The organism is Amycolatopsis sp. NPDC049691 (assembly GCF_040675005.1).
Classification (GTDB): domain Bacteria; phylum Actinomycetota; class Actinomycetes; order Mycobacteriales; family Pseudonocardiaceae; genus Amycolatopsis.
Map to the genome: position 1 here is coordinate 25403 of NZ_JBFANX010000026.1, position 55201 is coordinate 80603.

The following is a 55201-nucleotide window of genomic DNA, read 5'->3' on the forward strand; positions in this document are numbered from 1 at the left end:
GGCGGCGTTTCTTTATTTTCTCTTTTTTCTGTCCTATTCACCCCCCCCCCCCCCCCGCCGGTCAGCAACGCGAAGTCGCGGTCGTAACCCAGCGCCCGGACCGCCGCGCCGACCGTCGGGTCGACCAGCCCGTCCGTCAACCGGGCCGCCCGCAGCGCCGCTCCGAGCGCCTCCGCCAGCAGCGAACCCACCCGGACCTGGCGGCCCGCCGTCTCGTGCAGCCGCGAGATCTCCGAATCCGCGCGGAACCGGCTGCACGCCAGGTCGATCGCGGCCAGTTCCACCGAAAGGGAGTCCACCGCCGCGCCGAGCAGGCCGGGGTCGGTGACCACCACCTCCGCCGTCGTGCCCAGAGCCGGGAACGCGCGAGCCGCCGTCGTCACGACGCACCCGAGCCCGTGTGCGCGCCGCCCGACCGCGAGCTCAGCCCGCTGTCCGACGACTGCAGCTGGTCTTGGGAGCCCGTCGAAGTGGAGGTGGTGGTCGAGGTGTCGTCCGAAGCGGAGGCCGTCGAGAGGCCGAAGCCGATCGCGCCCGCCGTGGCCGCGCCCAGCACCGCCACCGTGGCCGTGACCAGCGCGGCCTTGCGGCGGCCGTGCTCTCGGCGGGCCGCGCCGCCGGTCGTGTAGGGGTCCATGGGTTCGAGTCTCGGCGCCGTTCCTTTGAACGGCCTGGGAGCGACCTGTCAACTCCCTGACGCTCCACAGTGGACACCTACCAAAGGAGGTTGACACCGGAAAACCGTTAACCCACTCTTCTTCTTGTCCGCCTGAGGTTCCCAGCTGTTCACGAACCGGACCACGACACGGCACGCACCCGCCCTCCGGCGTCGGCATCATGAGGCGCCCGCACCCACCACACGCTGGAGGACCCATGATCCGCAAGCGGATCTTCGCCGTGTTCGCCGCCGCCGCGCTCGTCACGGCCGGCGCGGTCACGACCACGGTCGTCACCCGGACGGAGGAGCCCGCCGTGCAGCCGGCGGCGGCCACCGTGCCGGCGTTCGACCACATCGTCCTCGTGATGTTCGAGAACAAGAAGTACTCCTCGATCAACGGCAGTTCCAGCGCGCCCTACTTCAACACCCTCGCCTCGCAGAGCGCGAAGTTCACCAACTCGTTCGCGATCACCCACCCGAGCCAGCCCAACTACGTCGCCCTCTTCTCCGGCGCGACGCAGGGCGTCACCGACGACACGTGCCCGGCCAACCTGGGCGCGAAGGCCAACCTCGGCCGCCAGCTGATCGACGCGGGCAAGACCTTCAAGGGCTACTCCGAAGCCATGCCCTCCGACGGCTACACCGGCTGCTCCAGCGGCACCTACCGGCGCAAGCACAACAGCTGGGTCGACTTCTCGAACGTCCCGGCCGCGAGCAACGTGCGGTTCTCGAGCTTCCCGTCCGACTTCACCCAGCTGCCGACCGTTTCGTTCGTGACGCCCGACATGTGCAACGACATGCACGACTGCTCGATCGGCACCGGCGACACGTGGCTGAAGAACCACCTCGACGCCTACGCCCAGTGGGCCAAGACCCACAACAGCCTGCTGATCACCACCTTCGACGAGGACAGCGGCACGTCGGTCAACCAGATCTTCACCAGCTTCACCGGCGCGCACGTCGTCCCCGGCAGCTACAGCGAATCGATCAACCACTACACCGTGCTGCGCACGATCGAGGCGTCCTACGGCCTGCCGGGCATCGGCGGCGCCGCGAGCAAGTCGCCGATCCTCGACGTCTGGCAGTAACCGCGTGTACCTCGCCACCATCGGCCGCCGAGAGCACGCCGCGAAGGGCAAGCTCTCGGCGGTCGGCGCGAACGTCTTCGCGCTCGGCGCCGTCAGCCTGGTCACCGACGTCTCCTCCGAGATGGTCACCGCGGTCCTCCCGGTGTACCTCGTGCTCGGCCTGCACCTGGGCCCGGCCGCGTACGGCCTGGTCGACGGCCTCTACACCGGCGCGACGGCGCTCCTGCGGATCGTCGGCGGGTACGTCGCCGACCGCGTCCGCCGTCGCAAGGTCGTCGCGGGCGCCGGCTACGCGCTGTCCGCGGTGATGAAGCTCGGCCTGCTCGCCGCCGGGTCGTCGGCGGCCGCGATCGGCGCCGTGATCACGCTCGACCGCACCGGCAAGGGTCTCCGGACCGCGCCGCGGGACGCGCTGATCACCCTGTCGGCACCGGAACCGCTGCTCGGCCGCGCCTTCGGCGTGCACCGGGCGATGGACAGCATGGGCGCGTTCGCCGGGCCACTGGTCGCGCTCGCCGTGCTGGCCGCGGTCGGCGCGACGAACCCGGAGGCGTTCGACGCGGTGTTCGTCGTCAGCTTCTGCGTCGCCGCGATCGGCGTGCTGCTGCTGGTGCTGTTCGTCCGCGACCGGCGGACGCCGAAAGCCGCGACGCCGGTCTCGCCCCGGGCGGCGGCCGCTCTGCTGCGCGGCAGCGGCGTGCGGCGCCTGCTCGTGGCGGCGTGCGTGCTGGGGCTGGCGACCGTCGGCGACGGGTTCGTCTACCTGCTGCTGCAGCACAAGGAGGACATCGCGACCGGCTGGTTCCCGCTGCTCGCGGTCGGCACCAACCTCAGCTACCTGCTGCTGGCCGCGCCACTGGGCGCACTGGCCGACCGGGTCGGACGGCTCCCGGTGGTGCTCGGCGGCTACGGCGCGCTCGCGCTCGTCTACCTGCTGCTGGCCGGGCCGGTGTCCGGCTGGCCGCTCTTCGTCCTGGCGCTGGCGTTGTACGGCGCGTTCTACGCGGCGACCGACGGCGTCCTGATGGCACTGGCCGGTCCGCTGCTGCCGGAGTCGTTGCGCACCACGGGGATTTCGCTGGTGCAGACGGCGCAAGCGCTTGCGTACTTCGCCTCGTCCGTCCTTTTCGGACTGGCGTGGCAGTTCTGGGGCCCGGGGCTCGCGATCGGCGTCGCCGCCGGTGGAGCGGTGGTCGCGATCGCCGTCACGTCCGTGGTTCTCTCGCCCCGGAAGGCGGCCGCGTGAAAACCCGGATCCTCATCGCGATCGCCGGTGTGGTCGTGCTGGCCGGAGCCGCGATCGCGTACGTCGGGTTGGCGAGCGCGCGCAGCCACGACGTCACCGCGACCGGCGCGGTGAGCCTCTCCCCCGGTCCGCGGCTGCTGTTCCGCAGCACCGCCGACGCCGACCGCGGCCACGTCGCCACGGTGTCCGCCACCGACCCGGGTGGCGCGCGAACGGTGTCGCCGCTGTCCTGCAGCCGGGTCTACGCCGCCGGCGGCACCGGGCTCTGCCTGCGCCCGGACGGCGACCTGACCACCTACCAGCTGGTGGTGCTCGACGCCGGGCTGACGTCGAAGCGCGAGATCCCGCTGGTCGGGCTGCCGAACCGGGCGCGGGTGTCGGCGAGCGGCCGGATGCTCGCGTGGACGGTGTTCGTCACCGGCGACTCCTACAACGGCGGCATGTTCTCCACGCGCGCCGGCATCCTCGACACGGCGACCGGCGATCTGGCCGGGACGCTGGAGGACTACGCCGTGACCCTCGACGGCAAGCCGTACCAAGCGGCGGACCTCAACTTCTGGGGCGTCACGTTCACCCGCGACGACCGCCACTTCTACGCGACGATGTCGACGGCCGGCCGCCGCTACCTCGTCGCCGGCGACTTCGCCGCGCACACGGTCCGGACGCTGCGCGAGAACGTCGAGTGCCCTTCCCTTTCCCCGGACCAGACACGGATCGCGTTCAAGTCCGCTGTGGACGGTGACCCGGCTCGCGGGTGGCGGCTGTCGGTGCTCGACCTGGCGGCGGCGAAGGTGACGCCGCTGGCCGAGACCCGCAGCGTCGACGACCAGCCGGCGTGGCTCGACGACCGCACGATCGGCTACGGCGTGCCGCGCGGCCCGGGCCATGCGGACATCTGGTCGGTCCCGGCCGACGGCTCGGGCGCGCCGCGGCTGCTGATCCCCGAAGCCGAGTCCCCGGCCGCGCTCAGCGACGCAGGTAGTGGGCGATGATCACGCCTTTCGTGGTCGTGACGCTGCGGGTGAGCGTGAACTCGGTGAGCGGCGCCGGCCCGTCGAACAGCCGGCGGCCCTCGCCGAGGGTCAGCGGGCAGATCAGCAGCGTGTAGCGGTCGACGAGGCCGGCGGCGTGCAGGCCGCGCACGAGCGACGCGCTGCCGACGACGGAGAGGTCCCGGCCGGGCCGGTCCTTCAGCTCGGCGACGGTCTTCTCGGCGTCACCCCGCAGCAGGATCGAGTTCTGCCAGGCGCCGACGTCGTCGAGGGTGGTCGAGGCGACGTACTTGGTGACGGCGTTCAGGTGGGTGGTGAAGGGGTTGCCGTCTTCGCGGTGCGCCCAGGCGCCGATGAAGTCTTCCCAGGTCCGGCGGCCGAAGAGCATGTCACCGGGGCGGTTCATGCCCGCGGCCATCTCCTGGGCCAGGACGTCGTCCTGGTAGCGGGTGCCCCAGCCGCCGTGGGCGAAGCCGCCGCGGGTGTCTTCGTCGGGCCGGCCGAGGCCCTGCACGACGCCGTCGAGGGTGACGTTCATGGTGACGTGGATCGAGCGCATCCCGGTGTCCTTCCGTTCAGGGGGCGGTCACCTCCCATACGAACGGCGAACGCCGGGATCGACACCGGGTGGTTTCAGCGCAGCGCGGCGACGCCGTCGATCTCGACGCGCACGCCTTCGCGCACCAGCTGCGCGACGACCGTCGTCCGCGCGGGCAGGTGCGGGTTGTCGGCGAAGAACTCCTGGTACACGCGGTTGAACGTCGGGAAGTCACCCCGGTCGGCGAGGTAGCACGTGCACTTGACGATCCGGTCCTTGCCGCTGCCCGCCGCGGTGAAGACCGCGACCAGGTTGGTCAGCACCTGCCGCACCTGGGCGGCGAAGTCGTCCGGGATCGCGTGCGTGACCGGGTCGAGCGGTCCCTGTCCGGACGTGAAGACCAGGTCGCCGGCCCGGATCGCCTGGCTCAGCGGTGGCTCGGTGCCGTCGGGGAAGCGGACGAACGGGGCGTCGCCGGTGCGGATGACTTCGATCATGCGGGCATTCTGCTGGACCGGGGCCGCCCGCTAGTCCATTTTGCGCAAACCGTCGAGGATGCGCTGCATCAGCTCGGTGTCCGGGGCCGCGAACGCCAGCCGGGGCACGAGGACACGGCCCGACGGCGGCCGTGGCGGTGGGAGCGTGCGCGGCACCCGCCACGGCAGCCGGTCCGGGGACGAGTCGCGGCCGGTCTGCTCCGGGATCGGCAGGGTCGGCAGCGCGATCGTGCCGGCTTCGGCCGCCTGCTCGAAGCGGAGGCGCGCCTGGATGCCGGCCACCGTCCAGTCCGGCTCGGTGTCCGGGACGGTGCGACGGGGACGGCGTTCGAGCGCGACGGCCCACGCCGCCGCGGCGAGCGCGGGCAGCAGCAGGCCGGCGACGATGGCGAAACCGGGCAGGTCCGCGGCCATCAGGAGGCCCCGGCGACGGGTAGCAGCATGGCGTTCACTTCCGGACTTGCGGTACTTCCGAAGCATGGCCGACACCTGGATATTCGACGGGAAAGAATGTTTTCGCGGACCCCGGAGCCCCATCATGAACGAGGGGCACCGCTCCCGCAAGCGGCCGAACGGGGTGCCCCGTCCGGGCGGTGAAACAGCAGGTCAACGCCGGTTTTCGGGTAGCCGGAACGAGCCCCTCACCTGGTAGTACGGGCCCCGGCGGGATCCGGTTCACTTTCTTTTTCGTACGTTCCCGGTACACCGCCGCGGCAAACTCGCCGAATGCGCACGACGACCCTTCAGCCTCGAGCCGGCCGGCCACCTCGGCAAGGGTGACCGACCGGCGGCATGGTGGGATGACCCCATGGTCGCCGGTGTCGATGCTGCTCCCCCGCGTCCGTTCTCGTGGTGGTGGGTCGGCATCGCGCTGCCGTCGAGCGTCGCGGTGGGTGTCGCGGTCGCCGCGATGCTGTGGGGACAGACCCGGGCCGACCACCGCGACGCTTTCGACACCGGCTGGAAAAGCTCCGCGGCGGTCCTGGCCGTCCTCGCGGCCGTCGTGACGGTGGAACGGCTTCGCCTCGGCCAGCGCGAGCACTACCGCCTGCTCGCCGCCGACCAGGTCAAGGAGATCAACGAACTGTCCGCCAAGGCCAGTGAACAGCTCGGCAGCGACAAGGCCGCCGTCCGCATCGGCGGCTTGACCGACCTCGAGCGGCTGGCCCAGGCCCACCCCGGCTTGCGGCAGACCGTGGTCGACCGGATCTGCGCGTACCTGCGCGGACCGTACGAACCGCCGTGGGGCCGGCTCGACGACGCCAGGCCGGTTGCCGCCCCGGCCGAACCGGATCCGGGCACGATCGCCGAACGGCGGCTGGAACTCGACGTTCGGCGGACCGCACAGCAGATCCTCCGGCGCCACCTGGCACCGCGCGACGAAGCCGCCTTCTGGCCCGGCACCACCCTCGACCTGAGGGACGCGAACCTGGTCGAGTTCACCCTCGCGGACTGCCGAGTGGGCGACGTGAACTTCGAAGGAGCCACCTTCCACCGGGTGGCGAGCTTCGAGAACACCGAGTTCCGCGGATCGACCGACTTCGGCTACACGACGTTCCGCGACCGGACCGAGTTCGAGAACGCCACGTTCCGGAGGTCCGCGTACTTCGCGCACGTCAGGTTCGAAGACCAGGTGAGCTTCCCGCGGGCCACGTTCGAAAGTGGCGCGTACTTCGAGTCCGGCGACTTCGGCGGACCGACGTCGTTCATCCGGACGGTCTTCAAGGGAGACGCGGGTTTCAGCGAGGCCGTCTTCGACGGCGAGTCCCACTTCGGCCTCGCGGACTTCGTGCGGGGCGGAGACTTCGAAGAGTCCGAGTTTCGCGGCGGGGCCGACTTCGCGGGCGCGCACACCACCACGGAGAGCGGCTGGCCGGAGGGGTGGATCGTGGTGGAAGGCGTGCTGACCCGTGAGGAGTCGTCGAAGCGCTCCTGATGCGGTGTTCCGAGCCGCATCAGGAGCGCTCGACGATCAACCCAGCGAGCAGGACTCGGCCAGGTCCGCCGGGGTCGCGTCGGCCGGACGGGCGATCGTCGACGACGCCGGCGGACGGGTCCCGTGCAGCCAGCCGCCCAGTGCGTCGAACGCCGTCCGGAAGCACGGGCCCAGCGGGCGCAGCCGGTCGGGGTACGCGTCGACCAGGCCGTCGACGTGGTTGCCGCCCTCCACCCGGTAGTACCGGTGCAGCGATCCGCGCCCCGCCGCGGTGATCATCCGGTCGTAGACGTCGGAATCCTGCGTGATCGGCAGCAGCGTGTCGAGCGTGCCGTGCAGGGTGAGCAGCGGCTTGCCGATCCGGCCGGTCAGCGAGATCCGCTCCACCGCCCGCGCCACCGACGCGGGCCGGGACGCATACGCGTAGTCGGCGTCACACGACGGCGTTCCCGAGGCGCAGAACGGAGTTCCGGCCGGCAGCGAGCCGTCGAACGACGGGTCCACCTCTTCCCGGTAGATCCGCTGGGTCAGGTCCCAGTAGACGCGGTAGTGGTAGTCCCACAGGAACTCCGACCCCGGCGCGAACCCGGCGTCCAAAATGGACTGGTGCGCCGTCGGCGATCCCGCCGCGTAAGCCGGATACGCGCGCAGGGCAGGCGGCAGGAACGTCAGCAAGTTCGGTCCATCGGCACGCCACAGCGTCCCCTCCCAGTCGACGCCCCCGTCGTAGAGCCACGGCCGGTTCTCCAGCTGCCACCGCACGAGGTAGCCGCCGTTGGACAGCCCCGCCGCCAGCGTCCGGGTCACCGGACGGTGGTAGTGCGAAACCGCGGCCGCCCGCGCGGCCAGCGTCAGCTGCGTGACGCGCGAGTTCCACTCGGCCAGCGCGTCGCCCGGCCGGACGCCGTCTTCGTAGAAGGCCGCGCCGGTGTTGCCCTTGTCGGTCGCGGCGAACGCGTAGCCCTCGGCCAGCGCCTGATCGCCGATCGCGCGGTCGTTCGCGTACTGGCGCCGCACGCCCGGCGAGCCGGAGACGACCAGGCCACCGTTCCAGTGCGCCGGCAGCCGCAGCACGAACTGCGCGTCGTGGTTCCAGCCGTTGTTCGTGTTCGCCGTCGACGTGTCCGGGAAGTACCCGTCGACCTGGACGCCGGGGACGCTTCCGTACGTGGGCAGCCCGGCCGAGGTCAGCCCCGTCCAGTCGGCCTGGACCGTGTGCCCGGACGCCACCGTCCCGGTCGTCGTCAGGTCGTCCAGGCAGACGGAAACGGACTTCTCGGCACCGGGCACGTCCACCCGGCAACCCCCGGCCGAAGCCGATGCCGAGGCGGGCAGCGCCGCCGCGAGCGCCCCCGCCAGAACCACAACCAGCCATCTGCGCACGGTTCACCTCCGGTCTCGATGAAAGAGAACCCAAGCGCGTGCCCCCGTCGAGAGCCACCCCGGCGGACACCATGAATCACCGCCGGGATGTGGTGGACGGCCACATGGTCCACGCCACGAGACCGCCCTAGCGTCGCTGGAAACCCTCTCAACGACGAGAAGGACTCCCCCATGCGCAAGCTCGCCCTCGCCGGACTCGCCGCGATCACCGCCGCCGTGCTCACCACCGTCGGGGTGGCGAGCGCCGATCCGCCACCGTCGTCGCTGGTCCAGGTCTCGAACTTCGGCGCCAACCCGGGCGCCCTCGCGATGTACACCTACACGCCGTCCGGGCTCGAAACCGGCCGCCCGGTCGTCGTCGCCCTGCACGGGTGCACGCAGAGCGCGTCGGACTACTACGCCCACTCCGGCTGGCCCGAGCTGGCCGACAAGTGGCGGTTCGAGGTCGTGTTCCCGCAGCAGTCGACGGCGAACAACTCGCTCAAGTGCTTCAACTGGTTCTCCACCGCCGACGACACCCGGGGCAACGGCGAGGCCGCGTCCGTCAAGTCCATGGTGGACAAGGCGATCGCCGACCACTCCTCGGACCGCTCGCGAGTGTACGTCACCGGCCTGTCGGCGGGCGGTGGCATGACGGCGGACCTGCTCGCCGCCTACCCGGACGTCTTCGCCGGCGGCGGCATCAACGCCGGACTGCCCGCGCAGTGCGCCACGAGCGTCACCGAAGCGACGAACTGCCAGCAGAACAACCAGAACCTGACGCCGGCGCAGTGGGCTTCGAAGGTCAAGGCCCAGTACCCCGGCTACGGCGGCCCGTGGCCGCGCGTCGCGATCTGGCAGGGCACCGGCGACTACACGGTCTACCCGGTCAACGGCACCGAGCTGCGCGACCAGTGGACCGCGGCGCACGGCGTCTCCCAGACCCCGACCAGCACCCAGTCCCTGCCGGGCAGCACGACGTTGACGAACTACGCCGACCAGGTCCAGCTGTACTCGATCGCCGGGATGGGCCACGGCACGGCCGTCGACCCGGGCACCGGCGCGACGCAGTGCGGCAGCACCGGCGCGTACTTCCTCGCGGGCATCTGCTCCAGCTACTACACGGGCGTGTTCTGGGGCCTGGACAAGGCTTCCGGCGGCACCACGACGACCCCGCCGACGACGACCACGACGACCACGACGACGCCGACGTCCACCCAGCCGCCGGGCACCTGCGTGAACGCCAGCAACTACGCCCACACGCAGGCGGGCCGTGCGCACCAGAGCGGCGGCCAGACCTACGCGAACGGCTCCAACCAGGCCATGGGCCTGTGGAACACGTTCACCACGCACGCCCTGCGCGAGACGTCCCCGGGGTACTGGGTCCTCGCCGACGGGCAGTGCTAGAGGAAGATCGGGAAGGGGTTGAGGTCGTCGTAGCCGTGCGGCTCGGTCAGCCGGCCGAGCCGCACCGGCACGTCGTAGAGCCGGCCCGGCGCGAACCGCGCCCAGAGCCCGCGCATCCCCGGGACGAGCACCTTCACCACCGGCAGGCCGATGTCCGGGCGCGTCTGGTCGAGCACGAACACCTCCAGCCCGGCACAGTCGAGTTTCGCCCGCACCGAAAGGACATCCACCGGCAGGCGGGCCGCGGACGGCGCCGGGAGCAGGTAGGCCTGGTCGGCTACCGACGCCTCCTTCAGCCAGCGCGCGGCGTCCGGGTCGTCGCCGAGCCGGCCGTCGAGGACCGCGGGCATCAGCTGGTTCAGCTCGGTCAACGCGCGCCGCAGCGCGACGGCCGGGTCGGGGTCCGCGCCGAAGCCCAGCATGATCTCTTCGGGTGGCGTAGTGCGCCGCGAAAGGGCGGCCACCACGGGCACGCCGAGGTCGGACGTCACGTCCAGCGCCCACACCTCGCGGCCCAGCCCGGCGTACACCTCGCGCAGTTCGGTCGTCCACGGGTCGGCGGGCAGCTCGACACCCGGCTGCCGGGTGCGGTTGTACCACCAGAGCGCGACGGCGTCGCGTTCCACGACCTCCAGCATCCCTTGCAGCACCGTGTTTTCCCGGGAGCTGCCCGCCGCGGTGCCGTTCGAGTCGGCGAGGACGGAGGCCGGCCCGGGCGCGCCGAAGTACAGCAGGGCGGTCGGGAACAGCCGGTGCTCGCCTCGGCTCAGCGACCACACCGGCGTCCAATCCAGCTCGGCGTCCTCGTCGAACGGGTCGCAGACGAACTGGAACGGGCCGTGCCGCGCGTTGCTGCGGGCCCGGTCGGCGTACTGGCGCGGGTGGAACAGCTGGCAGGTGTCGGGGTGCACGGCCTGGTCGCCCAGTGAGCGGAAGCTGGCGCGCACGCGTTCCTCGTCGCCGTCGTACCGGGCGCTGTGCCGTTCGAGCGCTTCGCACAAGGCACTGACCTCGGCCTGCAGCGGCGTGACGCCCTTGCCGCCGTTCTCCGCGCGCAACGCCGCGCCGAGCCGGTCCGCACCCCGCAGCCCCGGCACGACGTTCGGCCCGGACCGGACGGAGTTGAAGAAGGCCGGGCCGTCCCGCCGCAGCTCCTTGACCACGCCGGTGAGGGGGCTGACCAGGTGGCGGTAGGTCTCGAGCACCTGTTCCGGCGGCACCGCGCGCTGCCCGTCGGGCACGAAGGGCCGGCGGGTCCGCTCGCGCACCAGCTCCGGGTTCCCGCAGGACGTGCACTGCGGCCGGACGCGCACCTCGTGCCGTTCCCCGGTCAGGTCCCGGCTGTCGAACGTCCACAGTGCCCGCTGACCCGGATATCGCATCCCGGCCAGCCACTTGACCGCTTCCAGTGCGACCAGGTTGACCGCGACGGCGGACAGCGCCGGGTGCGTGACCTCGGGACGCGGGACCGGGCCCGGCAAGCCCAGCGCGTCCCGCACGTGGGCTTCGGCCGCCCGGTTGCCCCACAACCGCGTCGCGAGGCAGTGCCGGCACGGGCCGTCGCCGGGAGTGAAGAACGGGCCGATCCACACCCGGGCACCGACGGTCTTGGCGAGCAGCCACGGACGTCCCAGTGCGCGCTGCTCAGTGTCCACTTTGGACACTATCGGGTCGAGATAGTCGTCGCACAGCACGACAGTCAGGTCGGCGTCACGGTCGACGACCGTCAGCCCGGCCGCACGGAACGCCGCCGGATCCGCGCCCACGAGCGCGACCGTGCCGGACTCCGGCTCGACACCGACCGCGTCCCAGTAGGCCGTGCCGGGCTTCCGCAGGCCGATCAGCCGTTCCTCGGCGAGCCGGTTCAGCACCCCGGCGGCCGCTTCGGCGGGGACGCCCTCGGGCAGGTCACGGCGGAGCGCGGCGAAGTCCCGCGTGCCGTCGAGCAACGGGACCAGCGCTTCGACGTGCGGCCCGCCGATCGCGGTGGCGCCGTCTTCGGACAGCACGTAGACCGCGTCGCCGGGCACCACCGCGGTGGTGAGGTGCCGTTTGAACCCGACCGGGCCGGTCACCCGGTGGTCGTGCCCCGTTCCGGACCGTCGGTCAGGCACGGGCTGACCGAGCCCCACACCGACAGCAGCTGGGTCCCGGCGGTCGCCCGGCCGTCGAGCGGGACGACCGACAGCCCCGGCACCTCGGCCGGCCCGGTCCCGAACGCCGCCGCGAGCGCGCTTTCGAACTCGTTCACGAGTCCTCCTTGGTCGGTTCGTCCGGCCATCCTCATCCGGGCGGCCGGATCCCACCAGGGCCGGACGGGCGAATCAGTTCAGCAGCCCGGTCAGCAGCACCGCGGTCAGCCGCCGCGCCGACGCGCCCGTCCGCGCCGACGTCAGTGCGGTCAGCGCGAGCCGGACGTCGCCGACCGTCACCCGGGGCCGCAGGACGCCGTCGGCGCGGGCCCGCTCGACCAGCCGCTCGAACGCCTCGGCGTGGGCACGGCGCCGTCCGGCGAACTCCGGTCCGGAAAGGACAGCGGTCAGCCCGGGCTCTTCGGCCCGCCACTCGCCGAACCGGTGGAACGTGCGGGTCAGCGCCCGGCGGCTGTCGGGGTCGGCGAGCGCGCCCCGCAGCTGCCGCTCGCACCGGTCGACCTGGCCGTCGAGCACGGCCGCGAGGAGGTCGGCGCGGGACGGGAAGTGCCGGTGCACGGTCGCCGGGGCCAGGCCCGCGCGCCGCGCGATCTCCCGCACCGGCAGGTCCGGGCCGTGGCGCGCGAAGGCCGTGTGCGCGACCGCGACGAGGTGGCGGCGGTTGTGTTCGGCGTCCGCCCGGCGTTTCCGAGTCAGTTCGTCGGCCACGGTTCTCACTTCCCGTCCGGCGCCGGTGAGCAGTCCTAGCGTAGGCGCGGTCAGCGTGTCCGAGGTGGAGGAGTGAGCGTGTTCGCGACCCGGTTCGAGCGGTTCGGCCCGCCGGAAGTCCTGTCGGTGGGCGAGCTGCCGGAGCCGCACGCCGGCCCGGGCGAGGTGCGGATCCGCGTGCGGGCGGCCGGGGTGTCGCCGGTGGACCTGGCGATCCGCGCCGGGAAGTCGCGGTCGCCGATCGCCCTGCCACACATCCCCGGCGTCGACGCGGCGGGTGTCGTCGACGAGGCAGGACCTGGCGCCGAGGTCGGCGACGAGGTGTTCGGCGCGGTCGACGTCGCCCGGCTCGGCGGGGCGACCGCCGAGTTCGCCGTCCTCGCGTTCTGGACACCCAAGCCGCCGTCGATGCCGTGGGAGCAGGCCGGGGCGGCGGCCTCCGGGATCGAGACGGCGACCCGCGCGCTCGACCTCCTCGACGTCCGGGACGGCACGACGCTCCTGGTCGACGGCGCGTCCGGCGGCGTCGGCAGCCTCGTCGTGGGCTTGGCGCTCGCGCGGGGCGCGCGGGTGCTCGGGACGGGCGGCGACCTCGAGTTCGTCGAAAGCCTGGGCGCGATCCCGGTTCCGTACGGTCCCGGCCTGCCGACGCGAGTCGACGGCCGGGTCGACGCGGCCCTCGACGTCGCCGGCCAGGGATCGCTTCCGGAGCTGGTCGAGCTGACCGGGGAGCCGTCCTCGGTGGTCACGCTCGCCGATTTCAGCGGCCCGTCCCACGGCGTCCGCGTGTCGACCGGGGCCCTGGGTGGCGAGCCGGACGGGCGCCACGGCCTCGCGGCCGCCGCCCGGCTCTTCGAGGAGGGCCGGTTCCGGGTGCCCGTCGAGGCCGTCTTCACCGACGCGGCCGCCGCGCACGCCGCCGCCGAACGCGGGCCGCGGCGGGGAAAGCTCGTGGTGCGGGTCAGCGAGTAGACGCCCGGACCGTGGTCGTCCACCCGGCCGGCCGATCGGGCACCCGCGAGCCGAGCGCGATCAGCGCGCAGTCCCGGCCCTGGTCGAAGAGCGACTGCGCGACGGTCGTGAGGCCGGCGCGCCCGGCGTCCGGGTCGTCGTCCCACCCGGCGACCGCGAGGTCCGCCGGCACCCGCAGGCCGCGGCGGCGCGCGGCGTCGAGGAGGGCGAACGCCAGCTGGTCGCTCATGGCGATCACCGCGTCGGGCTCGGTGTCGAGGAGCGCGTCGGCCTGTTTCGCGGCTTCGTCACGGTCGTTGCGGGCGACGACGGCCACCGGCAGGCCGGCCACGTCGCCGAGGTGGTCGTAGATGCCGAGGAGCCGCTCCCGCGTCACGGGGAAGGCGATGGTTTCCGGCGCGGGCGCGGTTTCCAGCCGGGGACGGCGGTCGCGGTCGAAGGGGAAGCTGAGCACGGCGGGCCGGCGCGCCCCGGCGAAGGTGCGGGCGGCGAGTTCCCGGGCGGAAGCCCGGTTGTCGATGCCGACCACCCGCGCACCGGCGAACGCGGGGCCGCCGTGGATCGCGACCGGCTTGCCGAGCCCGCTCACGACGTCCAGCACGGGATCGCCGTCGACGGTCGTCCACACGATGTAGCCGTCGACCGATGCCGACCGGACGCGCTCGACGTCGTCCTCCGCACCGGTCGTCGGGATCAGGTTGAGGCCGCTGCCGCGCTCGCGGCAGACCTCGGCGACGCCGGAGAGGAACCGGCGGGCCTGCGGGTCGTCGAAGGCGTAGGCGAGGTGCTCGCCGAGCACGACGCCGATGGCGCCGTTGTGCCGGCGGCGCAGCGACCGCGCGGTCGGGTCCGGCCCGCGGTAGCCCAGCTCGGCGGCGACCTCGCGGACGCGGCGCAGCGTCTCGGGCGCGACGCGGTCGGGCTGGTTGTAGCAGTACGACACGGTCATCGCCGAGACGCCGCACCGGCGCGCGACGTCGGCCATCGTCGGTCTGGACATCGCCCCACCTTAGCTGTGTATCGTTAAACAATGCTCGTCGAACCCCGGACGAAACTGGCGTTGGGAGCGCTCGGCGCCGCCTGCTTCGTGTCCGTGACCTCGGAGAACCTGCCCGTGGCGCTGCTGCCGCAGCTCGCGTCCGGGTTACGGGTGGGCGACTCCGCGATCGGACTGCTGATGACCGGGTACGCGCTGGTCGTGGCGGTCTCGGTGGTGCCGCTGGTCGCGCTGACGTCCCGCTGGGACCGCCGGACGACGGCGCTGGTCACCCTCGGGATGGTCGTGGTGTCCAACGTGGTGCTGGCGGTCGCGCCGAACTACGGCGTCGCGATCGCGGCCCGGCTGGTGGCGGCCGCGGGCCACGGCGTGTTCTGGTCGGTCGTGGCGTCGATGGCGACCCGGCTGCTCGGCCCCGGCCGGGGCGGCCGCGCGACGGCGGTGGTGTTCGCGGGCAACTCGCTGGCGTTCCTGTTCGGGCTGTCGGTCAGCTCGTGGCTCGGCACGACCCTCGGCTGGCGGCTCGCGGTCCTGGCGGTGGCGGCCGTCGCGGCGGCGACGGCGCTGGTCATCCGCGTGACGGTCCGCCCGATGCCCGCTGCGGCGCCTGCTCGCGGACCCCGGATCGTCGCCGACCGCGCCCTGCTCCCGGTCAACGTGACGACGCTCTTGGTGGTGACCGGGCACTTCGCGGCGTTCACCTACATCACGGCGATCATCGCGCGCTGGGTCCACCTGACGGGGCCGCCGACTTCGGCCCTGCTCTTCGCCCACGGAGTGGCGGGCTTGCTCGGCCTGGTGCTGATCGGCAGGCACATCGACGGCCACCCGCGGGCGACGGCGCTGGTCACGACGGCGGGTCTGGCGGTGTGCATGGCGGGACTGCTGCTGTCCCCGGGGCCGCTGGTCGCGGGAACGGCGATCGTGGCGTGGGCGGCCCCGGCGGCGGGGATCGGCGTGGTGCTGCAGGCGGCGGTCCTGCGGGTGGCGAAGGACCGGCCGGACCTGGCGTCGGCGGTGTACATCGTGGCGTTCCAGATCGGCATCGCCGCGGGCGCGGCACTGGGCGGTCTCGGGCTGGACCACGGGATGCTGCCGGCGGCGGTGCTCATCGCGGCAGCGGGCGGCCTGACATCGGCGCTCGTGGTGTGGCGGTCGAAGGCGTTCGCCTCAGCTTCCTAGGCGGTGCACCCGCAGGGCCAGCTGGATTTCCAGGGCCCGGTCCGGCGACTGCCAGTCCTCCCCCAGCAGCGACGCCACCCGCTCCAGCCGTTGCACCACCGTGTTCACGTGGACGTGCAGCACGTCCTTCGTCCGCGCCAGCTGCGACCCGCAGCCGAAGTACGCCCGCAGCGTCGCCACCAGCTCGGTCCCCCGGCGCGCGTCGTAGTCGAGCACCGGCCCCAGCGTCTGCCGCACGAACCCGTCCAGGTCCGCGTGGTCGCCCAGCAACTGGCCGAGGAACCCCAGCCCCGCCATCGCCGCGCCCTCGCCGGTCCGGCCCAGCGCCAGCAGCGCCCGGACGCACCGCGCCGCCTCTCCGTGCGCCGCGGCGATCGCCGACGGGCCGCTCGCCGGGCCGGCCGCCCCCACCGTCACCGGCCGGCCGGTCGCCGCGCCGAGGTCGGCGGCCACGCGGCGGGCCAGCTCGTCCGGGTCGCCCGCGCCCAGCAGGACGACCTCCTCCGCGTGCACGCCCACCAGCGTCGCGTGCCGGGCGGCCGCGCTCGCCAGCCGCCGTCGCGAGCCGCCGTCGGCGTGCGCGACCAGGACCGCGTGCGGGGCGGACAGGTCGATCCCCAGCCGACGACCCCGCGCAAGCAGCGCCCGCGGGTTGCGGTCGGGCGCGGTGAGCAGGTCGGTCAGCAGCTCGCCGCGGACCTCGTCCTCGGCCCGGACCACCGACCGCCGCAGCATCAGCAGCAACGCCGTCACGACGCCGGCGCGTTCGAACAGCCGCCGGTCCGGGTCGGACAAGCCGTCGCGGCCGGCCAGCACCAGGCTGCCGAGCAGCTCGGGCCCGGCCTGCACGCCGCACACCCAGGTGTCCTTTGTGGACACCGCCCGGCCGGCGGTGCGGGCCGCGACCAGCGCGTCCGGGTCGAGCGGGGCCGGGGAGGCCGAACTGGCCAGCAGCGTGCCGTCGGCGTCGTACACCGTGAGGTCGCCGTGCAGCACCCCGGCGACGGCCGCCGCGACGTCCGGCAGGTCGCCGCCGCGCAGCACCAGGTCGGTGAGCCGGTCGTGGGCGTCCTGGGCGCGTTCCATCGCCTCGGTGTGCGCGCGGATGGTCGCGTTGGCCTCGTTGAGCTCGGCGACCGCGCGGCGCGTCTGGTCGAGCAGGTTCGCGCTGTCCAGGGCGATCGCCGCGTGGTCGGCCAGCGACGACAGCAGCGCCACCTCGTCGGGACTGAACTCCCGCGTCGCGCGGTCGGACGCGAAGAGCACGCCCAGCACCTTCGGCCCGATGGCGAGCGGGACGCCGAGGATCGCGGTCAGGCCCTCGTCCTTGACGCCGGAGTCGATGTGCCGCGTGTGCTTGAACCGGTCATCGTTGAAGTAGTCGGCCGTCGCGTACGGCCGCGCGGTCTGCGCGACCAGCCCGCCGAGCCCCTCCCCCATGCCGAGCACGATCTGCTGGAACTCCGCCGACACGGACCCGTCGCTGACCCGCACGTACGTCTTGTTCTCGGACTCGCGGTTCAGCGACAGGTACGACACGTCGACGTTCAGCAGCGCCCGCGCCCGCCGCACGATCGACCGCAGCACGGTGTCCGGATCGGACAGCGCGGCCAGCTCGCTCGCGGTGTCGAACAGCGCGCCGAGCTGGGCCTCGCGCCGCCGGTGCTCGGCGAGGGTCTCGCGGATCCGCAGCGCCAGCTCCCCCGCGCTGGCGAGGGCGGCCAGGTCGGCCGCGCCGAGGGTGCCTTCGGCCCGGGCGGCCACGACGACGTGCGCCAGCTGCTCGCTGCTCGCCCCGGAGGCGAGCAGGTCGAGCAGCCGGCGCAGCGCGTCGGAGGGTGCGGTCACGGCCGTCATGCTAGGGCGAAACGGCCGCCGTCTCCGCCTGGACGTCGTCGTCGTGCAGCGATTCGCCGCGCGTCTCGCGGGCCGAGAGCAGCGCGATCACCGTGAGCACGCACATCGCGGCGACGTACAGCGACACCGGCACGGTGCTGCCCCACGCGGAGAACAGCGCGACGGCGATCAGCGGCGCGACGGCACCGGCGGCGATCGACGACAGCTGCCCGCCGACCGAGAGGCCGGTGTAGCGCACCCGCGTCGGGAACTGCTCGGCGAAGAACGCGGCCTGCGGCCCGTACATCGCGCCGTGCAGCACCAGCCCGACGGTGGCGGCGAGCACGATCACCGGCGACGACTTCGTGTCCAGCAGCGCGAAGAACGCGAAGCCCCACAACGCCATGCCGATCGCGCCGAACAGGTACACCGGGCGACGGCCGACGCGGTCGGACAGCGCGCCCCACAGCGGGATCGTCACGAAGTGCACGGCCGAGCCGATCAGCACCGCGGTCAGGCCGACGCCCTTCGGCAGGTGCAGCCCGGTCGTGACGTAGACGAGGATGAACGCGGTCAGCACGTAGTAGGAGACGTTCTCGGCCATCCGCGCGCCGATCGTGATCAGCACCTGGCGCCAGCTGTCGCGGAAGACCTCGACGACGGGCACGTGCTTCTCGGCGCGGCTCTCGGCCTGCTTCTGCGCGGCCAGGAACACCGGCGACTCCGCGACGGCCAGCCGGATCCACAGCCCGATCAGCAGCAGCACGCCCGAGAGCAGGAACGGGACGCGCCAGCCCCACGACATGAACGTCGCGTCGGACTGCGTCGCCGAAAGGATCGCCAGGACGGCGGTGGCCAGGAGGTTCCCGCCGGGCGCGCCGCACTGCGGCCAGCTCGCCCAGAAGCCGCGGCGGCGGTCGTCGCCGTGCTCGGAGACGATCAGGACGGCCCCGCCCCACTCGCCACCCAGCGCGAAGCCCTGGACGAGGCGAAGCAGCGTGAGGAGCAGAGGAGCGGCGACGCCGGCGCTCGCGTACGTCGGCAGGACGCCCATCAGGCACGTCGACCCGCCCATCAGCACCAGGCTGACGATCAGGAGCTTCTTGCGGCCGAGCCGGTCGCCGTAGTGGCCGAACACGAGGCCGCCGATCGGGCGGGCCAGGAACCCGACGGCGTAGGTCAGGAACGCCAGCAGCGTGCCGGTCAACGGGTTCGCCGTCGGGAAGAACAGCTTGTTGAACACGAGGGCGGCGGCCGAGGTGTAGAGGAAGAAGTCGTACCACTCGATGGTGGTGCCGATCAGGCTCGCGCCGACGATCTTGGCGATCGCCGACCGGTGGGGTTGGCTCACTGCGGGCTCCACTTCCTTGTGGTTTGGCGGGTTCCTAGGCGGCGGTCCAGCCGCCGTCGAGCGGGATGGACGCCCCGGTGACGTGGCCGGCGTGCGGCGAGCACAGCCACGTCACCAGGGAAGCGACGTCGTCGGCTTCGATGAGCTTCTTGATGGCGGCGCGCTTGAGGAGGACCTCCGAGACGACGTCCTCGCGCGGGATGTCGTGCTCGGCGGCCTGCGCGTCGATCTGGTTGTCGACCAGCGGGGTGCGGACGTACCCGGGGTTCACGCAGTTGCTGGTGACACCGTGTCCGGCGCCTTCGAGCGCGGCGACCTTGGAGAGGCCTTCCAAGCCGTGCTTGGCGGCGACGTACGCGGCTTTGTAGGACGAGGCCCGCAGCCCGTGGACGCTCGACATGTTGACGATCCGGCCCCAGCCCCGCGCGTACATCGACGGCAGGACGTGCCGGATCAGCAGGAAGGGAGCGGTGACCATGAGGGACTGGATGCGCGTGAAGACGTCCGGCGGGAAGTCTTCGAGCGGAGCGACGTGCTGGATCCCGGCGTTGTTGACCAGGATGTCGACCTCGGCGGGCAGGGCGTCGATCGTGGTGGGATCGGCGAGGTCGGCAGCGTGCGCCCAGCCCCCGACCTCGGTGGCGGCGGCTTCGGCTTTGGCGGCGTCGACATCGACGACATGCACCTTCGCCCCGGCCGCGGCGAGCGCGCGGACGCAGGCCAGGCCGATGCCCGAGGCCCCGCCGGTGACGAGGGCGGTGCGCCCGTCCAGATCGCTGGTCATGGACGGGAACGGTAAGCGTGCCCCGGGTCGCGGGCTATGTGTGCGGGAGCTACACCTTGCGAAGATCCGGTGGCATCGGGCCACACAAGGTGATCAGGAAGGCATCCCACGATCGGGTGGAGATTTCGAGGGTGCCGCCGGTGCGGTCCTTGGTGTCGCGGATTTTTGCCGCAGGTCCGAGCGCCACTTCGACGCAGTTGTCCTCACCTGAATAGCGGGAAGTCCGCCACTCACCCATCCGAACCTCCGAGTTCGGCGATCACCTCCCCGATGAGCGCGCAGCTCTCCTGCTCGCTCAGGGCCAGCGCCGCCAAGGTCTGGGCGGCCGACCGGTAGTCGGCCACCTGATCGGCAGCGTAGAGGTAGGCACTCGACCGGTATTGCTCGATGAAGACGATCGGCGGCAGGTTCGGGAACCCGAGGATCACGAACGGGCCGCATAGCCCGGGGTGAAACCCCGGGCTATGCGGCAAGACCTGCAGCGAAACATTGCTCCGCTGGGAGAAAGTGCGCAGGAAGCGAAGCTGCTCGACCATCACCGTCGGCTCGATGAAGTCGGGCCGCAGCACCGCTTCACCGACCACCGCCCGGAACTCCGCCGGCCACGGGTTGGTCAGCAGGCCCCGCCGGGTCTGCCGAGCCAGGGCCAGCCGCTCGTTCTCCGCACCGACCACTCCGAAGCCGGCCAGCACGGTCCGCGCGTAGGCCGGAGTCTGAAGCAGCCCGGGGACCAGCGCCGGTTCCCACCCGAACAGATCGCTCGCTTCCCGCTCGTACTGCACATACGTGCCGGGCTTCAGCGAAACGCCGGGCATCACCTTCTCGAGCCAGCTCACCTCGGCCGCGTTCTTGGCAAGGTCCAGGAGTCGGGCGCGCTCCCCCGGCTCCACCACCAGCAGCCCGACCTGCTCCACCTTGGGAATCCGCTTCCCGTACTCCCAATTGGACAGTTCCTGCGGCAGCACGCCGATCAACCTCGCCAGCTCGCGCACGCCGAGGTTCCGGGCCGTCCGGCAGGACCTGAGCCCGAAGCCGAGCGCTCTCGCCCGGGGTGTCGCGAAGGGTGTCGCCATGAGCGCATTCTGTCACCGGGGTCCGACATTTCCCGCGGCCGCTCGTCGGCTGGTGTCACAAATCCGCGTCAGGTTTCCTGCAGGTCATGGACCCGGACCACGCCCTGCTGACCCGTCTGCGCGACCTGGCCGCGACGCTCCCCGGCGACGTCGCCTGGCTCGCCGGCCCGCCCCTGCGCGCCGACGGGATGCGCGACCTCGGCGAGCGCCTCACCTGCCTCGGCGCGGACCTGATCGGCCGCGCGGGCGTCCTCGACGACATCGCCGCCGCCCGCCTGCCCGCCCACGGCTGGATCCCCGAGTGCGGGCCGGATCCGCGCCGCCGGCTCGCGCACTACGTCGGCCGCGGCGAGGTCCGGCTGGGCCTGATCTACTTCGCGAGCTGCGGCGCGGGCTGCTTCCCCTTCTACGGCACCGATCCGGCGGAGAAGACGGCCCGGCACGAGCGGTGCGGCAACTGTGTGAAGGAGGCCTACCGCCTCACGAGCGTTCCTTCAGCACCGCCAGGTAGTGCACGTTCGTCATGATGCCGAGGAGGTTGCCGAAGGGGTCGACGACGGTCGCCGTCACGAACCCGGGTCCGCGCTCGGTGATCGGCTCGAACTCCTTCGCGCCGAGTTCGAGCAGGCGCGCGAGCGTCGCTTCGAGGTCGTCGACGTGCCAGCGGACGATCTCGCCGCCCGGCTCGTTCTGCTTGCCCGGCGCGTACCGGGCGTCGATGATGCCGAGTTCGTGCTGGTAGTCGCCGATCCGGAACTCGAAGTACCCGGGGACCGCGTAGTACGGCGCCATCCCCAGGAACTCCGTGTACCACGCCTTCGCGGCCTCGTGGTCCTCGGCGTAGTACGTCACGGTGGCCATTCCTCGCAGCATGTCCTGCTCCTCTCAAGCGGTCTGACGCCATCATGCGGAGTCAAAGTGCTCATCAACTGAGCACTTTGTTTGCGACACTGGCCCCATGCGCGCCGACCGTCTTGTCGCCACCTTGCTGCTGATGCAGACGCGCGGCCGCGTCACGGCCGCCGAGCTCGCCGCGGAGCTGGAAATCTCCGTCGCGACGGCCCGCCGTGACCTCGAAGCGCTCTCGGCGGCGGGGGTGCCCGTCTACCCGCAACCGGGCCGCGGCGGCGGGTGGCAGCTGGTCGGCGGCGCGCGCACCGACCTGTCCGGCCTGACCGCGCGCGAGTCGCAGGCCCTCTTCCTCCTGGCGGGCCCCGCCGCGGCCGCGTCCCCGGAGGTCAAGTCGGCGCTGCGCAAGCTGATGGGCGCGCTGCCGGGCACGTTCCGCCCGGACGCCGAGGCCGCCGCGGAAGCGGTCGTCGTCGACCCGGCCGGCTGGGGCGAACGCGTGAAGGACCGGCCGCCGATGGTCGAACTGCTGCGGGACGCCGTCATCGCGCGCCGGCGCGTGCGGTTCACCTACAGCGGGCGCGAGCGGCTCGTCGACCCGTGGGGCCTGGTCGACAAGGACGACGTCTGGTACCTCGTCGCCGGGACGCCGCAGGGGCGCCGGACGTTCCGGGTGGACCGGATCGCCGAGCCCGTCCCGACCGAGGAGGCCGCCGACCGCCGCCCGGCGGACCTCGAGCTGGCGAAGGTGTGGGACGAGGTCGTCGAGGAGATCGAGAAACGGCGATCGCTGCTCACCGCGGACGTGGTGCTCGGCTCCCGCTACTTCGAGGTGCTGCGCGACCGGTTCGGCCGGCACTGCGAGCGGGTCGCGGACCTGCCCGGCGACCGCGTTCGCGCGAGGGTCGCCGCACCGGCGCCGATCATGATCGCGCAGGAGCTGGCGGGGTGGGGCGCGCTGGTCGAGGTGGAGTCCCCGGAGTCCGTCAAAGCGGAGCTGGCCCGCCTCGGCCGTGAGCTGATTGCCCGCTATGGCGCCGATTGTCCCGAATGAGCCGATCAGGTCTTCCCGCGTCCTAAAAGGCCCGTTCAAGACACCGGCGACGGACCTGCGTACACAGCCTGTGGCCGTTATGCTCGGTGAACGGCGTTAATCACTCCACTGTGGACATTAGGAAGACCTACTACGAGTGTCCGTTACTCTCCGGTATCTGGCCGTTCGGAGTATCCGGGATCACCCGTTTGCTGTTACTGTGACGTCTCCGTGACCTGAACGTGTGTTCGGTGATCCCCTGCGGTGAGGGCAGACGATGCGTGACGATGTAGTCGAGGCGAGCGCCGTGGTCGGGCACACGCCGGATGTGGTGTGGCAGATCGTCGGTTCGCCTGAGTGGTATTCGCGGTTCGTGCCGGAGATCGCCGGGTGCGAGGTCGTCGAGCACGCCGCGCGCGGCCGGGGCCCCAAAGCCGTGATCCGGATCGTCCCCGAGCGCGGGCCGATGCTGGAAGCGCAGGTCCAGGCCGTCGTGTACCGGCCGGGCGAGCACGTCGTGTGGTGCGGCGTCCCCGACGAAGGCACGTGGGTCTCCCTCGAGCTGAGACCGCTGGCCGGCGGCAAGACCGAGCTGTTCGTCCGGATGATGCTGCCGCCGTCGCACGCGGATCTCGTGTCGTCGGTGAAGAAGGACGTCCGTGCCCTCGCCCGGCGCCTCGACCTGCACCTCGCCGGCAAGCCCGACCCCGACGCCGACCGCGACGGCAACAAGGCCACCAAGCTGCGCACCACGAGCGTCCTGGTGCGCGCCGGCGTCCTGTCCGCGGGCCGCCCGGACAAGATCGCCCGCCAGCTCAGCTCGCTCGCCCAGTGGGGCGCCACCATTGCCGGCGGCTACCAGGCCGCCGCCGCCCGCGTCCCCGACGAGCCCGCCCTGCACGACGAGCGCAGCCTCCGCACGTTCCGGCAGGTCCAGGAGCGCAGCGACCGGCTCGCGAACGGGCTGAGCGAGCTCGGCGTCGGCGAACGCGACCGGATCGCGCTGATGTGCCGCAACCACGCCGCGATGGTCGAGTCGTTCGTCGCCGCCAGCAAGCTCGGCGCCGACCTGATCCTGCTCAACACCGGCCTGTCCGCGGCTTCGGTCAAGGACGTCATCGCCGAGCACCAGCCGGCCGCCGTGCTGGCCGACGACGAGTTCGCGCAGACCATCGCGAACGTCCCGGGTGAGTTCGCCCGGATCAGCACCTGGCCGGACGCCGAAACCGGCTACCCCACCGTCGACGAGCTGATCCACGCCGCGCCCGCCGACCCGCCCAAGCCGGTCGACCGGCCGGGCCGCGTGGTCGTGCTGACGTCCGGGACCTCCGGCACGCCGAAGGGAGCGCGGCGCCCCACGCCGAAGGGCATGGGGACGGCCGCGGCGATCCTCGACCGGATCCCGCTGCGCGCCGGCGACCGGATCCTCGTCGCGGCGCCGCTGTTCCACAGCTGGGGCCTGGCCGCGATGCAGCTCGGCATGGCGCTGCGGGCGTCGCTGGCGCTGATCCGCAAGTTCGACGCCGAGGAGACGCTGCGGGCCATCGCCGAGCAGAAGTGCGACGCGCTGTTCGCGGTGCCGATCATGCTGCAGCGCATCATGGACCTGCCCGAACGCGTCCGGGCGCGCTACGACCTGTCGTCGCTGCGGATCGTCGCGAGCAGCGGCTCGGCGATGTCCGGGTCGTTCGTCACGCAGTTCATGGACACCTTCGGCGACGTCCTCTACAACTTCTACGGCTCGACCGAGGTGTCCTGGGCGAGCATCGCCGACCCGGCCGACCTGCGCGCGGCGCCGACGACGGCGGGCCGCTGCCCGCTCGGCACGCGCGTCGCGATCCTCGACGAAGACCGCAAGCCGGTGCCGCCCGGCGGCGAAGGCCAGATCTTCGTCGGCAACGACATGCTGTTCGACGGCTACACGAACGGCAAGGACCCGGCGCGCGCGGCGGACCTGATGGCCACCGGCGACGTCGGCTACCTCGACGCGGCGGGCCGCCTGTTCGTCACCGGCCGGGCCGACGAGATGATCGTGTCCGGCGGCGAGAACGTCTTCCCCCGTCCGGTGGAAGAAGCACTGGTGGCACTGCCCGGCGTCCACGACGCCGCGGTGGTCGGCGTGGCCGACGCGGAGTGGGGCCAGCGGCTGGCGGCGTACGTGGTCCCGCGACGCGGCGCCTCGCTGCACGCGGAGGACATCCGGGCGTACATCCACCAGCGGCTGGCGCGGTTCGCCGTGCCGCGCGACGTGTACTTCGTGCCGGACCTGCCGCGCAACGCGACGGGCAAGATCCTCAAGCGCCTGCTGCACGACGACACCTGGCCGGTCTCCACCGAGTACTGACCCGGGCGGACGGCTCAGGCGACCGGCTGACGCAGCACGGTCTTCAGCTTCGCGGGCTCGGTCCTGCGCGGGTCGCCGAGGTAGATCTCGTGGTGCAGGCCGGTCTCCTTCAGCCCGTGCTCCGCGAGGAACTCGTCGTGCAAGCGGGCGAGCAGCGGGCCTTCGTCGTCGTACGGGCCGATGTGGAGCGCCTGCGCGCACCGGCCCTCGTGCAGCTTCTCGAGCCGGACCGGCGGGTCGATCTTCTTCTTGCGCCGCACCGCTTCCCGGGCTTCCTCGACGGCGTCCTCACCGAGGTGGCCCGGCAGGGAGATCAACATCGTCCACTGCCAGGAATCCTTGGCGCGCACGGTGAACGCCGCGTAGTCGTCGGCCCACCACAGTCCCTCCAACGGGCCGACGACGAAGTCCTCACCGGCATGCTTCGCCGTCATCTTGATCGTGTACGCGAAGGCGTAGAGCGCTTCGACGGCTTTCCGGTAGCTCTCCGCCGTGTTCGGATTGCCCCGGCCGTCGATCGCGAGGAACTGCTGCTCCGGCACGTCGAGCAGCGCCCAGTCGGTGTTCTTCGGCGAGTACAGCCGCTTCAGGTCCTTCTTGACGTCGTAGGGCATCAGGACAGTCCTCTCAGCCAGGCGGCTTCCGCTTCGAGCTGGTTGACGGAGTAGTCGAAGATCGCCCGGACGAACGGCGGGGCGTCAGCTTGCGCGGCTCTCCGCACTTCGGCCAGGCGTTCCTCGACCGCTTCGGCGCGCCGGGCCAGCGCGGCCGCGAGCCGGTCGGGCGGGATCGCCGGGCTGTTGGCCAGACCGACCAGCACCGGCGGGTGCACCGGGCGCAGTTCGGCGATGGCCGCCTCCGCGGCCGCCGCACAGGCTCGCCGGCCCGCGTCCGTGGCCGTGTACGTCTTCTTGGCCTTGGCGTGCGCGCGTTCTTCCGCGACTTCGGTGACCAGGCCGCGGTCGCGGAGCTTGCCGAGGACGTAGTAGATCGAGCTGAAGCCGAGGGCGGTCCACTCGCGCATGCCGCGTTCGGACACGACTTCGTCCAGCTCGTAGCCGTGTCTCGGCCGTTCGACGACGAGGCCGAGGACGGTCAGCTCCGCATCGGTCAGCACGGCAGTATTCTAGTACTGGAATAGGCCGGTTCGTCAAGGCTGCCGGAAATTGTCGGTGGGTGCTGGCATGCTTCAGCGAGTACCGGAAAGCGAGGGCGGACAGGTGGGGGGACAGGTGGTGACGGCGGTGCCGTGGACCGCGGAACGCGTGGCCGGGCTGGCGCCGGATCCCGCTTCGGAGAAGGCGGGCCGGGCGCTGGCCGCGCCGGCGAAGTGGTCGGGCGCGGGTGCGTCCGAAGACGCCGTGTGGGGCTTCTGCCAGGGCAGTGGCAAGAAGCCGTACCAGACGTGCGTCGAGCTCGCCGAGCCCGCGTTCCGGTGTTCCTGTCCCAGCCGGAAGTTCCCGTGCAAGCACGCGCTCGGGCTGATGATGTTGTGGGCGGCGGGAAAGGTCGACTCCGCCGCGCCGCCCGAGTGGGTGCACACGTGGCTGGCCGAACGCGCCGACCGCGCCCGTCGCGCGGAAAAACGCGCGGAGGCAGCCGGGCCGAAGGACGAGGAAGCGGCCGCTCGCCGCGCTTCGGAGCGGGCAGCGCGCGTCGAAGGCGGCGTGGCGGAGCTGAAGATCTGGCTGACCGACCGGATCGGCGCGGGCTTCGCCGGGTTCGAGCGCAGCGGCGGCGAAGAGCTGCGCACGGTGGCCGCGCGGATGGTGGACGCGCAGGCGTCCGGGCTGGCGGGCGGACTGCGCCGGGCGGCGGGGATCGTCGGCCGCCGCGACTGGCCGGCGGCGCTGCTGGGCGAGCTGTCCCTGGTGTACCTGCTGGCGGACGCGGCGACCCGGTTGGACGCACTGCCGGCGCCGCTGGCGGAAACGGTCCGCACCCGGCTGGGGTTCTCGGTGGAGACGGCCCGGGTTCTCGAGCAGGGCGAGCGGGTATCGGACGAGTGGCTGATCACCGGCGCGGCGGACGAGGAGAACGACCGCTTGCTGACCCGCCGCACGTGGTTGCGCGGGCGGGAGACGGGCCGGGACGCGCTGGTGCTGTCGTTCGCCCCGCCGGGCCGTCCGCTGGATTCGTCATTGCCACCAGGGCATTTCCTGACGGCGGAGCTGGCGTTCTACCCGGGTGCGGCCCCGTTGCGGGCGTTGGTGGTGGAGCGCGGCATCCCGTTGGCGGCGTCGTCGGCGTCCGGCGGATCGATTTCCGAGGCACTGGGGTCGTACGCGCGGGCGATGGCGGCGGACCCGTGGCTGGAGCGCTGGCCGGTCCTGCTGTCCGGGGTCACCCCGGCCGAACACGGCAGCGGCTGGTGTCTGTCCGAAAAGGACGGAACGGCGCTGCCGCTGGTGCCGTACGCGTGGCCGTGGTCGTTGCTGGCGATGTCGGCGGGCCGCCCGCTGACGGTGGCCGGCGAGTGGAGCCCGGCGGGCCTGCGGCCGCTGACGTGCTGGCACGAGGGCCGGGCGGTGCGGCTGTGACACCCGAACTCCTCGCCGGTCCTCCTCCGGCCCGTCCGGAATCGACCATGCTCCAGACCCGAAAGGCGGTGCGGCCGTGAAAGCCTGGGAAGACCTCGTCGGCACCGCGCTCCTCGGCACCCGCCGCCGCACGCTGGATCCCGCCACCCAGCCGCCCGCGGTCCAGGACCTCGTCCAAGACCGCGCCGACCCCGCCGAACAGCTCCTCGCCGCGGCGGCGGTCCTCACGACCTACCGCCGGGCCGGCCGGCAACCCCTGCACGACGTGCGGCCGCTGCCCGTCGCGGCTCAGGACGAGCGGCCCTTCGTGCCGCCGCTGGCCCGGGAGCGCCTGGCCCGCCTGCTCGCCGCCAGCCATCCCGATCTCCTCCTGGAGTGGCTCGGCATCGTCGCCGGCACGGACTACCGCGTCCCACCCGAAACCCTGCCCCTGCTCGCCGAAGCCGCCCGCAGCAAGGCCGCCCTGCGCGGGCCGCTCGTCGCCGTCGCCGGGTCCGTCGGGGCGTGGCTCGGGCAGCGGAACCCCGACTGGTCCTTCCTCTCCGCGCCCGCGGAAGAACAGGCCGACGTCTGGCAGTACGGCAGTCTCGCCCAGCGCCGCCGCTGGCTCGCCGCCAAGCTCGGCCAAGCTCCGGAGGCGGCCCGCGAAGCCCTCCACGGCTCCTGGAAGAGCGAACCCGCCGACGTCCGCTCGGACTTCCTCGGCGTGCTCGCCGGCCACCTCGCCCCCGAGGACGAAGACTTCCTCGAAGCCGCGCTCACCGACCGCGCCGCGGCCGTCCGGGAACGGGCCGCCGAACTGCTCGGCCGGCTGCCCGGCACCCGGTACGGCGCGAGCATGGCCGAACGCCTGCGGCCGCTGGTCCGCCGCCGGGGCCGGGTCCTGGAAGTCACCGTCCCGCAGGGCGAACGCGGCGACGGCACCGTCCGGCTGCGCACGCTCGTCGCCGCCGCTCCCCTGGCCTTCTGGACCGAGTTCGGCCCACCGGCCGAGGTCGTCCGGATGACCGTCGAGGGCTGCCCGGCCGGCGTCCTGCGCGACTCGTGGGCCACCGCGGCCCTGCGCCAGCGCGACGAGACCTGGGCACAGGCCCTGATCGGCGCCGACCCCGGTGGCCGGACCACGCCGCCGCTGCTCGGCGTGCTCGGCCCGGCGAGCCAGGCCGCCACCGTCGGGCACCTGATCGGCAGGCTGCCGGTCGAATCGTTCGCGCGGCTGGTGCACGAGCTGCCCCGGCCGTGGACGAAGGAGCTGGGCACCGCCCTGCTCGACTGGATCGCCCGCCAGGACGACCACCGCCTGGTCTCGCACGCCGCCGTCGTGATCGCCCGCGCGGTCCCGCCGCAGTGCCTGCGCCACCCGCTGGCCACCACCCGGCTGACCATGGACGCCGGGCCGTGGCGCCGGGCGCTCACCGAAACGCTGAACTTCCGCCGCGAAATGTACGAGGAGCTCGCATGACCGCCACCGTCCTCCGGCCGCACGCCGAACAGGACCACGCCGCCGAGCTGGCCGCGCTGGCCGCCGCCGACGACCGGGCGAAGCCGCCGAACTGGAACCTGTCGCCGTGGGCCGTCGTCGAGTACCTGCTCGGCGGCACCCTGGCCGACGGCACCGTGATCACCCCGAAGTACGTCGGCCCGCGGCGGCTGATCGAGGTCGCCGTCGCCACGCTCGCCACCGACCGCGCGCTGCTGCTGCTCGGCGTGCCCGGCACGGCGAAGACCTGGGTGTCCGAACACCTCTCCGCCGCGATCAGCGGGGACTCGACGCTGCTGGTGCAGGGCACCGCGGGCACGTCGGAGGAGTCGATCCGCTACGGCTGGAACTACGCCCGGCTGATCGCCGAGGGCCCGAGCGCCGCCGCGCTGGTCGAAAGCCCGGTGCTGCGCGCGATGCGGGACGGCAAGCTGGCCCGCCTCGAGGAGCTGACCCGCATCCCGGCCGACGTCCAGGACTCGCTCATCACGATCCTGTCCGAGAAGACCCTGCCGATCCCGGAGCTGGGCACCGAGGTGCAGGCACGGCCGGGCTTCAACCTGATCGCGACGGCGAACAACCGCGACAAGGGCGTCAACGAGCTGTCGAGCGCGCTGCGGCGGCGGTTCAACACCGTCGTGCTGCCGCTGCCGGACAGCGCCGAGGCGGAGGTCGAGATCGTCAGCAGGCGGGTCGCCGAGCTGGGCACGTCGCTGCAGCTGCCCGCCGAGGCCGCCGAGCTGGCCGAGATCCGCCGGGTGGTCACGGTGTTCCGCGAGCTGCGGTCCGGCCGCACCGAAGACGGCCGCACGGCGGTGAAGTCGCCGTCCGGCACGCTCTCGACGGCCGAGGCGATCAGCGTGCTCACCGGTGGGCTCGCCCTGGCGGCCCACTTCGGCGACGGCGTGCTGCGCCCGCACGACATCGCGGCCGGCATCCACGGAGCCGTGGTCAAGGACCCGGTGGCCGACCGCGCGATCTGGATCGAATACCTCGAGACGGTCGTCCGCGAACGCGACGGCTGGGCCGACTTCTACCGGGCCGGTCAGGAGATCTCTTGACCTCCACCCACCTGCTCGGCATCCGCCACCACGGCCCGGGGTCCGCCCGGGCCGTGGCGACGCGGCTCGCCGAGCTGGAGCCCGACATCGTGCTGATCGAGGGTCCACCCGAAGCCGACGTCCTGGTCGAGCTCACCGAAGACCCGGCCATGCAGCCGCCGGTCGCGCTGCTGGCATATGCCACCGACGACGTCTCGCGGGCGGCGTTCTGGCCGTTCGCCGTCTTCAGCCCCGAGTGGCAGGCACTCACCTACGCCCGCGAAGCCGGCATCCCGGTGCGGTTCTGCGATCTGCCGGCCGCGAACACGTTCGCCGCGGGGCCGGACGAGCACGCCGGCCCGCCGGTGGACCCGTTGGCGCTGCTGGCCTCGGCCGGCGGCTACGACGACCCGGAACGCTGGTGGGACGACGTCGTCGAGTCCCGGCGGGACAGCGCGAACCCGTTCGACGTGATCGCGGACGCGATGACCGCGGTGCGCGAGGACGAGGAACCACCGCGCGGGAACGAAGCGCGGCGCGAGGCGTACATGCGCTCGGTGCTGCGCCGCACCCGCAAGGACGGCTTCGAGAACATCGCCGTCGTGTGCGGCGCCTGGCACGTGCCCGCGCTGGCCGACCCGCTGCCGCCGGCGTCGCACGACCAGTCCGTCCTCAAAGGACTGCCGAAGCGGAAGGTCGCGTGCACCTGGGTGCCGTGGACCCACGGCCGGCTCGCGACGGCCAGCGGCTACGGCGCGGGCGTGCGGTCGCCCGGCTGGTACCACCACCTGTTCACCACGGCCGACGACGTCACCGCGCGCTGGCTGGCCCAGGTGGCGGCGGTGCTGCGCGAGGAGGACCTGCCGGTCTCGACCGCGCACGTCATCGAGGCGGTCCGCCTCGCCGAAACGCTGGCCACGCTGCGCGGGCGGTCGTCGGCCGGGCTGGCCGAGGTCACCGAAGCCACCCGGTCGGTGCTGTGCGGCGGCGACGAGGTGCAGGTCGAGCTCGTCACGCGGCGGCTGGTGGTCGGCGAACGGCTCGGCGAGGTGCCCGACCGGGTGCCGCAGCCACCGCTGGCCGCGGACCTCACCGCGACGGCGAAACGCCTGCGGCTCAAGAAGGACCCGGTCGTCAAGGAGTACGACCTCGACCTGCGCACGCCCGGCGGGCTCGACCGCTCGAAGCTGCTGCACCGGCTGCGGATCCTCGGCATCGAGTGGGGCAGCCGGGAGGCGTCGGCGCGGCGGAACAAGGGCACGTTCCGGGAAACCTGGGCGGTGGCTTGGGAACCGGGGTTCGAGGTCGACCTGGTCGCGGCCGCGGTGTACGGCACGACCGTGCCGGCGGCGGCCGCCGCCGCGGTCCGCGGCGCGGTCGAAGGCACGCCACCGCTGGACGAGGTGACCACGGCCGTCGAGAACTGCCTGCTCGCCGACCTGCCGGAGGCGCTGCCCGAAGTGCTCGCGGCACTCGACGCGCGGGCGGCGGCGGACGCGGACGTCGCCCGGCTGATGTCGGCGCTGCCCGCGCTGGCCAGGGCGACCCGCTACGGGAACGTGCGCGGCACCGACACCGGCGCGTTGCGCGCGGTGGCCGACCGCATGCTCGACCGGATCTGCGCCGGCCTGCCCCCGGCGACGCACGGGATCGACGACGACGCCGCGGCCCGGATGGCCCAGCTGGTCGACGGCGTGCACGACGCGACGTCGCTGCTGGGCGAAGAGGCCAAGGAGCGCTGGCTCGCGGCACTGGCGAGGCTGGCCGAACGGCCGTCGCTGCCGCCGCTGCTGGCCGGGCGCCTCACCCGGATCCTGCACGACGCCGGGCTGCTCGACGCGCTCGACATCGAGCTGCGGCTGGGCCGGGCGCTCACGCCGGGCATCGCGCCGTCGGCGGGCGCGGCGTACGTCGAGGGCTTCTTCGACGGCGGCGCGTTGCTGCTGGTGCACGACGAAGGCCTGCTGCGGGTGATCGACGCGTGGCTCGCGGCGATCCCCGCCGACGTCTTCACCGAGGTGCTTCCGTTGCTGCGCCGGACGTTCGGCGCGTTCAGCGGGCCCGAGAAGCGGGCGATCGGGCACCGGGCGGCGGGGCTCGACGGCACCGCCGCGGTCGTCGCGGTGGCCGAGGAACTGGACGAGGACCGGGCCGAGCGCGTGCTGCCCGTGCTGGCGACGTTGCTGGGGGTGGGGGCATGAGCACCGGCGACGCATTCCCTCCCGCGGAGGCGGCAGAGAGCACAGCCACCGAACGCACGCGGCGCTGGCGGCTGGTGCTGGGCGCCGAAGGTGCGGGCGAGGGGTCGGGGCTGGCCGACGCCCAGCTGTCCGAAGAGGACAGTGGCGTCGACGCGGTGCTGGCCGCCCTGTACGACAAGCCGGACGAGGAGGCCGCGGGCGGGCCGCGCAGCGCGAACCTGGGCGCGTCGGCGCCGCGGGTGGCGCGCTGGCTGGGCGACATCCGGCGCTACTTCCCCAGCACCGTGGTGCAGGTGATGCAGCGCGACGCGGTCGACCGGCTGGGGCTGACCCGGATGCTGCTGGAGAAGGAGCTGCTGTCGGCGGTCGAGCCGGACGTGCACCTGGTCGGCACGCTGCTGTCGCTGAACGGCGTGCTGCCGGAGGAGACCAAGGAGACCGCGCGCGAGGTCGTCCGCAAGGTGGTCGAGGAGCTGGAGGAGCGGCTGGCCGAGCGCACCCGGGCGGCGATCAAGGGGGCGCTGGACAAGGCGTCGCGCACGCACCGGCCCCGCCCGGGCGACGTCGACTGGGCGCGCACGATCCACCGCAACCTCAAGCACTACTCCCCCGAGCTGCGCACGATCGTGCCGGAGCAGCTGATCGGCTACGGGCGGCGCCAGCAGGCGGTCCAGCGCGACGTGATCCTGGCGGTCGACCAGTCGGGGTCGATGGCGGAGTCGGTGGTGTACTCGGGGTTGTTCGGCGCGGTGCTGGCGTCGATGCGGGCGCTGCGGACGTCGTTCGTGGCGTTCGACACGGAGGTCGCGGACCTGACCGAGCACCTGGCGGACCCGGTGGACGTCCTGTTCGGCACCCAGCTGGGCGGCGGCACGGACATCAACCGGGCGATCGCGTACTGCCAGGGCCTGGTGGGCCGGCCCGAGCAGACGCTGCTGGTGCTGATCAGCGACCTGTACGAGGGCGGCGACGAGGAGGAGCTCCTGCACCGGATAGCCGAGCTGGTGGGCGCGGGAGTCCAGGTGGTGACGCTCCTGGCCCTGTCGGACTCGGGGGCGCCCTCGTACGACCACGAGAACGCGGCGGCGCTGGCGGAGCTGGGAGTCCCGGCGTTCGCGTGCACGCCGGACCAGTTCCCGGAGCTGATGGCAGCAGCGGTGAGAGGCGACGACCTGCAGTCCTGGGTGGCCCGCGAGACCAGCTGAGTTGCGGAATGAAACCGAGTGGCGAGTGGTTGAAGGGGGTGTGGGACGCAGATCCCGCAGGAAGGACGGCTCGCCATGAAGGTCCGCAGCTCGATCCGCTGGCTCGCCCGCCAGCCGGGTGCCCAGGTCATCCGCCGGGGGACGAAGGTGCTGGTGATCAACAAGGACAACCCGCGCAACAAGGCCCGCCAGGGCTGACGAAGCGGTAGGGGGTTACGCGGCCGGACCGCCCAGGGGGGTGGTCCGGCCGCTGTCTTTGGTCACTCATGCGGGGACGTCGGCGGCCGGCCGGCGAAGGGGCCGTGGCCCAAGCCGCCAGCCGTGCGGCCGCCGCTGAGGCGGCTCGCACCGGCCAGCCGCCCGCAAGAGCGGCGACTCATCGCGCCGCGAAGGCCGCGACCCGGCCGCCAGCCGCACATTGCGCTGCGAAGCCGGCGGGCACCAACCAACCGCCCGCAGCGGCAGCGACTCGTCGCGCCCCCCAAGCGGCAGGCGCGGCCGCAGGAGGCGTTCAAACGGCGATTTCGGCGGCTTGCACTCCGCAGCGCCACCGCCGCAAGCCGTGCCGGGGCGACAGCGCTCATCGCGCCGGCAAGTCGGCGCAGCCGGCGGAGGCCCGCCAGCCAACCCCTCACCGCGCCGCGGTCGCCCGGTCCTCCGCGTGGCCGAACCGCATCACTCCGTCGTCCACCCGGCCCAGCCGCATGTCCGCGAAGTCCAGCAAATAGTTCTGCCGCATCAGCCAAGGCCGCTTCTCGCCCTGCTTCGGCAGGCCGGGGGCGGCCCTCTTGATGTACCCCGATGCCAGGTCGACGATCGGCCGCGGGCGGCCCGCCGCCGAGGCCGACTCCGCGTCCGGGGCGCAGTACGCGAACCCGCGCCGGTCCAGGTACGCCAGCAGCCGGCACACGTACTGGGACGTCAGGTCCGCCCGCAGCGTCCACGAATTGTTCGTGTACCCCACGCACCACGCCAAGTTCGGCACGCCCCCGAACATCATCCCTTTGTACGCCCGCTGGTCGCCCGGTACGACGGTGCGGCCGTCGACCGTCAGCGCGATCCCGCCGAACGCCACCAGCCGCAGTCCGGTCGCCGTCACGATGATGTCCGCGTCCAGCGAGCGGCCGGACTCCAAACGCACCCCGGTGGCCGTGAACCGCGAGATCCGGTCCGTCACGATGTCCGCCTTGCCCGACCGCAGCGCCCGGAACAGGTCCGCGTCCGGCGCCAGGCACAGCCGCTGATCCCACGGGTCGTACGACGGCACGAAGTGCGGGTCCACCGGGATCGACGCCGGCAGCTGCGCCGCCACGCGCTTGCGCAGCGCCGACGACGCCCGCCGGGGCAACCGCCGCATCAGCTGGAAGAACAGCGTCCCCATCACGACGTTCTTGCCGCGCACCACCCGGTGCGCGAGCTTCTCCGGCAGCAGCGCCCGGAGCCGGTCAGCCAGCGCGTCGCGGCCCGGGCGCGCCACGATGTACGACGGCGACCGCTGCAGCATCGTCACCTGCGCTGCGCGCGAAGCCAGCGCCGGGACCAGCGTCACCGCCGTCGCGCCGCTGCCGATCACCACCACCCGCTTGCCCGCATAATCCAGCGATGCGGGCCAGTGCTGCGGGTGCACGATCTCGCCCGCGAACTCCGAGCGGCCCGGGAAGTCGACCACGTGCCCGGACTCGTAGGAGTAATAACCGCTGCACAGGTACAGGAACCGGCACGTGAACGTCGCCCCGTGCGAGGTCGACACCGTCCACAGCGCCGACGAGGACGACCACGACGCCCGCACCACGCGGTGCCCGAAGCGGATCCGGTCGACCACGCCGAAAGCGTCGGCAGTCGAGCGGATGTACGACAGGATCGACGGGCCGTCCGCGATCGCCTTCGGGTCCTTCCAGGGCCGGAACGGGTAACCGAGGGTGAACATGTCCGAATCGGATCGGATGCCCGGGTACCGGAACAGGTCCCAGGTTCCGCCGATCGTGTCCCGCGCCTCGAGCACCGCGTAAGTCTTGCCCGGCAGCCGCTCCTGCAGCCGGCAGGCCGCGCCGATACCGGACAGCCCGGCCCCCACGATCAGGACGTCGACGTGCTCGGTCATGAAAGCCAGCCTAACCGAGCTGGGGACCCCGCCGGACCGGGTCGGGGCACCGGCCCGGCGGGGAGGACCACTACAACCGCACCACGGTCGTCGCGCCGAAGGTGCCCTTCAGCGGCACCGTCACGACCTTCCCGCGTACGGTCACCGTCACGCTGTCCTGCGTCTGCGTCGGGTCCGACACCGCCAGTTGACGCCGCCCGACCGCGACCGACGCCGGCCCGGACACCCGGACGTCGCCGACCGAGCCGGCGGCGAAGAAGTTCGCCAGCACCGTGCCGTCGGAGACGCGCACCGCCTGCACCGCCGGCGTGTTCGCCAGCACGTGCCACGCCCAGGACGCGGTCAGCGTGCCGATCACCGACGCGCCCGGCAGCACCGCGTACGCGTAGGTCGCGTCGACCGGCTTGACACCGTGCTCCAGCACCAGCTTCTGGTACCGGCGCGTGTTCGGGGTCGTGGTGCCCTTGGTGTTGGCGCCGGTGTCGATGTCGCGCCACGCGCCGGTGCGGTCCTCGCGCAGCGCCGTCACCGAAGCGTCGTCCAGGAGCGCGTACCCGCCGACGTTCTCCAAGTGCAGCCAGCGCGGACGACGCAGCGTCGATGCCTTGCCGAGGTCGGTCGGGACGCGCCGGCCGTCGGCGAGCAGCGCGCCGCGGCCGCCCTCGCCGAGGTTGCGGTTCTCGATCGTCGTGCGCACCGCACTCCCGGACGTGCTGGTGATCCCGGCCCCGAGGCAAACGATCCCGGACGAGGTGAAGAACCACGACTTCTTCGCGACCAGCGAACCGTCCCAGGACTTGAAGTCCAGCGCGTAGGCGCCGGTGCGGGCGTCCCAGCGGACGCCGCCGGTGTGCGGGTTCGGGCCGACCGGCACGCCGCCGAACTTCGGGTCGACCGGGCCGTCGTTCTCGGTCGTGCCCGGCAGCAGCAGCGGGTCGACCGTCGGCCAGTACGCGTCGGTGTAGTGCCCCTTGGCGTTCGGCAGGAACGTGTACAGCACGCCGTCGCCGACGTAGAAGCCCTTGAGGTTCTGGCCGTTGATGGATTCGTAGCGCGAAATGCGCGTCGAGCTGACGCCGAGGGACGCCGACCAGTCGTCGGTGACGTGCACCATCCGGTCCTGCTGCCCGAAGACGCGATGTGTCGCCGTCACCCGCGCCGGACGCGCGCCCGAGGCCAGCATGTCCTGCGCGAACTCGATGCCCGGCGTGGCCACGAGGTCCGGGCCCGGCGCGAACCGCTCCGGGTCGGGGATCTTCAGGAACGGCGCGTACGTCCCTTCCTTGATCCACTTCGCGGCGAGGGCGTTGAGGTCGGTCTTCGTCTTGCCCGACGCCGTGCGGGCCAGCACCAGCGTCGCGACGGTCAGCTGGTGGCCGATGTCGTGCCCGGTCTCGCCCTGGCGCGAAAGCATCCGGCCGCGCACCGGTTCCATCAGCGCGCCCGCGTAGACGAACGGCGCGAAGCTGTCCGCCACCAGCGCGTAGATCTTGTCCTTCAGCGGTTGCGGCAGCGCGTACTCGGTGCCCGCCGTGACGTGGATGGCGCCGGCGAGCGCGGTGAGCAGGACGATGCCGTAGTGCCCGGGGTACGGGATGGTGTCGTGCTGGATGAACGAGCCGTCGACGTGGAAGCCGTCGCCGGCCGCGCGGTCGAGCTTGGCGACGACGCTCGCCGCTCCCCCGCCCGCGACGTCGGTGAGCGCGTCGATGCCCGTCTTGATCCAGGCGGTGTCGCCGAGCATCGCGCCGGAGACGACGGAGATGAGGGCCTTGTCCGCGCGGTTCGCGCCGGTCTCGACCACCGACGGGTTGTTCGCGCGCAGGTTCGGGTTGCCGACGAACCGCTTCACCGGCGCGAGGTAGCGAGCCAGCTGCTCGGCGGTGAGCTGGTCGGCGACCACCGAAAGCGTGTGCAGCAGGTAGTACGGGATGCCGATCTCGTAGGTGTACCAGTTGCCGATCTCGCCGACGTTCTCGTTGTACTGGCTCGCGTAGATCAGCTCGAGCGCCGCCTTGATCCGGTCGAGCACCACCGGGTCGCCGGACAGCGCGCCGCCCGGAGTGCCCCAGTCGACGGCGATCGCGCGCAGCCGCGCGTACATCGAGGTCGTGTAGTCACTGCCCGGGCCGAGCGGCAGGTCCGTCCACAGTGGAGCACCACCGCCGGCGACGGACAGGCTCGCGTTGTACGCCTTGGCGACGCGGCCGAGGTTGGCCAGCGCCTCGGTGCGTTCCGGCGACGGCCGGTTGATGCCGGTCTGCAGCTGCCGGTAGGCGGCGACGATGGGCGCGGTCGCGGCGGGCACCCCGCTCGCGGCCGGGGTGGGCACGGGCGCCGCGAAAGCGAGCGCGGGACGGGTGAGCAACACGGTCGAAGCGGCCGCCAGCGCGCCGCCGCGCAGGGCGTTTCTCCGGTTCACGGGCATGGCACTGCCTCCCAGGAAGACATCCTCGGCTTATGGGGGAACGGGATTCGGTTGTGCGGCGGCGGATTCGGTTGTCGGCGCCGGAAACTGTCGGTGCCGGGCGATAGGCTGGAAACGGGGGGCGCCCCCGCGGGCTCAGGGGATTCGGGCGGGCGATCGGTTCAGCGGCGCCGAAAACTGTCGGTGCCGGACGGTAGAGTGGAAACCGGGGGGCGCCCCCGCGGGTCGGGGACTCCGGGTCGGGATCCGGGCCAACAGCGCCCGAAAACTGTCGGTGCCAAACGGTAGAATGGAAACCGGGGGGCGCCCCCGCGCGGGAGGCACCCCGCCGGGTCAGCGGGAGCCGTCGGTGCGGCGGGGCAGTTGCCAGGGGTTGGCCTCCTGCAGGGGTTCGGGCAGCAACGCGTCCGGGAAGCCCTGCCACGCGACCGGCCGCAGAAACCGCTCGATCGCCGCGGTGCCGACCGACGTCGTGGTCGGGGCCGTCGTGGCCGGGTACGGGCCGCCGTGCTGCTGGGCCCAGCTCACAGTCACCCCGGTGGGCCAGTCGTTCCACAGCAGCCGGCCGGCGATGCGGGCCAGCGCCGGCAGCACCGGCCGGATCCAGTCCACATCGGACTCCTCGCCGTGGATCGTGGCGGTGAGCCCCGGTTCGATGACGTCGAGCAGGCGCAGCAGCTCGGCCTGGTCGGCATACGTGACGATCAGCGATGCCGGCCCGAAGCACTCCTCGTGCACGGTGTCGCCGCCCTCGAGGAACTGCTTGCCCGTCGTGGCCAGCAGCGTCGGGGTGAACGCGGGCGCGGAAGAATCCGACGCGGACACCACCTCGACGCCCGGGACCTCCTTCAGCGCCGAAAGCTGCGAAGAAAAGCCCGAAGCGATGCGGTCGTTGAGCATCGGCTGGGCCGCGGCACCCTCCAGCGCCGATCGAAGCGTCGAGGTCAGGTTGTGGTCCTCGGGCAGGAACAGCAGCCCCGGCTTCGTGCAGAACTGGCCGGCACCGAGGGTGAACGACCCGGCGTACCCCTTCGCGACGGCCTCCCCCCGCGCGGCGACGGCGGCCTCGGTGACGACGACCGGGTTGACGCTGCCCAGCTCGCCGTAGAACGGGATCGGCCGCGGGCGCGCGTTCGCGATGTCGAACAGCGCGCGCCCGCCGGGGATGGACCCGGTGAACGACGCCGCCGCGATCCGCAGGTCCTTCAGCGCCGTGACGCCTTCCTCCTGCCCGAAGATCACGTCGAAGATGCCCTCGGGCGCGCCCGCGCCGATCAGGGCATCCCGCAGGATCCGGCCGGTCAGCGCGGACAGCTCCGGGTGCCCGGGGTGCGCCTTGAGGACGACCGGGCAGCCCGCGGCGAGCGCGGAGGCCGTGTCACCGCCGGCGACGCTGAACGCGAACGGGAAGTTGCTCGCCGCGAACACCAGCACCGGGCCGATCGCGGTCTTGACGCGGCGGATGTCCGGCCGCGGGCCCATCGGCCAGTCCGGGTCCGCGTGGTCGACGGTCGCGCCCAGGAACTCGCCGTCGGTGAGCACCTCACCGAACAGGCGCAGCTGGAACGTCGTGCGCTTCAGCTCGCCGGCCAGCCGGGGGGTCGCCGGCAGGTGGGTCTCGCGGTGCGCCAGCGGGACGAGGTCGTCGGCGGCGGCGTCGAGGGCGTCGGCGGCCGCGACCAGCCAGCGGGCGCGCTCGGCCGGCGTCGCCTCGGCGGCGGGGCGGGCGGCCGCTGCGGCCCCCGCGAGGATCTTCTCGAGCGTGGCGGCGTCGGTGGCCTGGCTCATGGGTGGAACAGCTCCTCAGTTCTCATGGGCGGCGGCGGTGGCCGCGGCCAGGTCGCTCCAGCGACCCGGACCGGCCAGTCCGAGGTGGTACAGGTGCAGCTCCGCGGCACCCGCCTTGGCCAGCTCGCCGGCGTACGCGGCGATGTCCGGCACCGGCGCGGCGGCGACCGCGGTGATGTAGCTGCCGATCGCGACGCGCTCGGGCAGGGCCTCCCGCGCCGCCGCGACGGCTTCGGCGCCCGTGGCGGGCGCCCAGCCGAACAATACGACCGCGTCGACGTCGTCGGCAGCGGACGGCGTGAGACCCGGCAGCGCGCCGGTGACCCACGGGTCGAGCGCGCCGTGCAGCACGACCCGGATGCCCGCCGGCAGCGTCGCCAAAACGGCGGCCCGCAGGGCATCGGTGGCCTCCTGCCGGACCCGCAGCAGCATCGAGGTCAACGATGGCGGTAGACCGTCGGCCGTGACAGCCAGATCGCCGGTCGCGACCAGCCGCCGGATCTCCTCGACGAGCTGCGCCCGGACGGTGCCGGCGTCGACGTCCCACGAAGCAGCACACGCCTCGCAGCAGCAGATCGACAGCAGCCGGGCCACCGCGGGCGCCCACACGCCGTCGGTCTTCTCGTGCTGGTGCTGGTGCACCACACCGAGCGGGCCGCAGGCTTCGAGGATCACCGACGACAGCTCCAGCCCGGCAACAGCCTGCGCGGTCAGCGTCGCCGCGTACTCGCGCACCGCCGGCTGCGACGGGCACAGTGCCCACGGGTACGGCTCGCCGAAGCAGTTGCGCACCACGACGTCCGGGTGCTCGTAGCCGAGCTGGGAGTTGTGGGTCAGCACGATCCACGCGGCGGCCGGGATGCCGGCCTCGGTGAGCAGCCGGACGGCGTCGCCACCACTGTCCTCCGAGGACACCCAGTCCGGAGTGGACGGACGCAGCGTGCCCCACCCGTCGGAAAGCGGCCGGTAGAACGCGGCGTGCCGGGCGACGACCGCGGTGCGCGAAGCCGACCACGGCGTCGCCGCCCGGGCACTGTGGTACGACAGCGCGACGGCCACCTCGTCGACGCCGAGATCCTCCACGCGCGAGACGAACCCGGGCTCCAGGACGTCCCAGGGGTAGGCGTATCCCGTCACCTTCACCGGGTCACCACCTCGCCGTGTTCGGCTCGAACCCGGCGACGTACTTGCGCATGTAGGTCACGTCGTCCCGTTTGGTCAGTCCACATCGGACGTAGTTCTCGTGCAGGCGCGCCAGCGCGTCCTCGTCCAGCGTCACGCCCAGCCCCGGCGTCGTGGGCACCTCGACGGCCCCGCCGCGGAAGGAAAGCACGCCCGGCTCGATGACGTCCTCGACCTTCCACGGCCAGTGCGTGTCGCAGGCGTAGGTCAGGTGCGGGGTCGCCGCGGCGACCTGCACCATCGCGGCCAGGCTGATCCCGAGGTGGCTGTTGGAGTGCATCGACAGGCCGACGCCGAAGCTCTCGCACGTCGTCGACAACGACTGCGTCGCCCGCAGGCCGCCCCAGAAGTGGTGGTCCGACAGCAGGACGCCGATCGCGCGCGCCCGGAAGCCCGGCTCGATGTCGCCGAAGTTGACCACGCACATGTTGGTGGCCAACGGCATCGACGCTTCGGCGGCGACCTGGGCCATGCCCTCGATGCCCGGCGTCGGGTCTTCGAGGTACTCCAGGACACCGTCCAGCTCGTGAGCCACCCGGATGCCGGTTTCGACCGTCCACGCGCCGTTCGGGTCGATCCGCAGCGGGTGCCCGGGGAATGCCTCGGCCAGCGCCCGGATGCCGTCGACCTCCTGCGCCGGCTCGTAAACGCCGCCCTTGAGCTTGATCGAGCGGAAGCCGTACTCGTCGATCATCCGCTTCGCCGACCCCACCAGGGTTTCCGGCGTGGTGATCTCGCCCCACGAGTCCTCGCGGCCGTCGACGTGCTTGCCGTACTTGTAGAACAGGTACGCGGAGAACTCGACGGCGTCGCGCGCCTTGCCGCCGAGCAGGTCGGTGACCGGCCGGCCGAGGTACTGCCCCTGCGCGTCCAGGCAGGCGACCTCGAACAGCGAGAAGACGCTGGCCACGGTCTTGCGGATGGAGAACCCGCCGATCAGGCCGTGCGCGTCGGTCAGGACCGTGTCCGACAGCGCCTCGGCGACCAGCCGCTGCAGGCCCGGCAGGTCGAAGACGTCGTGGCCGCGCAGCCGCGGCAGCACCTTGCGCACCTCGCCGAGGAACGCGGAATCGCCGTAGGACTCGCCGAGCCCGACGATGCCGTCTTCGCACTTGACCTGCACGACGCTGCGCAGCGCGAACGGCTCGTGCACGCCCATGACGTTGAGCAGCGGCGGGTCGGCGAACGCCACCGGCGTCAGCACCACATCGAGGATCTTCATCAGCCCAGCGCCTTCAGCGTGACGAAGCCGTCCTCCACGATCTTCTCCAGCCGGTGGATCTGCTCCGGCGTCGGCTCGACCAGCGGCGGCCGGACCGGGCCGACCTTGTCCCCGCGCAGCCGGGCCGCGGCCTTCACCAGCGAGACGGCGAAACCGGGCGTCTCGTCCCGCAGCGCCACCAGCGGCAGGTAAAAGCCGGTCAGCAGCGCGTCCATCACGCGGCTGTCGCCCTCGCCGAGCGCCCGGTGGAACCGGTGCGCGATCTCGGGGGCGAAGCAGTGCACCGCCGAGGAGTACCGGGCGACGCCGATCGAGGCGTACGCCTTGGCCGAGACCTCCGCGGTCGGCAACCCGTTGAAGAACAGGAAGTTCCGCGCCCGCTCGGTGTCCAGCGCGCGGATGGTGGTGACGATCCGGGTCATCACCTCGACGTCGCCGTAGCCGTCCTTGAGCCCGGCGACCGAGGGGATGTCGAGCAGCGCCGCCGCGGTCTGCGCCGTGAAGACGCCGGTGCCGCGGTGGTAGACGATCACCGGCACCGACGAGTCGCCGACGGCGTACCGGACGAAGTCGACCAGGCCCGAGGGCGGCCCGGTGACCAGGTACGGCGGCAGCAGCAGCACGCCGTCCGCGCCCCCCTCCTGCGCCGCCGCGATCCCGGCCCGCGCCGAGGCGGCACCCCCGCCCGCACCCACCCAGACCGGGACCCGGCCCGCGGCGACCTCACGGGTCTTCGCGAGCACCGCGGCGTGCTCGGCCGGCGACAGGGAGCTGAATTCCCCCGTGCCACACGCGACGAACAGGGCGCCGGCGCCCGCCGCGATGTGGCTCTCCACGTTCTCCGCGAGCGCGTCGAGGTTGACCTCGAGGTGCTCGGTGAACGGGGTCAAGGGGAACGCCAGCAGGCCGTCCAGCGCGATCTCGGTCTGTGCCATCTGTTTCTGCTCTCCGTTTGTCGGGTGCGGCCGGGGGTGGACCGGCGTCGGTCAAGCGGGCACGGTCGTGCCTTCCGCCGTGCGGTCGACGTCGTCGTCGGCGTTCACGGTGTCGACGATCTCATCGGCGGCCGCGCTGCGCTCGGGGGCGAGCAGGCCGAGACCGACGTAGAGGGCGAGCGAGACCAGGATCGGCGTCGCGATCAGCACGGTCTGGTTCGCGTTGAACACGTAGTACACGAGGGCGTAGTCGATCAGCCCGCCCGCCCAGGACACCAGCGCCGCACGCGGGCCGCACTTGCGGAACCACGGCAGCATGCCCAGCAGCAGCGGGATCGAGATCGGGCCCATCAGCGCGGCGACCCAGTTGACGACGATCTGCAGCACGCCGCCGAGGTTCTGCGCCTGGGTGGCCACGAGCATGGTGAGGGCCACGAAGATCACCGTGGTGATCCGGGCGGCCTTGAGGCCCTGGACGTCGGTCCACTGCCGGGCGCGGCGGACCATCGCCGGGATCATGTCGCGGGTGATCACCGCGGAGATCGCGTTGGCGTCGGAGGAGACCATCGCCATGGTGTGCGAGAAGATGCCGGCGAGCACCAGGCCGACCAGGCCCGGCGGCAGGAACGTCGTCGTCATGATCGCGTAGGACTGCGTCGGGTCCTTGATGCCCGGGATGAGCAGCGGCGCCGCGAGCATCGGGAACATCAGCACCAGCGGCCACAACAGGTACAGCGCGGACGAAAGCCGCGCGCCGCGCCTGGCCTCGTGGGTGTTCGGCGCGGCCATGTACCGCTGCGCCAGGTTCCACATGCCTCCGTTGTACTCCAGCGTTTTCACGAGCACGTACACCAGGAGGAAGATCGTGGTGTACTTGGACGTCACCGGGTTGACGTGCCCCTCGGGCAGCTTGTCCCAGATCGTCCAGAGCGCCGAGATCCCGCCGAGCTTGCCGAGGACGACCACGATCATCACGACCGCCGCGATGGCCTGGATGACGAACTGGCCGAAGTCGGTGAGCGCGTCGGCCCAGAGACCGCCGATGGTGCAGTAGACGAGGGTGACCGCGCCGGTGATGAGGATGCCGAGGTTGTAGTCGAGCCCGGCGAAGACGTGCAGCAGCGTCGCGACGGCGAACCACTTGGCCGCGATGTCGAAGATCTTCAGCAGGCTGCCGCTCCAGGCGAGCGCCTGCTGCGTCGGCACGTTGTACCGCTTCGCGAGGTACTCCAGCGGGGAGGCGACGCCGAGCTTCGAGCGCAACCGGTTCCAGCGCGCGGCGAACAGCCAGCTGCCGATGCCCACGCCGATGCCGATGCTGGCGAAGCCCCAGAAGTACACGGTGACGCCGCTGGTGTACGCGACGCCCGCGTACGCGACGAAGAGCACGGCGCTGTAGCCGGACATGTGGTGCGAGATGCCGGCCAGCCACCACGGCATCTTGCCGCCGGCCGTGAAGAAGTCCTTCACGTCGCTGACCCGTTTGTGCGACCACCAGCCGATGACGATCATCAGCGCGAAGTACGCGCAGACCATCGTCCAGTCGAGTGCGTGCACCGCAGGCTCCCTTCCGCGTCCACTTCGATGTGGTCGTGCTGTTCACATCTATGAACGGAGTCTGTTATAGTGATTATGTTCATCCATAAGAACGTTGTTCGGGACGCTAATATGGCCGGAGTCACAAGTCAACGGCCGGACGGAGGCACACAAATGCCGCAAAAGGTGGACAACGCGGCCGAGAGCGCCCCGGCCGAGTCCTCAGGCGTGAAGTCCGCGCGCCGGGCCGTCGACCTCATCGAGACGTTCGCCGCGAACGACGTCTGGCTGTCCCTGTCCGATCTGCACGCGCGCACCGGCTTTCCCCGCTCTTCCCTGCACGGCCTGCTGCGGACGCTCCTGGAAGCCGGCTGGCTGGAAGCCGACACGAACACCGCCCGCTACCGCCTCGGCGTCCGCGCGCTGATCTGCGGCACGGCGTACCTCGACCGCGACGCCGTCGTCCCGTTCGCCACCGAGGCGCTGGAGCGCATCCGGGAGAAGACCGGCTTCACCGCGCACTTCGCGCGCCGCAACGGCACCGAGGTCGTCTACCTGGAGACGCGCGAGTCGCAGCGGTCCACGCACCTCGTCTCCCGCGTCGGGCGCACGCTGCCCGCGCACGCGACCGCGCTGGGCAAGGCGCTGCTGGCCGAGCTGACGCACGACGAGATCGAGGCGCTGATGCTGCCGGCGTCGCTGACCGCGCTGACGCCGAACACCATCACCACGCTCGAAGGCCTGCACGCCGAGTGCGCCGCGACCCGCGAGCGCGGGTACGCCGCCGAGGTCGAGGAGGGCACGCTGGGCGTGCGCTGCGTCGCCGCGGTGATCCCCTACCGGATCCCGGGCACGGACGCGATCAGCTGCTCGATGCCGATCGCCCAGGTGACCGACGCCGACGCCCAGCGCGTCGGCGAGCTGCTCGCCGAAACCACCGCCGAGCTCGGGCAGCAGCTGCGCCGGGCCGGCATTCGCTGACCGCCGCCCTTACCGAGAGGAAACCCATGACGGACCAGCGCGTGCTCATCACCGGGTCGGCGGGTGTCGTCGGCACCCTGATGCGCCCCCGCCTGAAGCGCGAAGGCCGCGTGCTGCGCCTGCTCGACGTCGCCCCGCAGACGGCGTCGGACGCCTCCGAGGAGGTCGTGACAGCTTCGGTCACCGACGCGGCGGCGATGGCTTCGGCGTGCGAAGGCGTCGACGCGCTGATCCACCTGGGCGGGCACAGCCGCGAGAACTCGTGGGAAGCGACCCTCGACGTCAACATCAACGGGACGCACACGGTGCTGGAAGCGGCGCGTGCGGCGGGGATTTCCCGCGTCATCCTGGCGTCGAGCAACCACGCGGTGGGCTTCCGGCGCAACGACGAGGACCTCCCGGCGGACTCGTCCCCGCGCCCGGACACGTACTACGGCGTCTCCAAGGCGGCGATCGAAGCGCTGGGCAGCCTGTACCACTCGCGGTTCGGCATGGACGTGATCGTCATCCGGATCGGCTCGTGCTTCGAGACGCCGTTGCCACTGGGCCCGCGCGGGTTGACGACGTGGCTGTCCCCGGACGACGGCGCCCGGCTGTTCGAGGCGTGTCTCGCGGCGCCGTCGCCGGGGTACCGGCTGATCTGGGGCGTCTCGGACAACACGCGCCGGATCTACTCCCTCGCCGAGGCGGAGGCGCTGGGCTACAAGTCGCTGGACGACGCCGAGGTGTACGCGGACCAGCTGGCGTCGAAGCCGGCGCCGACGGGCATCGCGGCCGAGTACGTCGGCGGCCCGTTCTGCACCGCTCCCCTGGGCGTCTTCAACCCGCTCTGACGGTTTCCGGGAAGCCGCGGAGGTACTAGTACCTTCGCGGCTTCCCGCGTTCCCGGGGTCCTCGCCAAGGTGGCCGCATGATCTTGAAATCCCGCCGCGCGCGGAAGTGGGCCATCGCCGTCGCGGTCGTGCTGGTCGTCGTGCTCGGTGCCGCGGTCACGCTGTTCGAAGTCTCGAAGTCGCGGACCTTCCAGTTCTTCGGCACCCTCGTCGACCGCGTCGAGACGACGGAGAAGGTCGTCGCGCTCACCTTCGACGACGGGCCCGACCCGGCCGGGACTCACGCGATCCTGGAGACGCTCAAGGCGCGTCAGGTCCCGGCGACCTTCTTCCTCATCGGCCGCGACATCGCCGCGCACCCCGATCTCGCGCACGACATCGCCGCAGCGGGCCACGAGATCGGCAACCACAGCTTCAGCCACGAACGGATGATCGGCGTGACGCCGGCGTGGGTCGCGGACGAGGTCGAGGCGACCGACGCCCTCATCCGCACGACGGGCTACACCGGCGAGATCCTGTTCCGGCCGCCGAACGGCAAGAAGCTCTTCGCGTTGCCGCACTACCTGGCGTCACACCACCGGACCACGGTCACCTGGGACGTCGAGCCCGACTCCGACGGCACCCCGGACGCGGCGACCGTCGTTTCGACGACCGTGAGCCAGGTCCGGCCGGGCTCGATAGTGCTGCTGCACGGGATGTACGCGAGCCGCGAGCAGACCCGGCAGGCCATCGCGCCGATCGTCGACCGCCTCAAGGAGCAGGGCTACCGGTTCGCGACCGTGTCCCAGCTCATCGCCTCCCGGTAGAGAGCGGCGAGCGCGCCGTCGATCGGGTGCGGCTGCGGCCGGCCCGACGCGTCGAGCCGGTTCCAGCGCTGGAGGTTCACCGCGACCGCGAACTGCCGCCCGCCGTCCGCGCGGGTCGCCGCCAGGGTTCCGCCGCCCCAGACCGTGCCGCCGTGGCCCCAGAAGTCCGTCGACTCCACCGGGTGCAGGCCGAGGCCGTAGTCGATCGGCTTGCCCTCCTGGGAGATGATCCGGACCGTCCGCCGCATCTCCGCCAGCGAGGCCGGTGCGACGATTTCGCCCGCCGGCAACAGCTTGAAGAAGCGGTTGAGGTCGGAGACCGTCGAGATCAGCGAAGCCGACGGCCCCACCCACGACATGTCGAAGACGCTGTAGTCGCGCGGCGGGTCGATCATGCCGAACCACGACTCGTAGAGCTTCGAGTGCGGCCCCTCGACGTGCGTTCCGGTGGGGAACCCGGTGTCGCGGAGCCCGGCGCGGTCGATGACGTCCCGGGTGATGCACTCCTCGGCGCTGCCACCGGTGACGTGCTCGAGAAGTTGGCCCAGCAGCAGGTAGTTGGTGTTGGAGTACACGCCGGGAGTGCCGCCCGGGAGGCCGGCCGGCGGCGCGCCGACGCCCATCCCGATCAGCTCGACCGGGTCGAACCGCGTGTACCGGTGGTCGTCGAGGCTGTCCGGCCGGGTGGCCGCCAGGTCGGGGAAGGCCTTGAGGCTCGGGTAGGCGTACGGGAGGTACTCGGCGAGCCCGCTGGTGTGGTCGATCAGCATCCGGACCGTGATCGCCCGCCCGCGGTCACCGGGGACGAGCGACGGCAGGTAGTGGCCGATCGGGGTGTCGAGCCCGATCCGGCCGGCCTCGACCTGGCGCAGCACCGCGGCGGCGGTGAACGTCTTCGTGACGCTGCCGACGCGGTGGCGCATCCGGGCCGAGACGGGGTGGCCGGTCTCGACGTCGGCGACGCCGGCGGCGCCCCGCCAGACCTCGGCACCGGCCCGTACCTCGGCGAACACGCCCGGCACGCCGGCGCGGTGGACCGCCTCCAGCGCCGCGTCCAGTTTCGCGTGATCCATGGGGACTCCTTTCGGAAGGGAAGTGTCCTCATTATGCACGCACTGCGTGCAACAACAAGTGCATAAGCTATGCTGACGGTCGGCGAAAGGACGAGATGGCGAACCGAAGGCGTTGGACGACCGAGGAAATCCTGGACACGGCCGCGGACCTGCTGCGCCGCGGCGACGCCGAGTCGTTCAGCGTGCGCAAGCTCGCCGCGGAGCTGGGAACCGACTCTTCGAGCCTCTACCGGCACTTCCGCACCAAGACCGAGCTGCTGCGCGCGCTCGCCGACCGGATCCTCGTGGGCGCCATGACCGGGTACCGCCCCGAAGGCGACTGGAAGCAACGCCTGACCGCGCTGGCCCTGCGCCTGCGCGAGGCGTTCGGCGAGCAGCCGCAGATCGCCGTGGTGTGGGGCCGCTACGCCTCCAGCGGCGCGGGGTCCCGGCTGGTGATGGAGGAGGTGCTGCAGGCTCTGCGCGCGTCAGGCCTGCCCGACGAGCAGATCCCGGCGCGCTACCACCGGATCGCGATCCTCTTCGCCGCGCTGATCGCGGCCGAGGCCGGCGTCAGCACCGTCACGCCCGAGGAACACGAGCAGGGCATGGAGCTGTTCCGCGTCGCGGTGCTGGGCGCCGACCCCGAGCGCTTCCCCGCCCTGGCTCACTTCGCCCGCGAGGTCCGCCCGCTTGGCGCCGACCGCCGTGCGGCGTTCGAAGAGCTCATCGCCGCCCAGCTCGCCGACATCGAGGCCGCGATCAGTGCGCGACCCGCAGGGCGGCCAGCTCGAGACTGACGACCCACTCGCCGTCGCGCGGGCCGTGCGTCACCGCTCCCCCGGCCGCCGCGGCCTGCTCCGCGAGTCCCGCGAGGCCGTACCCCGCGGCGGTCCGCGGTGTCCCCTTCAGGGTGTTGCGCGCGGTGATCGTCACGCCGTCCTCGGTGCCGACGTCGATCCGCAGCCGGACCCCGGGTCCGTTGTGCCGCAACGCGTTCACCGCCGTCTCCGCGACGAACCGCTCGGCCAGCTCGCGCGCCGGGCGCGGCAGGGCGGGCAGCACCGGGTCGCGGTCGAGGACCAGGCCGGCCGTGCGCAGCCGGGCCAGGACCTCCGCGAGGTCCGGGGGCCGGTCGGCGTCGTCGCGCAGGTCGTCGAGCGTGCGGCGGACCAGGGTGAGCGCGCCGCGGCCGGCGGCCAGCAGCGTGTCGAGGCGCTCGCGGTCGGCCTCGGTCAGGTCGCCGACCGCGCGCAGCGTCTCCGCCTGCACCAGCATCACGGCCGTGGTCTGGGCGAGCGTGTCGTGCAGCCGCCGCGCGGCGCGCTCGGCCCGGTCGGCGAGCGCGCGCCGGCGTTCGGCGCCGAGCAGCCAGGCGACCGCGCAGATCGTGACGGCCAGGAGCGCGCCGTCGAACGGGCCCTTCGCCGGGTAAACCGCGCCGGCGACGACCAGCGCCGCCGCGGCGGCGAGCCACCGCCGCGGCGTGCTGTAGAGCGCGAGCAGCACCGGCACGTACATCGTGTTGCGCGGCTGGTCGAGCAGCAGGTGCCCGGCGGTGGCGAGGGTGACGACCACGAGCACGACGGCGGGCGCGCGCCGCGACCACAGCAGCGGGACCAGCTGGACCGCGCTGAGCAGCGCCGCGATCCAGCCCTGGTGCGGGGTCCAGGCGCCGCCGGCGAAGAACACCGCGGCGGCCGCGGCCGTCGTGACGAGGGACTGGCGCATGCGCCCGACAGTAGAGTGCCGGCATGATCCGGGTTCAGGTCGTCGACGACCACGCGCTGGTGCGCGAGGGCATCGCCCTGATCCTGGGGGCGCAGCCGGACCTCGACGTCGTCGCGCGGTACGGCAGCGGTGCCGAGCTGCTCGGCTCGACCGTCGCGGCGGACGTCGTGCTGCTGGACCTCTACCTGCCCGGCATGGACGGCCTCGAAGTCCTGCGCCGCCTGCCGCCCACGGCACCGCGGGTGCTGATGCTGACGACGGTCGGCCGGCCCCGCGAGATCCGCGAAGCCCTGAACGCGGGCGCGGCCGGGTTCGTGCTGAAGGACTCGAGCGGCGACGAACTCGGGGCCGCGGTCCGGGCCGCCCACCACGGCGTGACGGCGATGAGCCCGGCGGTGGCGTCGGCGTTGAGCGCGGGCGGCTCGCTCACGCCGCGCGAGCGGGACGTGCTGGAGCTGCTGGGCGAAGGACTGTCCAATCGGGACATCGCGAAGCGGCTGCGGCTGGCCGAGCGGACGGTCAAGGCGCACGTGGGGAACGTCCTGGCCAAGCTGGGCGTCACGAGCCGCACGCAGGCCGCGCTCGTGGCCAGGGGCCGATGATCGCGTCGTGGTGCGCGGAGCACCTCGGCAGCGTCCCGGTCGACGTGCTCTTCGAGCGCCGTTCGGTGTCGGAGGTGGTCGGGCTGCGGCTGGCCGACGGCCGCGAAGTCGTCGTGAAGGCTCGCGAAGCCGAGGGCCGGGAGGCGTCCTGCGTCGCCGCCCAGGCGCGGCTGGCGGAGCGCGGGTTCCCCTGTGCGCGGCCGCTGACGGACGTCGTCCGCGTCGGGTCGCTGGCCGTCCACGCGGAAGAGTCGCGGCCCGGTGGCGAGATGCTGCTCGGCGACAGCCCGGCCATCGCCGAGCGCTACGCGGCGGTGTTCGCGCGGCTGATGACCGAACTGGCCGACATCGTCGTCGCACCGCCGCTGCCGAACCCGCGCTGGGCCCGCTGGGACCACCGGGGCCCGGGGTTGTGGCCGGCGATCGGGTTCCTCGACGAGCGCGACCAGAGCGCTGTGCCCGCGTACGTCGTCGAAACGGCGGTCCGGGCGCGCGAGCGGTTGCTGGCCACCGAACTGCCGCGCGTACTGGGCCACGCCGACTTCGAAGCGCAGAACCTCCGTTGGTACGACGGCGAGATCTGGGCCGTGCACGACTGGGACAGCCTGGCGTGGCAGCCGGAAGCCGCGCTGGTGGGAGCGGCGTCCGGGACGTTCGCCAGCGCGTCGCCGCCGAGCTTGGCTCCCGTCGCGAGTTCTGCCACGTTTTTGGCCGCTTACCAGGAACTCCGCGGCCGCCGGTTCACCGCGGAAGAAGCGGAGATCGCGTGGGCGGCGAGCCTCTGGACCGCCGTGCACAACGCGCGGTGGGAAGCGCTGCACGGCGATCCCCCGGTGTGCGGCGAGGCGGTCCGCGACCAGGCGGCCGAACGCCTCCGGCGCGCCGGCCGGTTCAGCCCTTGACGTAGCGGGTCAGCATCGCGACCATCTCGTCCTCGAGCCGCCGGGCGTCGATCGGGTCGGGCTCGGCCAGGAGGTCGTGGACGGCCAGCTCGACCGTCGCGATGACCAGGCGGGCCGCCGTGGCGGTGTCGGCGACGCGGACCTCGGGGTGGCCCTCCAGGAGGTCGCGGGTGTGGCCGACCATGTCCCGCTTCACCCGGCCGATCCGCTCCAGCAGCTCGTTCGAGCGCGGGGCCTGCTCGAGCAGCATGCGCAGCAGGTGGGGGTCGCCGAGGTGGGCTTCGACCGCGAGCCGGACGAAGACGCGGAAGATCTCCTCGATCGAGTCCGGCAGCGGGCCGGTCAGGACCTTCGCCGCGGCCGCCGTGCCGTCGTCGAGGTGGCGGGTCAGCAGCTCGGCGAGGATCGCGTCCTTGTTCGGGAAGTACTGGTACAGCGAGCCGATCGAGATGCCGGCCCGCTCGGCGATGCGGTTGGTGGTGCCGGCGGCGTAACCGTGGTCGGCGAAAACGTGAGCAGCCGCGGCGAGGATCCGCTGCCGGGTCAGCTCGGCGCGGACCTGACGCGGCTGTTTACGTGGCTGGATGCGGCGCTGGTCCGGCGTCACGGTTCCCCTTCCGGCGAGCGTGGAAAGCGAGTAGTCAAGATCTGAGTATTTGCTCATAATTATGGCATGACCAGCATAAACACGCTGCCCCGAGTGACCATGGACGAGGTGCGGGCCCGGCTGGGTGCCCCCGACGAGATGATCGAGGCCAAGATCGGCGACCGCATCGACCGGCACGCCCGACGCTTCATCGCCCACTCGCCGTTCCTCACGCTGGCCACCGCCGACGCGAACGGCCGCGCGGACTGCTCACCCCGTGGCGACTACCCCGGGTTCGTGAAGGTCCTCGACGAGCGCACGCTGGCGCTGCCCGACCGGCCCGGCAACAAGATCGCCGACTCCTTCCGCAACATCGCCGAGAACGACGGTGTCGGCCTGCTGTTCTTCGTCCCCGGGATGCGGGAGACGTTGCGCGTCAACGGAAGCGCCTACGTCACCGACGACCCGGACGTGCTCGCCCGGATGCGCACCGAGGCGAAGTCGCCGATCCTCGCGATCGTCGTCGACGTCGCCGAGGTGTACTTCCACTGCGGCCGCGCGCTGATCCGGTCACGCCTGTGGGATCCGGCGAGCCAGGCCCTCGCCGCGGAGCTGCCGTCGGTCGGCGAGATCGCCGCCGAGCAGATGGGCGCCGACCCCGTGCTCTTCGAGCAGCTGCTCGAAGACGGCTACCGGAAGCTGTACTGACATGCAGAAGACGGTTCTGGACCGCGTCGAGCGCGTCGCCGACGACGTCGTCTCCCTGGTGCTGCGCGGCGACGAAGGCCCCTTGGCGCCGTGGGAGCCGGGCGCGCACATCGACCTGGAGCTCCCCAACTGGCTGACCCGGCAGTACTCGCTGTGCGGCGACCCCGCGGATCTCTCCGCCTACCGGATCGCCGTCCGGCACGACCCCCTCAGCCGCGGTGGCTCCGAGTACGTCCACCTGTTCCTGCGTCCCGGCCGGACACTCGAGGTTTCGTTGCCGCGCAACCACTTCCCGCTCGTGCCCGCGCCGGAGTACCTGTTCCTGGCAGGCGGGATCGGGATCACGCCGATCGTGCCGATGCTGCGGGCCGCCGGCACCGGGGCGACGCTGGTGTACGCGGGCCGCTCCCTTTCGGCCATGCCGTTCGCGGCGGAACTGCGGGCCGGGTACGGCGACCGCGTGCGGCTGTTCGACCGCGGCCGCCCGGATCTCGCGGCGCTGGCGGCGGAGTTCCCGGCGGCGGAGGTCTACTGCTGCGGCCCGGCATCCATGGTGGACGCGGCCGAAGCGCTCTTCCCGCGCGTGCACACCGAACGCTTCCAGCCGGCCCAGCGCGTCTTCGGGCCGGACACGCCGTTCGAGGTCGTGTGCGCCCGCTCCGGCCAGACCCTGCGGGTCCCCGCCGACGAGTCCCTGCTGGACGTGCTGGACCACGCCGGGAAGCCGGTGCCCTCCGGCTGCCGCGAGGGCGTCTGCGGGAGCTGTGAACTGACCGTCCTCGACGGCGTTCCCGAGCACCGCGACGACATCGGCGCGCCGGACGGGCGGATGTACCCGTGCGTTTCGCGCGCGTTGTCGCCCCGGCTCGTGCTGGACGTCTGATGATCCCGAAGGTGCGCCGCCCGGCTTCCCGCCGGATGCTCACCCTGGAAGTCGTGGCGAACACGGCGCCCAGTCCGGCGTTCCGGACCGTCACCCTCGGCGGCGCGGCGCTCGAGGACCTCGACGTCGTGGGCGACGACCAGGCCGTGCGGCTGTTCTTCCCACGTGCGGGCCAGGCCGGGCTGCGGATGCCGACCCTCGACAACGAGGGCTGGATGGCCGAGGTGCTGATGATGCCGAAGTCGCGGCGGCCGTGGGTGCGCAACTACACGATCCGGCGCGCGCGTCCCGGCGAGATCGACATCGAGTTCGCCCTGCACGACGGCGACGCCCCGGCGGCGTCGTGGGCCCGGCGGGCGCGTCCCGGCGATCCGGCGGGGGTGTTCGACCTCGGCGTGAGCTACCTGCCGCCGCCGGGGGTGTCGTGGCAGCTGCTGGCCGGGGACGAGAGCGCGCTGCCCGCCGTCCTGGCGATCCTCGAGGGCGCACCCGCCGACCTGGTGGCGGAGGTCTTCCTGGAGGTGCCGACGACGGCGGACGTCCGCCCGGTGCAGGCGCCGCCGGGAGCGCGGGTGCACTGGCTGCCGCGGGACGAGCCCGGCCGCCGTCCGGGCACGCTGGCGCTCAAGGCGATCGAGGCCGCGGACCTGCCGGACGGACGCTCGTACACGTGGGTGGCCGGGGAGAGCGCGCTGGCCACGGGCGTCCGGCGGCACCTCGTTCGTTCCCGTGGCTGGCCCAAGGCCGACATCGCCTTCCTCGGCTACTGGCGCCAAGGGCGGGCGGCCCCGGGCTGAGCCACCACCCAGCCGGCCACGTAGACCGCCGCGACCAGGGCGAACCCGCGCACGGCGCCGAGCAGCAGGCACCGCACCCAGTCGTAGCCGCTCACCTCGCTCACCGGATCGGTCAGCCCGAGCAGGCCGCCGGAGACCAGCCCGCAGCCGAACGCGCCGAGCACCCCGGCACGGAGGGCTCGCGGCAGCACCGGCCAGTCGTGCGCCGCCCGCGGCGCGCGGCGGTACCACCGCACCGCCACCACCGCGAGGACGAGGAGGCCGGCCACCGACGAGACGTAGCCGACGACGTTGTACAGCCGGTGCGGGCCCACGACGGAGACCCGCAGCAACGGCCAGTGCCGCACCGCCAGGCCGGTGGTGTGCGTGAAGGCGTCCCAGAGCAGGTGCGTGGCTCCTCCCACCACGATCGCCGCCACCGCGCCGGGCCACCGCACGCGCACCGCCGGCCGTCCCGCGCGCGCCCGCCAGCCGGCCGGGCCGAGCGCGAGCACCGGGCCGAGCACCAGGTACCCGGCGGCCACCAGCACCAGCCCGAGCAGCAGGTCGACGGTGACCAGCCCGAGCGGCTCGTGCGTGAGCTCGCCACCCGGCACGGGGACGTAGTAGGCGACGTCGGGCGCGAGCGAGCCCGCGACGAGCCCGGGCAGCCACAG

Annotated in this window: 54 protein-coding genes (1 of these 54 only partly in view); 25 read left to right on the forward strand and 29 right to left on the reverse strand. The window is 72.5% G+C overall.

Going from position 1 to position 55201, the window contains the following annotated elements; translation table 11 throughout:
- Positions 1-383: FAD:protein FMN transferase (locus AB0J40_RS40220; protein ID WP_364464585.1), on the reverse strand; the 383-nt coding region annotated here is incomplete at its 3' end.
- Positions 380-637 (reverse strand): hypothetical protein, encoded by a 258-nt coding sequence (locus tag AB0J40_RS40225; protein WP_364464587.1) that lies wholly within the window; start codon positions 635-637, stop codon positions 380-382. The genes AB0J40_RS40225 and AB0J40_RS40220, both read right to left, overlap by 4 nt.
- A gap of 236 nt (positions 638-873) precedes the next feature.
- On the opposite strand from AB0J40_RS40225, the gene AB0J40_RS40230 reads away from it, so the two are divergent.
- From AB0J40_RS40230 to AB0J40_RS40240, 3 genes are read left to right on the forward strand one after another with little or no spacing between them, the layout of a single operon-like run.
- Entirely contained in the window at positions 874-1746 is an 873-nt protein-coding gene (locus tag AB0J40_RS40230; RefSeq protein ID WP_364464589.1) for an alkaline phosphatase family protein, read from the forward strand.
- A 4-nt stretch (positions 1747-1750) separates the two neighbouring features.
- Complete coding sequence (locus AB0J40_RS40235; RefSeq protein ID WP_364464591.1) at positions 1751-2992, forward strand: MFS transporter; 1242 nt, start codon at positions 1751-1753, stop codon at positions 2990-2992.
- Positions 2989-3984, forward strand: a complete 996-nt coding sequence (locus AB0J40_RS40240) for a hypothetical protein (RefSeq protein ID WP_364464593.1) — start codon at positions 2989-2991, stop codon at positions 3982-3984. Before AB0J40_RS40235 ends, AB0J40_RS40240 begins: the two co-directional genes overlap by 4 nt.
- Here the strand turns inward: AB0J40_RS40240 and AB0J40_RS40245 are convergent.
- The 3 genes from AB0J40_RS40245 to AB0J40_RS40255 form a co-directional block, all read right to left on the reverse strand.
- A complete protein-coding gene (locus AB0J40_RS40245) occupies positions 3959-4543 on the reverse strand; it encodes a dihydrofolate reductase family protein (RefSeq protein ID WP_364464595.1) in 585 nt (194 codons plus the stop codon). The two genes, AB0J40_RS40240 and AB0J40_RS40245, sit on opposite strands and share 26 nt — an antisense overlap.
- A gap of 74 nt (positions 4544-4617) precedes the next feature.
- Entirely contained in the window at positions 4618-5019 is a 402-nt protein-coding gene (locus AB0J40_RS40250; RefSeq protein WP_364464597.1) for a RidA family protein, read from the reverse strand.
- A 30-nt stretch (positions 5020-5049) separates the two neighbouring features.
- Entirely contained in the window at positions 5050-5499 is a 450-nt protein-coding gene (locus AB0J40_RS40255) for a hypothetical protein (RefSeq protein WP_364464599.1), read from the reverse strand.
- Positions 5500-5827: 328 nt separating this feature from the next.
- Between AB0J40_RS40255 and AB0J40_RS40260 the strand changes: the two genes are divergently transcribed.
- Positions 5828-6955, forward strand: a complete 1128-nt coding sequence (locus tag AB0J40_RS40260) for a pentapeptide repeat-containing protein (protein ID WP_364464601.1) — start codon at positions 5828-5830, stop codon at positions 6953-6955.
- 36 nt (positions 6956-6991) lie between these two features.
- Here AB0J40_RS40260 and AB0J40_RS40265 read toward each other — a convergent pair whose 3' ends face one another.
- Positions 6992-8320: a tannase/feruloyl esterase family alpha/beta hydrolase gene (locus AB0J40_RS40265; RefSeq protein WP_364464772.1), complete on the reverse strand. Its 1329-nt coding sequence runs from the start codon at positions 8318-8320 to the stop codon at positions 6992-6994.
- Positions 8321-8509: 189 nt separating this feature from the next.
- Between AB0J40_RS40265 and AB0J40_RS40270 the strand changes: the two genes are divergently transcribed.
- Entirely contained in the window at positions 8510-9724 is a 1215-nt protein-coding gene (locus AB0J40_RS40270; RefSeq protein ID WP_364464603.1) for a PHB depolymerase family esterase, read from the forward strand.
- Here the strand turns inward: AB0J40_RS40270 and AB0J40_RS40275 are convergent.
- The 3 genes from AB0J40_RS40275 to AB0J40_RS40285 form a co-directional block, all read right to left on the reverse strand.
- The gene (locus tag AB0J40_RS40275) at positions 9721-11799 is read right to left on the reverse strand and encodes a TOMM precursor leader peptide-binding protein (RefSeq protein WP_364464605.1); all 2079 of its coding nucleotides are present in this window, start codon (positions 11797-11799) and stop codon (positions 9721-9723) included. The two genes, AB0J40_RS40270 and AB0J40_RS40275, sit on opposite strands and share 4 nt — an antisense overlap.
- Positions 11796-11975 carry a hypothetical protein gene (locus tag AB0J40_RS40280; RefSeq protein WP_364464607.1) on the reverse strand — a complete coding sequence of 60 codons (180 nt, stop codon included), beginning with the start codon at positions 11973-11975 and terminating at the stop codon, positions 11796-11798. The genes AB0J40_RS40275 and AB0J40_RS40280 overlap by 4 nt, the downstream gene beginning before the upstream one ends.
- A gap of 73 nt (positions 11976-12048) precedes the next feature.
- Positions 12049-12585, reverse strand: a complete 537-nt coding sequence (locus AB0J40_RS40285; RefSeq protein ID WP_364464609.1) for a helix-turn-helix domain-containing protein — start codon at positions 12583-12585, stop codon at positions 12049-12051.
- Between the two features lie 78 nt (positions 12586-12663).
- On the opposite strand from AB0J40_RS40285, the gene AB0J40_RS40290 reads away from it, so the two are divergent.
- Positions 12664-13557, forward strand: coding sequence for an NADP-dependent oxidoreductase (locus AB0J40_RS40290; protein WP_364464774.1), 894 nt, complete (start codon positions 12664-12666; stop codon positions 13555-13557).
- Here the strand turns inward: AB0J40_RS40290 and AB0J40_RS40295 are convergent.
- Positions 13547-14557 carry a LacI family DNA-binding transcriptional regulator gene (locus AB0J40_RS40295; protein WP_364464611.1) on the reverse strand — a complete coding sequence of 337 codons (1011 nt, stop codon included), beginning with the start codon at positions 14555-14557 and terminating at the stop codon, positions 13547-13549. The two genes, AB0J40_RS40290 and AB0J40_RS40295, sit on opposite strands and share 11 nt — an antisense overlap.
- A gap of 30 nt (positions 14558-14587) precedes the next feature.
- Between AB0J40_RS40295 and AB0J40_RS40300 the strand changes: the two genes are divergently transcribed.
- Complete coding sequence (locus tag AB0J40_RS40300) at positions 14588-15736, forward strand: MFS transporter (protein ID WP_364464613.1); 1149 nt, start codon at positions 14588-14590, stop codon at positions 15734-15736.
- On the opposite strand, the gene AB0J40_RS40305 is transcribed toward AB0J40_RS40300, so the two are convergent.
- The 5 genes from AB0J40_RS40305 to AB0J40_RS40325 are packed head-to-tail and all read right to left on the reverse strand — an operon-like array spanning position 15725 to position 20780.
- Entirely contained in the window at positions 15725-17593 is a 1869-nt protein-coding gene (locus AB0J40_RS40305) for a GAF domain-containing protein (RefSeq protein WP_364464615.1), read from the reverse strand. The two genes, AB0J40_RS40300 and AB0J40_RS40305, sit on opposite strands and share 12 nt — an antisense overlap.
- A 1-nt stretch (position 17594) precedes the next feature.
- The gene (locus AB0J40_RS40310; RefSeq protein ID WP_364464617.1) at positions 17595-18923 is read right to left on the reverse strand and encodes an MFS transporter; all 1329 of its coding nucleotides are present in this window, start codon (positions 18921-18923) and stop codon (positions 17595-17597) included.
- 34 nt (positions 18924-18957) lie between these two features.
- A complete protein-coding gene (locus tag AB0J40_RS40315; protein WP_364464619.1) occupies positions 18958-19707 on the reverse strand; it encodes a 3-hydroxybutyrate dehydrogenase in 750 nt (249 codons plus the stop codon).
- Between the two features lie 49 nt (positions 19708-19756).
- Positions 19757-19945, reverse strand: a complete 189-nt coding sequence (locus AB0J40_RS40320) for a DUF397 domain-containing protein (protein WP_364464621.1) — start codon at positions 19943-19945, stop codon at positions 19757-19759.
- The gene (locus tag AB0J40_RS40325; RefSeq protein WP_364464623.1) at positions 19938-20780 is read right to left on the reverse strand and encodes a helix-turn-helix transcriptional regulator; all 843 of its coding nucleotides are present in this window, start codon (positions 20778-20780) and stop codon (positions 19938-19940) included. The genes AB0J40_RS40320 and AB0J40_RS40325 overlap by 8 nt, the downstream gene beginning before the upstream one ends.
- 86 nt (positions 20781-20866) lie before the next feature.
- On the opposite strand from AB0J40_RS40325, the gene AB0J40_RS40330 reads away from it, so the two are divergent.
- On the forward strand, positions 20867-21307 hold the full coding sequence (locus AB0J40_RS40330; RefSeq protein WP_364464625.1) for a hypothetical protein: 441 nt from the start codon (positions 20867-20869) through the stop codon (positions 21305-21307).
- Here AB0J40_RS40330 and AB0J40_RS40335 read toward each other — a convergent pair.
- Positions 21261-21653: a VOC family protein gene (locus tag AB0J40_RS40335; protein ID WP_364464627.1), complete on the reverse strand. Its 393-nt coding sequence runs from the start codon at positions 21651-21653 to the stop codon at positions 21261-21263. The two genes, AB0J40_RS40330 and AB0J40_RS40335, sit on opposite strands and share 47 nt — an antisense overlap.
- Before the next feature lie 85 nt (positions 21654-21738).
- Between AB0J40_RS40335 and AB0J40_RS40340 the strand changes: the two genes are divergently transcribed.
- Positions 21739-22683, forward strand: coding sequence for a WYL domain-containing protein (locus tag AB0J40_RS40340; RefSeq protein ID WP_364464629.1), 945 nt, complete (start codon positions 21739-21741; stop codon positions 22681-22683).
- Positions 22684-22939: 256 nt separating this feature from the next.
- Positions 22940-25006 carry an AMP-binding protein gene (locus AB0J40_RS40345; RefSeq protein WP_364464631.1) on the forward strand — a complete coding sequence of 689 codons (2067 nt, stop codon included), beginning with the start codon at positions 22940-22942 and terminating at the stop codon, positions 25004-25006.
- Positions 25007-25020: 14 nt separating this feature from the next.
- On the opposite strand, the gene AB0J40_RS40350 is transcribed toward AB0J40_RS40345, so the two are convergent.
- Positions 25021-25620, reverse strand: coding sequence for a GyrI-like domain-containing protein (locus AB0J40_RS40350; RefSeq protein ID WP_364464633.1), 600 nt, complete (start codon positions 25618-25620; stop codon positions 25021-25023).
- Positions 25620-26123 carry a PadR family transcriptional regulator gene (locus tag AB0J40_RS40355; RefSeq protein ID WP_364464635.1) on the reverse strand — a complete coding sequence of 168 codons (504 nt, stop codon included), beginning with the start codon at positions 26121-26123 and terminating at the stop codon, positions 25620-25622. The genes AB0J40_RS40350 and AB0J40_RS40355 overlap by 1 nt, the downstream gene beginning before the upstream one ends.
- A 103-nt stretch (positions 26124-26226) precedes the next feature.
- Here AB0J40_RS40355 and AB0J40_RS40360 point away from each other — a divergent pair, with 103 nt between their 5' ends.
- From AB0J40_RS40360 to AB0J40_RS40385, 6 genes are all read left to right on the forward strand, one after another.
- Positions 26227-27546 (forward strand): SWIM zinc finger family protein, encoded by a 1320-nt coding sequence (locus AB0J40_RS40360; RefSeq protein ID WP_364464637.1) that lies wholly within the window; start codon positions 26227-26229, stop codon positions 27544-27546.
- Between the two features lie 76 nt (positions 27547-27622).
- On the forward strand, positions 27623-29008 hold the full coding sequence (locus AB0J40_RS40365) for a DUF5691 domain-containing protein (protein ID WP_364464639.1): 1386 nt from the start codon (positions 27623-27625) through the stop codon (positions 29006-29008).
- Complete coding sequence (locus AB0J40_RS40370; protein WP_364464641.1) at positions 29005-30087, forward strand: AAA family ATPase; 1083 nt, start codon at positions 29005-29007, stop codon at positions 30085-30087. Before AB0J40_RS40365 ends, AB0J40_RS40370 begins: the two co-directional genes overlap by 4 nt.
- Positions 30084-32267, forward strand: a complete 2184-nt coding sequence (locus tag AB0J40_RS40375) for a DUF5682 family protein (protein ID WP_364464643.1) — start codon at positions 30084-30086, stop codon at positions 32265-32267. The genes AB0J40_RS40370 and AB0J40_RS40375 overlap by 4 nt, the downstream gene beginning before the upstream one ends.
- Complete coding sequence (locus tag AB0J40_RS40380) at positions 32264-33472, forward strand: VWA domain-containing protein (RefSeq protein WP_364464645.1); 1209 nt, start codon at positions 32264-32266, stop codon at positions 33470-33472. Before AB0J40_RS40375 ends, AB0J40_RS40380 begins: the two co-directional genes overlap by 4 nt.
- Positions 33473-33547: 75 nt before the next feature.
- Entirely contained in the window at positions 33548-33670 is a 123-nt protein-coding gene (locus AB0J40_RS40385) for a ribosomal protein bL36 (RefSeq protein WP_364464646.1), read from the forward strand.
- Between the two features lie 433 nt (positions 33671-34103).
- On the opposite strand, the gene AB0J40_RS40390 is transcribed toward AB0J40_RS40385, so the two are convergent.
- The 7 genes from AB0J40_RS40390 to AB0J40_RS40420 form a co-directional block, all read right to left on the reverse strand.
- Positions 34104-35573 (reverse strand): NAD(P)/FAD-dependent oxidoreductase, encoded by a 1470-nt coding sequence (locus AB0J40_RS40390; RefSeq protein WP_364464648.1) that lies wholly within the window; start codon positions 35571-35573, stop codon positions 34104-34106.
- A 70-nt stretch (positions 35574-35643) separates the two neighbouring features.
- The gene (locus tag AB0J40_RS40395; RefSeq protein ID WP_364464650.1) at positions 35644-38001 is read right to left on the reverse strand and encodes a polysaccharide lyase 8 family protein; all 2358 of its coding nucleotides are present in this window, start codon (positions 37999-38001) and stop codon (positions 35644-35646) included.
- A gap of 333 nt (positions 38002-38334) precedes the next feature.
- A complete protein-coding gene (locus AB0J40_RS40400; RefSeq protein ID WP_364464652.1) occupies positions 38335-39789 on the reverse strand; it encodes an aldehyde dehydrogenase (NADP(+)) in 1455 nt (484 codons plus the stop codon).
- A 15-nt stretch (positions 39790-39804) separates the two neighbouring features.
- Complete coding sequence (locus AB0J40_RS40405; protein ID WP_364464653.1) at positions 39805-40932, reverse strand: hypothetical protein; 1128 nt, start codon at positions 40930-40932, stop codon at positions 39805-39807.
- Positions 40933-40936: 4 nt separating this feature from the next.
- On the reverse strand, positions 40937-42193 hold the full coding sequence (locus tag AB0J40_RS40410; RefSeq protein WP_364464655.1) for a glucarate dehydratase family protein: 1257 nt from the start codon (positions 42191-42193) through the stop codon (positions 40937-40939).
- Entirely contained in the window at positions 42193-43128 is a 936-nt protein-coding gene (locus AB0J40_RS40415) for a 5-dehydro-4-deoxyglucarate dehydratase (RefSeq protein WP_364464657.1), read from the reverse strand. The genes AB0J40_RS40410 and AB0J40_RS40415 overlap by 1 nt, the downstream gene beginning before the upstream one ends.
- Before the next feature lie 51 nt (positions 43129-43179).
- Entirely contained in the window at positions 43180-44685 is a 1506-nt protein-coding gene (locus AB0J40_RS40420) for a sodium:solute symporter family protein (protein ID WP_364464659.1), read from the reverse strand.
- Between the two features lie 153 nt (positions 44686-44838).
- Between AB0J40_RS40420 and AB0J40_RS40425 the strand changes: the two genes are divergently transcribed.
- The 3 genes from AB0J40_RS40425 (at position 44839) to AB0J40_RS40435 (ending at position 47284) form a co-directional block, all read left to right on the forward strand.
- Entirely contained in the window at positions 44839-45645 is an 807-nt protein-coding gene (locus AB0J40_RS40425; protein ID WP_364464661.1) for an IclR family transcriptional regulator, read from the forward strand.
- Positions 45646-45671: 26 nt separating this feature from the next.
- Positions 45672-46478 (forward strand): NAD(P)-dependent oxidoreductase, encoded by an 807-nt coding sequence (locus AB0J40_RS40430; RefSeq protein WP_364464663.1) that lies wholly within the window; start codon positions 45672-45674, stop codon positions 46476-46478.
- 77 nt (positions 46479-46555) lie between these two features.
- On the forward strand, positions 46556-47284 hold the full coding sequence (locus tag AB0J40_RS40435) for a polysaccharide deacetylase family protein (RefSeq protein ID WP_364464665.1): 729 nt from the start codon (positions 46556-46558) through the stop codon (positions 47282-47284).
- On the opposite strand, the gene AB0J40_RS40440 is transcribed toward AB0J40_RS40435, so the two are convergent.
- Positions 47242-48357: a serine hydrolase domain-containing protein gene (locus AB0J40_RS40440; protein WP_364464667.1), complete on the reverse strand. Its 1116-nt coding sequence runs from the start codon at positions 48355-48357 to the stop codon at positions 47242-47244. The genes AB0J40_RS40435 and AB0J40_RS40440 overlap by 43 nt on opposite strands.
- Positions 48358-48452: 95 nt before the next feature.
- On the opposite strand from AB0J40_RS40440, the gene AB0J40_RS40445 reads away from it, so the two are divergent.
- Positions 48453-49136, forward strand: a complete 684-nt coding sequence (locus AB0J40_RS40445) for a helix-turn-helix domain-containing protein (protein WP_364464669.1) — start codon at positions 48453-48455, stop codon at positions 49134-49136.
- On the opposite strand, the gene AB0J40_RS40450 is transcribed toward AB0J40_RS40445, so the two are convergent.
- Positions 49099-50067, reverse strand: a complete 969-nt coding sequence (locus tag AB0J40_RS40450; RefSeq protein WP_364464671.1) for a histidine kinase dimerization/phosphoacceptor domain-containing protein — start codon at positions 50065-50067, stop codon at positions 49099-49101. The two genes, AB0J40_RS40445 and AB0J40_RS40450, sit on opposite strands and share 38 nt — an antisense overlap.
- A 23-nt stretch (positions 50068-50090) precedes the next feature.
- Here AB0J40_RS40450 and AB0J40_RS40455 point away from each other — a divergent pair, with 23 nt between their 5' ends.
- Together AB0J40_RS40455 and AB0J40_RS40460 are read left to right on the forward strand one after the other, a co-directional pair.
- Positions 50091-50669 carry a response regulator transcription factor gene (locus tag AB0J40_RS40455; RefSeq protein ID WP_364464673.1) on the forward strand — a complete coding sequence of 193 codons (579 nt, stop codon included), beginning with the start codon at positions 50091-50093 and terminating at the stop codon, positions 50667-50669.
- Positions 50666-51571, forward strand: a complete 906-nt coding sequence (locus tag AB0J40_RS40460) for a phosphotransferase (RefSeq protein WP_364464675.1) — start codon at positions 50666-50668, stop codon at positions 51569-51571. Before AB0J40_RS40455 ends, AB0J40_RS40460 begins: the two co-directional genes overlap by 4 nt.
- Here AB0J40_RS40460 and AB0J40_RS40465 read toward each other — a convergent pair.
- Positions 51561-52178 carry a TetR/AcrR family transcriptional regulator gene (locus AB0J40_RS40465; protein ID WP_364464677.1) on the reverse strand — a complete coding sequence of 206 codons (618 nt, stop codon included), beginning with the start codon at positions 52176-52178 and terminating at the stop codon, positions 51561-51563. The genes AB0J40_RS40460 and AB0J40_RS40465 overlap by 11 nt on opposite strands.
- A gap of 66 nt (positions 52179-52244) precedes the next feature.
- Between AB0J40_RS40465 and AB0J40_RS40470 the strand changes: the two genes are divergently transcribed.
- The 3 genes from AB0J40_RS40470 to AB0J40_RS40480 are packed head-to-tail and all read left to right on the forward strand — an operon-like array spanning position 52245 to position 54545.
- Positions 52245-52865, forward strand: coding sequence for an MSMEG_1061 family FMN-dependent PPOX-type flavoprotein (locus AB0J40_RS40470; protein ID WP_364464679.1), 621 nt, complete (start codon positions 52245-52247; stop codon positions 52863-52865).
- A 1-nt stretch (position 52866) separates the two neighbouring features.
- Positions 52867-53748: a PDR/VanB family oxidoreductase gene (locus AB0J40_RS40475; RefSeq protein WP_364464681.1), complete on the forward strand. Its 882-nt coding sequence runs from the start codon at positions 52867-52869 to the stop codon at positions 53746-53748.
- Positions 53748-54545, forward strand: a complete 798-nt coding sequence (locus AB0J40_RS40480; RefSeq protein ID WP_364464683.1) for a siderophore-interacting protein — start codon at positions 53748-53750, stop codon at positions 54543-54545. Before AB0J40_RS40475 ends, AB0J40_RS40480 begins: the two co-directional genes overlap by 1 nt.
- On the opposite strand, the gene AB0J40_RS40485 is transcribed toward AB0J40_RS40480, so the two are convergent.
- Positions 54512-55201: the 3' portion of a DUF4184 family protein gene (locus AB0J40_RS40485; protein ID WP_364464685.1), read on the reverse strand. It continues 51 nt past the right edge of the window; only the last 690 of its 741 coding nucleotides appear in the window; the start codon falls outside the window, past its right edge — the gene reads right to left on this strand; the stop codon is at positions 54512-54514. The two genes, AB0J40_RS40480 and AB0J40_RS40485, sit on opposite strands and share 34 nt — an antisense overlap.

Excerpts from the sequence above, each read along its gene's own strand:
- AB0J40_RS40315 (WP_364464619.1), bottom strand. The coding sequence starts at position 19,707 with ATGACCAGCGATCTGGACGGGCGCACCGCCCTCGTCACCGGCGGGGCC.
- AB0J40_RS40395 (WP_364464650.1), bottom strand. The coding sequence starts at position 38,001 with ATGCCCGTGAACCGGAGAAACGCCCTGCGCGGCGGCGCGCTGGCGGCC.
- AB0J40_RS40445 (WP_364464669.1), top strand. The coding sequence starts at position 48,453 with ATGGCGAACCGAAGGCGTTGGACGACCGAGGAAATCCTGGACACGGCC.
- AB0J40_RS40300 (WP_364464613.1), top strand. The coding sequence starts at position 14,588 with ATGCTCGTCGAACCCCGGACGAAACTGGCGTTGGGAGCGCTCGGCGCC.
- AB0J40_RS40270 (WP_364464603.1), top strand. The coding sequence starts at position 8,510 with ATGCGCAAGCTCGCCCTCGCCGGACTCGCCGCGATCACCGCCGCCGTG.
- AB0J40_RS40325 (WP_364464623.1), bottom strand. The coding sequence starts at position 20,780 with ATGGCGACACCCTTCGCGACACCCCGGGCGAGAGCGCTCGGCTTCGGG.
- AB0J40_RS40415 (WP_364464657.1), bottom strand. The coding sequence starts at position 43,128 with ATGGCACAGACCGAGATCGCGCTGGACGGCCTGCTGGCGTTCCCCTTG.
- AB0J40_RS40410 (WP_364464655.1), bottom strand. The coding sequence starts at position 42,193 with ATGAAGATCCTCGATGTGGTGCTGACGCCGGTGGCGTTCGCCGACCCG.
- AB0J40_RS40435 (WP_364464665.1), top strand. The coding sequence starts at position 46,556 with ATGATCTTGAAATCCCGCCGCGCGCGGAAGTGGGCCATCGCCGTCGCG.
- AB0J40_RS40470 (WP_364464679.1), top strand. The coding sequence starts at position 52,245 with ATGACCAGCATAAACACGCTGCCCCGAGTGACCATGGACGAGGTGCGG.
- AB0J40_RS40350 (WP_364464633.1), bottom strand. The coding sequence starts at position 25,620 with ATGCCCTACGACGTCAAGAAGGACCTGAAGCGGCTGTACTCGCCGAAG.
- AB0J40_RS40345 (WP_364464631.1), top strand. The coding sequence starts at position 22,940 with ATGCGTGACGATGTAGTCGAGGCGAGCGCCGTGGTCGGGCACACGCCG.
- AB0J40_RS40425 (WP_364464661.1), top strand. The coding sequence starts at position 44,839 with ATGCCGCAAAAGGTGGACAACGCGGCCGAGAGCGCCCCGGCCGAGTCC.
- AB0J40_RS40340 (WP_364464629.1), top strand. The coding sequence starts at position 21,739 with ATGCGCGCCGACCGTCTTGTCGCCACCTTGCTGCTGATGCAGACGCGC.
- AB0J40_RS40385 (WP_364464646.1), top strand. The coding sequence starts at position 33,548 with ATGAAGGTCCGCAGCTCGATCCGCTGGCTCGCCCGCCAGCCGGGTGCC.
- AB0J40_RS40335 (WP_364464627.1), bottom strand. The coding sequence starts at position 21,653 with ATGCTGCGAGGAATGGCCACCGTGACGTACTACGCCGAGGACCACGAG.
- AB0J40_RS40230 (WP_364464589.1), top strand. The coding sequence starts at position 874 with ATGATCCGCAAGCGGATCTTCGCCGTGTTCGCCGCCGCCGCGCTCGTC.
- AB0J40_RS40260 (WP_364464601.1), top strand. The coding sequence starts at position 5,828 with ATGGTCGCCGGTGTCGATGCTGCTCCCCCGCGTCCGTTCTCGTGGTGG.
- AB0J40_RS40320 (WP_364464621.1), bottom strand. The coding sequence starts at position 19,945 with ATGGGTGAGTGGCGGACTTCCCGCTATTCAGGTGAGGACAACTGCGTC.
- AB0J40_RS40455 (WP_364464673.1), top strand. The coding sequence starts at position 50,091 with ATGATCCGGGTTCAGGTCGTCGACGACCACGCGCTGGTGCGCGAGGGC.
- AB0J40_RS40370 (WP_364464641.1), top strand. The coding sequence starts at position 29,005 with ATGACCGCCACCGTCCTCCGGCCGCACGCCGAACAGGACCACGCCGCC.
- AB0J40_RS40460 (WP_364464675.1), top strand. The coding sequence starts at position 50,666 with ATGATCGCGTCGTGGTGCGCGGAGCACCTCGGCAGCGTCCCGGTCGAC.
- AB0J40_RS40250 (WP_364464597.1), bottom strand. The coding sequence starts at position 5,019 with ATGATCGAAGTCATCCGCACCGGCGACGCCCCGTTCGTCCGCTTCCCC.
- AB0J40_RS40475 (WP_364464681.1), top strand. The coding sequence starts at position 52,867 with ATGCAGAAGACGGTTCTGGACCGCGTCGAGCGCGTCGCCGACGACGTC.
- AB0J40_RS40380 (WP_364464645.1), top strand. The coding sequence starts at position 32,264 with ATGAGCACCGGCGACGCATTCCCTCCCGCGGAGGCGGCAGAGAGCACA.
- AB0J40_RS40450 (WP_364464671.1), bottom strand. The coding sequence starts at position 50,067 with ATGCGCCAGTCCCTCGTCACGACGGCCGCGGCCGCCGCGGTGTTCTTC.
- AB0J40_RS40305 (WP_364464615.1), bottom strand. The coding sequence starts at position 17,593 with ATGACGGCCGTGACCGCACCCTCCGACGCGCTGCGCCGGCTGCTCGAC.
- AB0J40_RS40390 (WP_364464648.1), bottom strand. The coding sequence starts at position 35,573 with ATGACCGAGCACGTCGACGTCCTGATCGTGGGGGCCGGGCTGTCCGGT.
- AB0J40_RS40245 (WP_364464595.1), bottom strand. The coding sequence starts at position 4,543 with ATGCGCTCGATCCACGTCACCATGAACGTCACCCTCGACGGCGTCGTG.
- AB0J40_RS40430 (WP_364464663.1), top strand. The coding sequence starts at position 45,672 with ATGACGGACCAGCGCGTGCTCATCACCGGGTCGGCGGGTGTCGTCGGC.
- AB0J40_RS40295 (WP_364464611.1), bottom strand. The coding sequence starts at position 14,557 with ATGTCCAGACCGACGATGGCCGACGTCGCGCGCCGGTGCGGCGTCTCG.
- AB0J40_RS40225 (WP_364464587.1), bottom strand. The coding sequence starts at position 637 with ATGGACCCCTACACGACCGGCGGCGCGGCCCGCCGAGAGCACGGCCGC.
- AB0J40_RS40255 (WP_364464599.1), bottom strand. The coding sequence starts at position 5,499 with ATGCTTCGGAAGTACCGCAAGTCCGGAAGTGAACGCCATGCTGCTACC.
- AB0J40_RS40440 (WP_364464667.1), bottom strand. The coding sequence starts at position 48,357 with ATGGATCACGCGAAACTGGACGCGGCGCTGGAGGCGGTCCACCGCGCC.
- AB0J40_RS40400 (WP_364464652.1), bottom strand. The coding sequence starts at position 39,789 with ATGAGCCAGGCCACCGACGCCGCCACGCTCGAGAAGATCCTCGCGGGG.
- AB0J40_RS40480 (WP_364464683.1), top strand. The coding sequence starts at position 53,748 with ATGATCCCGAAGGTGCGCCGCCCGGCTTCCCGCCGGATGCTCACCCTG.
- AB0J40_RS40330 (WP_364464625.1), top strand. The coding sequence starts at position 20,867 with ATGGACCCGGACCACGCCCTGCTGACCCGTCTGCGCGACCTGGCCGCG.